The organism is Streptomyces sp. NPDC023723, assembly GCF_040639815.1.
Lineage (GTDB): Bacteria > Actinomycetota > Actinomycetes > Streptomycetales > Streptomycetaceae > Streptomyces.
Window position 1 is genome coordinate 112201 of record NZ_JBFAAP010000003.1, and the last position, 57671, is coordinate 169871.

A 57671-nucleotide genomic window follows, 5' to 3' on the forward strand; every position below is an offset into this window, starting at 1 on the left:
TGACCGCGGCCTTCCTCGGCGGGCTGGTGATCGCCGGCGCGCTGATCTGGGCCGTACGCGTCGGCATGCGGATCCTGGACCGGGACACCAGCCATCCGCGCCCCGACGAACAGCCGAAGCTGCCGCCGACCGGCCCGGTCCGCGAGGAACGGGAGATGCGGGAGCCGGACGACATGCCCGTGGCGGGGCCGGGCGGGGCACGGCTGATGCCGTACGAACTCCACCCCGCGAGCACCCGGCGCGGCAAGGACCAGACCCGACGCCGCTGGCTGCCCGGCTCCACGGGGTCCTTCGGGGGTGGCGGGTTGCCGCGCGGCCTGTGACCGGTCAGCGGCGAGGTGGGGGGCTGGGACGTTCGCCGTGGATTCCCCGCCGGAGAGCGCCTGACGCGCCCAGCCCCACCCCCCTCCACCCTGCCTGTTCCTACAGCGCCAGCCACACCGTCGTGTCCGCCCCCAGCCGCCCGTCCTCCAGCGGCGCGCTGCTCAGCAGCACCTCGCCCGCCGGAAGGTCCACCGGCCGGCCGGACAGATTGGCCACGCACCGCCAGCTCGCCGACCGGTCGAACCGCAGGACGCCCGGCGGCACGTCGTCCGACCAGGTCAGGCGCTCGCCGTCGAGCAGCTTGCGGCGCAGGCGCAGGGCCGTGCGGTACAGCTCCAGGGTCGAGCCCGCGACCCCGTCCTGGGCCTGGACCGCGTACGCCGCGAAGGACGGCGGCTGCGGCAGCCAGGCCCCGCCCGCGCCGAAGCCGTACGACGGTCCGTCCGGCGTCCACGGCAGCGGCACCCGGCAGCCGTCGCGGCCCTTGCGGACGTGCCCGGTCTGCTCCCAGATCGGGTCCTGGAGCACCTCGGTGGGCAGGTCGGCGACCTCGGGCAGGCCGAGTTCCTCGCCCTGGTAGACGTACGCCGAGCCGGGCAGGGCCAGCATCAGCAGGTTGGCGGCGCGGGCCCGGCGCAGGCCGGCCGCCTCGTCGAGCGCCGGAGCGGTGCCGCCGGACAGCAGCCAGGCGTCGGGGTCGGTGCCCGGCGGCAGCATCAGCCGGGAGACGGGCCGGACCACGTCGTGGTTGGCCAGCACCCAGGTCGCGGAGGCCCCGGCGGCGCGGGCGTCGGCCAGCGAGCTCTCGATGACCTCCCGTAGCTCCTGCGCGTCCCAGCCGCACTTGAGGTACTCGAAGTTGAACGCCTGCCCCAGTTCGTCCGGCCGCGCGTACAGCGCCCGCCGGGCCCCCGGCACCCACGCCTCGGCGACCGCCATCCGGGGCGGGGTGTAGGCGTCGAGGATCTTCCGCCAGTCGCGGTAGATCTCGTGCACGTCGTCCCGGTCGTAGAAGGGATGGCTGCCGGGCTCGAACTCGGCGAGCGCCGCCTCGCTGCTCAGCTCGGGCGCGCCGAGGTCGCGCAGCGGCTCGGTCAGGTCCTTGGTGAGGGCGTGCGCGACATCGACCCGGAAGCCGTCGACGCCGCGGTCGGACCAGAACTTGAGGGTGGTCCGGAAGTCGGCCCTGACCTGATCGTTCTCCCAGTTCAGGTCCGGCTGCTGGGGGGCGAACAGGTGCAGGTACCACTGGCCGTCGGGAACGCGGCGCCAGGCGCTGCCGCCGAACACGGACTGCCAGTCGGTGGGCGGCAGCTCGCCGTGCGGACCGCGTCCGTCGCGGAAGACGTACCGGTCCCGGGCGGCCGACCCCGGCCCCGCCGCCAGCGCCTCCCGGAACCAGGCGTGCCGGTGCGAGGTGTGGTTCGGCACCAGGTCGACGATCACCTTCAGGCCGAGGCGGTGCGCCTCGGCGGTCAGCGCGTCGAAGTCGTCCAGAGTGCCCAGGCGCGGGTCGACGTCCCGGTAGTCGTCGACGTCGTACCCGCCGTCGGCCAGTTCGGACGGGTAGAACGGACTGAGCCACAGCGCGTCCACGCCGAGCCCGGCCAGATGACCGAGCCGCTGGGTGACCCCCCTCAGGTCCCCCAGCCCGTCCCCGTCGGCGTCGGCGAAACTGCGCGGATAGATCTGGTAGATGACGGCCTGCCGCCACCAGTTCGGGTCCTGGGACGACAGGTCGGGGGCGCCGGAGGCAGTACGTACGGTCACTCGGTTCCCTTCGCGGTGCGTACGGGCGACACGAGTAGGTCTGTCCAGATCGCCGGGAAGGTGAACATGCTGACGTCCCGCATGGCGCGCCGCTGCACTAGGGTGCTCGCCGAGCCGAGCCGAGCCGAGGGGGAGCATGAAGACCGCCGCCGCGCCGTCGGAGTTCGTCAGCACGCCGTTGCGGATCGGGGCCTTCCGCCGGTTCGCGTCGGCCAGTCTCATCTCGGCGACCGGATCCGCGATGGCCCCTCTCGCACTGGCCTACTCCGTCATTCAGCAGGGTGGAGGAGCCGGATCTCTCGGCCTGGTCCTCGCCACGAACACCGTTCCCACGATCGTGTTCCTGCTCGTGGGCGGCCTCTTCGCCGACCGCTGGTCCCGAAGCCGGCTCCTCTTTCTCGGGAACTCGCTGGCCGCGGCTGCACAGGGTGCCCTGGCCGTCACCGTGGCCACGGGACACGCGACGACGGTGTCGATCGCGGCGTGCGGCTTCGTCTCGGGGACGGCGGCGTCGTTCATCGTTCCGGCCACGCAAGGCGCCGTCGCGCAAATCGTTCCCGAGGAGCACTTGCAGCAGGCCAACGCGTTGCTCAGGCTCCCGAGCAACGCGGTGCGGGTGCTCGGGCCGGTCGTCGGCGGATTCGTCGTCGTCGCGAGCGGCGCGGCGTGGGCACTGGCCTGGGACGCGTTCACGTTCGCCGTCGCGGCTGTGCTGCTTCTCGGTCTGCGGCTGGACGCCCCGCCGACCGCGCCCGCCGGCGTCCTGGCCGATCTCCGGCAGGGCTGGACGGGCTTCTGGTCCCGTACCTGGCTGTGGGCCTATACCGCCGCCGGCACAGTCCTCGTCGCCGCGTGGCTGGCGGGCTTCCAGCTGCTTGGCCCCCTGGTTGCCACGCGGCAGTACGCCGGAGCACGGGACTGGGGTCTGATCCAGGCGGCCTTCGCCGCCGGCCTGCTGGCGGGAACCCTTGTGTGCCTGCGCTGGAAGCCGTACCGGCTGCTCACCGTCGCGGTGAGCACGGCCGGCGCCCTCGCGCTGCCGCTGGCGGCCATGGCCCGCGGTCTGCCACTGCCACTCGTTCTGGTGGCCGCCCTGCTGGCAGGTATCGGACTCGATGTCTCGATCGTTGCCTGGAGCACCGCGTTCCAACAGCATGTGCCCCAGACCGAACAGGGTCGCATGAGTGCGTTCAACGGTGTCGGGGAACGCCTCGCCATCCCCCTCGGCTATCTCATCACCGCCCTCGCCGCCCACTCGTGGAGCAGCCAGACAGTCCTCCTGGCCTGCGCCGCACTGATCACGGCCGTGACCGTCCTCAACCTCTGCGTCCCGGACGTATACCGCGTCAACCGGCTCGTCCCGAGCCACCGGCCGAGGGCAGCGCACGACGACCGCGAGGTGGAGCAGGCCTAGCGGCCGATGGGCGCTCAGGCTCCTTCTACCGCCCTCGGATAGAGCGCCACCAGGAGGCGGTAGGTGGTCAGGCCCGTCGGGTCGAGCACCGCGCGGACCGCGTCCGCGTCGCCGAGGCCGCCGCCGGGGTCCGTCTCGTCGGTGACGGGGCCGCGGTGGGGGAGCAGGCCGCCGGCGAGGCGGGTGCCGGGGTCGGTGCTCGCGCGCAGCCGGCGCACGTCCGGGCCGGGGACCACGACCCGGACCGGTGACCTCATGCGTCCGTCCCCGGCAGGGTCAGCCGGGCACGGTCCGCACGGTTTCCTTCAGGTCTCCGGGTCCGTAGCCGCCAGCCGCTCCCTCAGCGCCGCGTTCTCCTCTTCCAGGACGGCGATCCGCTTACGGGCGAAGTACAGCTCGATCACCGCGTCCTGGAACTCGGCGACCAGTTGTTCAGGGGTCAGGTGCATCGTCGGCTCCGGTGGTAGGGACGGTTCACGCCGGTGCGATCTCGGTGACCGTGCCGTTCGAGCCGCGCCACATCAGCGCCCCGCCCGCCGCGTACAGCGCGCCACCACCGCGTGAGTCGACGCCCACCGGCGCGGACACGGCGTTGACGACACGTACCACGCCCTCGGCCATCAGCGCCGAGTCGGTGCCCGGCCGCTGGACGACGTGCAGCTGCGACCAGGGGTTGGCGCCGATGCCCATGCCGATGCCAACCCGGCCGCTGCCCTTGACGACGAAGTCGTCGCGGTCGTTGTTGCGCAGACAGATCAAATTACCGCCGGTGGCGCCCTCGGTCGCGGTGAGGAAAATGCCCTGGGCGGCGGTACCGGCCGTCTTCAGGTCGATCGACAGTGCGGCGGCACCGGCGTCCGAGCCGTCCGCGGAGCCGACGTGGGAGATCTTGACCGTCCCCCGCGCCCTCTCGTGACCGGTCACGTAGACGGTCGAGTCCTCGGGGTTGTCCGAGACGATGTTCAGTGCCACCCCCGAACCGGAGGTGGCAGCCTGGCGGACGGTCACAGCGTGCTCGGTCGTCGACGTCGTCCGGAAAACGGCCGAGTTGACCGTGGAATCCGTCCGGAAACTCGGGGCCACCACCGGGCCGTCGAAGACCGTGCTGTCCCCCGTGGTCTCCGCCGCACCGGCTTCCCCACCGACCACAACGGTCACCGCGCCCGCGGTGAAGCCACCAAGAAACAGTCTGCGTGCCATCGTCATGGTGCCGTCTCCCTTGTTCTCCGCATCCGTGCGCGCCGACCGGCGGTGCCGATCGACGTCCACGGGCAGGACCGCGAGCGGGGCCGATTGGTTGTACGGCTCAAGACTGTTGTGCTCAAGGAGGCTGTGCTCAAGAGTGCTCAAGGAGGCTGTGCTCAGGAAGGTGTTCCGAGGGGTTCCGCGGCCGGCGGGACGGGGTCAGTCGTCCGGGCCCAGTCGCTGCCGGTGGGTGATCACGTCCTCCGCCGCCTCGTGGACGGTACGGCTCCGGGCGAAGGCGTCGCCGCGCAGCCGGGCCAGGGCCTCCTCGGAGCCGACGCCGAGCTGGGCCATGATCATGCCGATCGCCTGATGGATCTGGTCGTGGCCGGTGGCCAGGCCGTTCAGCCAGGACCGGGCGTCCGGACGTTCGTCGTCCGCCCGGTGCGGCAGCGCCGCCAGGGCCATCGTCATCACGCCGGCCACCAGCCGCGCCGTACGCAGTTCCTCGCCGCTGAGGCCGCCCGGCGAATCCCGGTACAGGTCGAGGGTGCCGACGCACACCGCGTCGCTGCCCAGCGGCAGCGCGTACACCGCGCGGACCCCGGCCGCCGCCGCCTGCTGGGCGAAGACGGGCCAGCGGTCCGCGTCCGGGGCGGCCGTCAGATCGAGGGCCAGCACCGGGGCGCCGGTCCGGGCCGCGTGCACGCAGGGCCCGTCGCCCAGGGTCGCCTGGATCTCCGCCAGCCGGCCGGCCCGCTCGCCGGTGGCGCACAGCCGCATCGGCACGCCGTCGCTGCGCAGCGACGCGCTGGCGCCGGACAGCGGCAGCAGCCGGACCACGACCTCGCACAGCCGGGCCGGCACCTCGTCGGGCGGGGCGTCGCCGACACTCTCCGCGATCAGGTCGGCGACCCGGCCCGCGGATGATCCCCGGTACCGTTCCGGCCCGTCGGCGGGCCCCCGGGAATCGTCGCTGGGCGACACGCCCACCGCCTCCTTCACACACGCGGAAGGCCACCTCGGCAGCCCCCGACTACCCGTGTCCGACCAGGCGAAACCGTCTCGGGAAAGCGGCTGGGCAGGTACCGCGCCGAGCGCCGGCCGTCAGGGCCGTTCGTACGGGTTGGCCGGCTGCGCCACCCGCCGCAGCCGCTCGGCGGTCAAGACCGGCGGCCACGCCGCCTCCGTGCCGAGCTTCCCCTCGGGCTGCCAGGTGCCGGTGACGGTGACCCAGGCGCCGGTGGCCGGGGCGTCCGCCGCCGCGCTGCCGCGGACCTCGACCTTGCTGGTCGTGGCGTCGGCGGCGCAGCAGGTGACCAGCAGCCGGGTGACGTACCAGGTGCCGTCGTCGTCGCGGGTGACGAAGCCGGTCAGCCGGACGGTACGGCCCTTCAGGGAGCGTTCGCTGTCGTAGATCGCGCGGGAGGAGAACTCCGCGAGGGTCAGGGTCACCGGGTCCCCGGACGGCAGCGCGGGGAAGGCCCCGACGCCCTGGGCGGCGCGCTGGGCGGCCTCGCGTTCGGCGCTGTAGGTGCCCAGCGCGGGCGGCGGGAACAGGAGCAGGGCCAGGGCGGGGAGAGTGAGGAGCCAGGCGACGCGGGGGCCGGCCGCGCCGTGGCTGTGGCCATTGCCACCACTGTGATCGGCGTGGTCGTCGTGACCGTCGCGCTCGTCGGTCTCGTCCGCCTCGTCTGCCTCGTCTGCCTCAGCCGTCTCCGGGCGCCCGGTGAAGGCCGACACCGCAGCCAGCAGGACCAGTACCGCACCCGACACGATCAGGTACGGCCGCAGTCCCGCCTGCACGTACCGCAGGTACAGCTGGGAGAAGAGCGAGATCCGCAGTACCGCCGAGCCGGTCAGCAGCAGCAGGACGGCCGGTCCGTAACGCCTCACAGCAGCCACCATCCCACCAGCACGCTGCTCAGCAGCGCCACCACCCAGGTCACCGACGCGAACCGCACCGCGAACGCCCGCCCGAAGGTGCCGGTCTGCAGGGCGATCAGCTTCAGGTCGACCATCGGGCCCACCACCATGAACGCCAGCCGGGCCGTCGGCGAGAACCCGCTCAGCGACGCCGCCACGAACGCGTCCGCCTCGCTGCACACGCACAGCACCACCGCGAGGACGGCGAGCAGCAGCACGGACAGCCAGGCCGAGCCGGTGAAGACGTCGAGGACGGACCGGGGCACCGCGATGTTGAAGGTGGCCGCCGCCCCGGCACCCAGCACCAGGAAACCGCCCGCGTGCAGGAAGTCGTGCCGCAGGCCGGACAGGAAGCCGCCGATGCCGTACGACGTTCCGGGCCCGGTCGGCCGCTTCGGCAGCCGCAGCCACTCGTCCTTGCCGAAGCGCGCCCACAGCCAGCCCATCAGCACCGCCGCCGCCAGCGAGGCGAGCAGCCGGGCCAGCACCATCGACGGCTGCCCGGGGAACGCGATCGAGGTCGCCACCAGGACGACCGGGTTGATCGCGGGGGCGGAGAGGAGGAAGGCGAGGGCGGCGGCGGGGGCGACGCCGCGCCGCATCAGCGACCCGGCCACCGGCACCGACGCGCACTCGCAGCCCGGCAGCACCACCCCCGCCGCGCCCGCCACCGGCACCGCGAGCGCCGGGTTGCGGGGCAGCAGCCGGCTGAAGACCCGGTCCGGCACGAACGCGCCGATCGCCGCCGACACCACCGTGCCGAGCAGCAGGAACGGCACGCCCTGGACCACGACCGCGGTGAACACCGTCCACCAGGCCGCCACGGCCGGGGTGTACAGGTCGAGGGCGACGACCGGGCCGAGCACCGAGACCACGGTCGCGACCGCGAGCAGCGCCGCCCCGCCGACGACGGCGTACAGCAGCGCGCGCAGCACGAGGCGCACGGCGTCGGCCGCCGACCGCCGATCCCGGTACCGGTCCTCCATGCCGGGCAAGCTAACCGGGTCTCCTGTGCGCCGCCCCGCACTTCTCACAGCGGAGGCTGTGCGGGCGCCGGGCCCAGGGTGGTGGTGCCGGGGGCGGTGCGGTGGCCGAGGCCGGTGCGGTACGCGTCCAGCGCCGCCTCCACCCGGCCGGTGCGGCGCAGCAGGTCGCCGAGGAGCCGGCACAGGTCGGCCAGGTCCCCGGCGGCGCCGGCCCGCTCCAGCAGGCTGAGCGCGCGGACGTAGTGCTCCTCGGCGGCCTCGGTGTCCCGGGCGTCCTCGGCGATGATGCCGAGCAGCCGGTGCGCGCCGGCCGCGTGCACCGCGCCGCGCTCGGAGGTGAGGTCGTCGGTGACCGCCCGCAGCAGCGCCGCGGCCTCCTCGGACTCGCCGCGCCGGCGCAGTACGTCGGCCAGTTCGACGGCGACCTGGCTGGTGTAGAGGGCGGCGCGCTTGGCCGACAGCATGTCCAGCGCCTGCCGCAGCTCGGTCTCGGCCTCGGCGAGGCGGCCGTCCTGCGCGTAGACGTAGCCGCGCATCCAGTGGCAGTTGGCCAGCTCGGTGCGGAGCTGGAGGGTGCGGTACAGCTCGGCGGCCTTGGCGAGGGACGCGTCGGCCTCGGCGAGCCGGCCCTCGGCGACCAGGGTGCGGGCCACCGACCGGTGCATCCGGGCCACCAGTGCCGGGTCGCCGGCCTGCGGGGCCAGCGCGAGGGCCAGCTCGGCGGCCTGGGCGGCGCGGGCGTGCGCGCCCATGTCCATGTACGGGCCGATGGCACTGGCGTAGAGCAGGAGCAGCGCGTCGGGGTCGGGCAGGCCGGCGCGGTTGAGTTCGTCGAGGGTGGATTCGAGGAGGTAGACGGCGTAGCGCAGCTCACCGGCGAGGTAGTGGGCCAGCGCCCGGCCGCGCACCGCCCAGGCCCGGGCGGACAGCGGTGCGCCGGCGTCGGCCAGACAGCGTTCGGCCCGCTCGAAGTACTCCCGGCCGCAGGTCAGCTCGCCCTGCTCGACCGCGCACTCGCCGAGCCCGAGCAGCGCGGCGGCCGCCACCTCGGGCAGCGCCTGCGTGACCGCCTCGGTGAGCAGTTCGGCGTAGCTCTCGGCCGCCGCCTCGGTGGCGCCGGTGGCCAGGGTGCGCTGGGCGCCGGTCAGCCGCAGCCGCAGGTCGGTGGCGAGGTGCGGCGGACGGCCGGTCAGCAGTTCCTCGAAGGCGACGCCGAGCCGGCCAGCGATGTGCCGGAGCGCCTCGTCGGAGGGGCGGACCCGGCCGGCCTCCAGGGTGGAGACGTAGGCGGGGGTGTAGGCCGGCTCGGCCAGCTGTCTCTGGGTCAGGCCGCGGTCGACCCGCAGCCGCTGCACCCGGCGGCCGATGACCGCTGGATCGTCCCGGTCTTCCACGGCGAACTCCCCCTGTGCCTCTTGCCGTTCGGCATCACCGGCCCTAGGTTAAACCGAGAGTTAAGCGTGATTAACAGATCGCTATAAGTGACTCTCCCACCGTCTGCCCACTCCTGTCCCGCCCCGTCCCGCCCGTTGTTGCGAGGTCGCCGTGCTCGAACGCCCACGCACCGCCGAGCGCTATGTCCGGGCCGTCGCCGCCGCCGTCGCCGCCACGGCCTGTCTGCTGCTGGCCGCGAACGCGGGCCCGGCGCAGTCGGCCGAGGAACCGCCGGCCCCGGCCCGCCCCGCCGTGCACCATCTCAGCGGACCGAACGGCTAGGAGCTGGTCCGAACGACCGGCCCGAGCGGTCGTCCTCGTCCGCACGACCGGCCCGAGCGGTCGTCCTCGTCCGAACGACAGGCCCTAACGGTCGTCCGGGTCCGGCAGCGCCCGTCGCAGTGCCGCGTCCAGCCGCTCGGCCAGTTCCGCGTCGTCCGGCGGATCGGTGCCGAAGAGCGGCCCGAGCTGGGCGGTGAGGGTCTGGGTGAACGCCCCGTACAGCGGGGTCCGCGGCCGGTGCACCGCCCGCCGCAGCGCGGGCAGCAGCACCGAGCGGGCGTAGGCGGGCCGGTCGGCGGCGTCCCGGGGCATCCGGTCCGGCCGCTCCCCGCTCGGCGCGGCCGACGGCGTACCCGCCGCGGTCACCGGACACCGCACACCGTCGTCCTCGTACGCCGAGACCCGGGTCGCCGCGAACCCCGCGTCCAGCAGACAGCGTTCGCTCTCCTTCCCGGTGAGGAACTCGATCAGCTCGGTCGCCTTCTCGGCCCGCCGCGAGGTGGCCGTCACCGCCAGGTTCTGGCCGCCGAGCACCGCCCGCCCCGGCAGCGCCGTCACCCCCAACTGCCGGGCGGCGAAACTCTGGTGCAGAGTGCGGTACACCCACGGCCAGTGCCGCAGGAAGGTGGTACGGCCGTCCGTGAAGTCGGCGAGCGAGGCCGCCTCGTCGGACTGCGTGGCGTCCGCGAGGGTGTACGGGGTGTCGGTGCGGCGACGCAACTCGGCGATGCCCCGGGTCAGTTGCTCCACCGTCCCCGTGTAGTGGCCCGCGTCGTCGGTGAGCGCGAAGTCCGGGTCGGTGGACGCGAACGCCTCCACCGCGTTGACGGTCCGGCCCTCGTAGGCGGCGAGCTGGGTCGTCCAGCCCTTCTCGTAACCCGGGATGTCCCCCTCGTCCAGGACGTCGACGAGGTCCTCCAGCCGCCGCCAGTCGGTCACCCCGTCCAGCTCGGTCCGCTCCAGGTCCGCTCGCACGAGGTGGTCGCGTCGGTAGTAGAGCAGGCCGACGTCGCTGTTGAACGGCACCGCGTAGACCTGGCCGGCCCAGCTGGCGGTGCCGGCCACCGAGTCGATGACGTCGGCGCCGACCAGGGTGTCCGGCAGCGGGCGGACCAGGCCGGCGGCGGCGAACTCCGGCACCCAGGTGACGTCCAGGTTGACCACGTCGTAGTCGGCGCTGCCGGACTGGAGGGCGCCGAGCAACTGGCCGCGCTGCTCGTCCGCGCTGCCGGGGAGCTCGACCAGCCGGGCCCGGTACTCCTGCCCCGCCTTCTCCTGCTGCTCGTTCCAGGCGTCGATCAGCCGCCGGCGGACCCCGTTCTGCCCGGTGACGTCCCGTCCGCTGGCCACCACGATGGAGCCGGGCACATCACCGGAGGGCGCGGGTCCGGTGCCGTCACCGCCACCGCCGCCCGTACAGGCGGCGGGCGCGCACAGCACAGCGGCCAGCAGCATCCCCAGGGCGCGGCGCATCACTCCTCCTCCCCCGTGCCGGTGCGGGCCACCTCGTCGTGCAGGGCGGCGCCCGGGTCGTCGGCGGCGTCCAGGCAGCGGCCGCCGCTCGCCTCGGCGATCCGGGCGTCCGGCCGGCCCGGGTCGCAGCCGCCGCCCGCGAGCGACACCATCGTCACCGGCACCCCGGCCGCCCGGGCCGCGTCCAGCACGTCGTCCAGCCGGGCGCCGGTGAGCCGGCCCACGTCCTCGTCGTCGGTGACGTACACGATCAGGCCGGGCCGGGCCCGCTCGGCGGCCCGCCGCGCCATGTCGTCCAGGGCGGCGAGCAGCGCCCGGTACGGGTCGGCCTCAGCGGCCCGGGTCAGCGCGGACCGGGCCAGCGTCCGTTCGGCGTCCGGCCGGCTGTGCCGCCCGGTCGGCAGCAGTGTGTCGTACGGGTCGTCGCCCGAGCCGTACACCGCCCACACCCCGTACTCGTCCCGCGCCCCGAGACCGGCCAGCGAGCCCGCGATCAGACCGGGGCCGCCGCTGGGCCCGTCCCACACGTCGCTCATCGAACGGGAACTGTCGAGCAGGAACAGCACCCGCCCGGGTCCGTTGACGTCCCGGTAGCCCTTCAGCGCCGCCTCCATCGCGTCCCGTCCGGCCGGTTCGATCAGCGGGGCGGGCGCCGCCAGCACCCCGGGGGCCCGGCCGGCCTCCTCCAGCAGCGCCCGCTCCCCCTGCGCCGACCGGAACCCGGCCGCGCCGAACACCTTCCGCCCGCCCGCCCCGGTGAGCCAGCGCCGGAAACCGTCGGCGGCGGCGTCCCGCTCCGCCCGGTCCCGGTCGGCGCCCTGCCAGCGCACCCGGACGAAGACCGGCTCCAGACCGGGTACGTCGCCCGGGTACTGGGCCATCCGCGGGGCGCGCCGCGCGCTGTCGCAGGCGACGCCGCTGCGCATCAGGAACTCGGGGACCAGGGCGGCGGTGCGGTCGTCCACGGCGTCGTCGTCGGGCAGCGCGCACATCAGCCCGGCCGCGGTCGGGGCGGGCGGGCCGGCCTGGGCGACCCGGCGTTCGGCACCGGCCGCGTCCCGGGCACCGGCGCCGGAGTGGGTGCCGTACAGGCCGATGGTGGCGAGCAGCCCGGTGTCGGCGAACTCCGGGTCTGGGCGGCGCACCTCGGCGTCCGCGCGGCGCTCGCGCAGCGCGTCGATCATCCGGTTGAGCGCGACGGAGACGCGGGCGTCCTGCGACTCGGCGGCGAGTTCCTGGGGCACGGCGAGCACCACGGGGGAGTAGGCGAACGGCTGCTGGTCCGCCGCCAGCGCGGCCACCGCGTCGGTGTCCTGACCGGCGGTGACCCGGGCGACGTCGGCGGGGGAGCCGGGTATCCACACGTCCGGCTGCGGGCCGACGTCGCGCTGCGGGTTGGGATCGTCGCCGGGTTCGTGCCAGGCACCGGTCTGGCTGCGCAGCGCGGTGACCGCGTCGGCGGTGCCCGCGCTGTAGACGGTGAGACCGGCGCGCCGGCAGCCGTCGTCCGTGGTGTTCTCCGCCGAGGTGAGGTACGCGTCGGCGGCGGCCCGCACGGTCGGCTCCAGGTCGGGATCGGTCAGCACCCGCAGCTCCGGCGGCGGCACACAGGCGGCGCCCGCGCCGGACGGGGCGACGGCCCGGTAGGTGCCCAGGCCGGCGGCGGCGAGGGCGAGCAGCGACAGCCCGATCAGCAGACCGGCCGGCCGTCGGCGGTACAGCCCGGCCACCGCGGCGGCGGCTGCTCCGACGGTTGATACGGCAGCTGATACGGCAGCTGATACGGCGGCTGCGACAGCCGCTGCGAGGGCGGCCGGCAGCAGGGTGAGGGGGGAGGAGCGGTGGGGGGTGCGTGGGGGCGGGCGCAGGGGAGGCGGGGATGAGGGAGGCAGGGATGAGGGAAGCGGGAATGAGGGAGGGGGCGGCTCCTCCGGGTGGCCCGGCTGCCGGCTCGGACCTGGCTGGCTCGGACCTGGCTGGCCCGGACCTGGTTGGCCCGAACCCGGCTGGCCCGGCTGCCCCGGTCCCGGCCCCGACCCCGGCTGATTCGGCCGCCCCGGCTCAAGTGACGGCGCGATCGGCCCCGGCCCAGGCGACGGGACGGCCCGCCCCGGCTCCCGCATCGGCTCCCGCCCCGGCCGCCCAATCCCGCCGCCCCCGTCGTCGAACGGCCAGCCCGGCGACGCCCGCAGCAGCAGGTCCTCCCCCGGCTCGGCCCGGCTCTGCGGCTCCCACCGCTCGTCCCGCACCGTACGGAAGCCGCCCGCCGCCATGCGCTCCCGCAGCGCCTGCGCGAGGGACCCGAACCACAGCTCCGCCCCGCCCTTCTCCTCCAGCAGCCGCAGCAGTTCGGCGGTGAACGGCGTCGGCGTGCCCGGATCGCCCGCGTCGGTACGGTGGTTGGCCTGCACGCTCATCAGCAGCAGGACCCGCCGCTTGTCCCGGAACGTCTCCCACAGCCAGGCCGCGTTCCCGGCGAAACAGCAGTCGAGGACGATCACGATCCGCCGCGCCGGACTGGCGGCGAGCACCGTCAGCACGGTGGTGAACATCTCCCCGCCCGGGAACACCGCGTGCCCGCCCGCCACCACACTGGCGTTGCGCATCTGGAGGAACAGCTCGTCGCCCGCGCTGGGGATCGCCCCGTGCCCGGCGAAGTACAGCAGCAGGACGCCCTCGGCCTCCTCGGCGGCGCTGCGCAGCGACCGGTTGAAGTCGTCCAGGGTCGGCGACCGGGACAGCGTCACCTCCCGGTCCCCGAAGACCCGGCCGCGCAGCAGCGCCTCCCGCAGCCGGTTGAGGTTGTGCTTGACCGCGGGCAGGTCGCCGGGCACCCCGTGCGGCGGCTGGGTGTAGTCGTACTCGGACACCCCGACCAGCAGCGCCCGGTTCACCTGCCCGCGCGGGTCGAAACCGGCCACCGGCCTACCTGTCGTCGGCGTTCACCGGATCGACGCGCCCCTCGGGCGGTTCGCCGTCCTCCACCGCGCGGCGATTGGTCCGCCAGGCCTCCACGGCCCCCTTGACCTGGTCGAGCAGCTCCCGGAACACCACCGAGGCGGCCCCCGAGGCGACCGCCACGACGATCTCCATCCCGACGCCCATCGGGGCGCCGGACTCGTCGGTACGGCTGCGCTCGTGGATCCGCAGCCGCCCGGCCCGGACCAGCTCGTCCAGCGGCTTCTCCCGCTCCAGCCACTTGCGCAGCGCACCGACGTCACTCTCGGTCGCGGTGCCGTCCAGCCGTACCCGGATGTCCTGTGTGGCCACTTCGTCCCCCTCAGCCATAACTCACCATCATGACAGCGGGGTTGCACGGAGGGGAGGGGTCGGCAGGTCCGGACCGGACGGTGATCGGCCTGGCTCAGTCCTGGGCTAGCCCTGGGTCTGCAACTGGTCCAGCTGCTTGCGTACGTGGTCCAGGGCGCCCGCGCGCCGGCCGGGCACCCGGCCCCGCAGCTCGGCGAGCACCTGGCCCAGTTCCCGGGCCCGCCGCGGGTCGCGGATCTGTCCCCACTGGTGGTGGGCCCGGTCCACGGCCGCCTCGACGGCGGGCGCGTCCGCCGCCTGCCCGGAGTTGAGCCGCATCCGCGCCACCTCCAGCCAGCCCCGGCAGCTGCGCACCGGGTCCCCGGCGAACATCGCCAGGTCGGCCCGGACCTCCGTCCAGTGCAGCGCGTCCTCGGAGGCGGGCCCGTGCGTGAAGGCGGCGGTCCGCTCGTGGGACGCGGCGAGCGCGTCCGCGTCGGCGTGCCGCCCGGCCTGCACCGCCGCGGTGACGGCGGCGTGCGGATCGCCGGCCGCCGGTCCCGGCACGGTCAGCACCAGGTCGGCGAGCCGGCCGCCGCCGTTCTCGGCGGCGGTGCGGGCCAGCGCCTGCTGGTGCAGTTGCTCCAGCGGCGGCCGGTGTCCGCTGCGCAGCATCGTCGCGACCCCGCGCATGTACGCCGGGACCGCCACCCCGCGCCGGGTGGGCGGCGGGGCGACCCGGCCGTAGACGGCGTTGTTGCGCCCGCAGTCCAGCGGGTGCCGCTGGAGCCACTCCCAGGTCTCCTGGTCGGCGTGCAGGTCGAGGATGAGCGTCGTCGCGCCGGTCGGGCGCAGCCGCAGCTCCTCCTTGATCCAGTGCCAGGGCAGGGCGGTGTAGCGGACGGTGGCCGGGGTGGTGCGGGCCAGCGCCAGGTGCGGGAGGTGCTGGCGGCGGTCGGTCTGGAGCTGGCCGGTGACGTAGACGGTCAGCGGGCCGGGCGCCGCCGCGGCGGCCCGCAGCCGGGTCAGCACGGCCTGCGGGTCGAGCGGATCGGCCAGTTCGATGACGTTGGCGGTGTCCGACCCGGACAGCACCGGGGGCGGCACGGCCGCGAGGACGGGAAGCACCGAGGCGGCGTCCACCAGGCGTCCCTTGCCCATGGGCGACGCCGCCAGCAGCAGCACGGTTCCGGGCATGTCCCCTCCCCCTGTCGATCACGTACGCCAGCACCGTAACCGCTGCGGCTGCGAAGAGGGGCACCCGGCGAAAAGTATGGACGGGACCGGGGCCGGTGTCCGGACCGGTGGCGGACCGGGTGCCGGACCCGGATCGAGCCCGGGTCGAGCCCGGGTCGAGCCCGGTGTCAGGGCCACCGCTTCGACCCGGGTCGAGCCCGGGTCGAGCCCGGTGTCAGGGCCACCGCTTCGGCTGTTTCCAGTCGCCGCGGCGCCGGACGGCGAACACCGTCGTGTCGTCGCCCAGCCGCCCCCCGCAGTGCCGCAGCGTGCCGTCCCGCACCAGGCGCACCAGCCGGCGCGGCGCGGCGACCCGGGCGTCGATGGCGGCGGCCCGGGCCACCTCCTCGGCGTGCCCGTAGAAGCAGCCCTGCCGGTCCCGGGCCTCCGTCACCCCGTCGGTGACCAGCAGCAGCGTCTCGTCGGCGGCGAGCGGCAGCCGGCGCACCGGCGGCGGCGCCGAGCCCAGTTCGGCCAGGCCGATCGGCAGCCCGCCGGTGACGGGCAGTTCCCGTACGCCGTGCGGGCCGACCGCGAGCGGCGGTTCGTGGCCGAAGACGACGGTGTCGACGGCACCGGGGTCGTCCGGCGGGAAGCCGACCAGGACGGCGGTGGCGAACCGGTCGCCGTCGGACCGGCCCAGCGCCGCGGTGTGGCACCGGTGCCGCATCATCCGCGCCTCCAGCCGGGCGGCGACCGTCGCCAGGTCCGGTTCGTGGTAGCCGGCCTCGCGGAACGCGCCGAGCAGCGCCGCCGCCGTCTCCACCGCGCCCAGCCCCTTGCCCTGGACGTCGCCGATCAGGACCCGGGTGCCGTGCGGGCCGGGCTGGATGTCGTAGAAGTCGCCGCCGACCCGGGCCTCGGTGTCGGCGGCGAGGTAGACGGCGGCGTGGTCCAGGCCGCCCCAGCCCGGTGGCAGCGGGCGCAGCACCACCCGGCGGGTGGTGTCGGCGACGTCCCGGATGTGCAGCATCCGCCGCTCCCCGCGCATCCGCACCGCGCAGGCCAGGGTGGCCAGCAGCCCGCCCACCGCGACCAGGATGAAGTCGGGCAGCCCGCTCTGGTACTGGTGCGGCCAGGCGCTGTCGACGCTGTAGTACGTGACGACCGCGAGCACCGCGTAGACGGCGGTGCCCCACACTCCGCAGATGGCGGCGGCGATGCCGGGAACCAGCACGATCCACGAGATCATCCGGAACTGTCCGCCGGTGTTGGCGTCCGCCACCGCGACGGCGATCAGCAGCAGCAGCGGCGGAACCCAGCCGACACTGCGGCCGCCGACCCGCACCATCTGGTGCCGGTGCACGGCGCCCGGGTCGCCGGACGGCCGGCCCAGCCGCCCCGGCCGGCCGCCGTGCAGCCTCAGCAGGACGCGACCCCTCACCCGCCCAGCGAAGCACGCGCCGACCGCTCGCGCATCCTGAGTTGCCCGGCCGCCGCACCGGGTGTGACCTGGTAGTCGGGGGCCGGCACAGAGAGGAGCGCCCGCATGGCGCACGCGGAAACCACGACCGGCGGTACGACGACCAGGCCGGGCCGCAGGGCCCAGGCACCGGCACCGGCGCCCGATGTCTTCGGTCCCCGGACCCACCTGGTGGCGAAGTGGGCGCTGCCGGTCCTGCTGGGGCTGATCTACGGCTGGTGGGCCGCGGCCAACCGGCGCCACGGCACCGAGATCACCGGCTGGAACCTGCTGTTCGGCTGGCTGACCGTGCTGGTCTTCGTGGTGCTGTACGCCGTCGTCCGCGCGGTCGCCGCACGGCTGCGGCGCGAGCAGCACGCGCTGCTGTGGGCGGTGTTCACCGGCTGCGCGGTGGGCTTCCTGATCAACCAGTCCGGCCGCAGCGTGCTCCAGTCCGCGGGCATCTCGGTGGCGGTGGCGGCAGGCGTCTTCCTGACCCTGTTCTACCGCTACTACACCCACGAGGACGGCCCGGGCCGCCGCGTGCCCTGACGCCCCCTGCACCGCCGGCGGTGGCCGCGCGCCGCCCCGCCCGCCCAACGCCCCGCCCCGCATCACCCGTCCGGCCCAACCCGCCCCCCGCATGCAGTCACGTCGCTCGCCACCCACCCCCCGACGGACTTGCCTGGACCCGTGCCCCCACACCCCCGCCCCCGCCTTCGCCCCCACCTTCACCCGCACCCCCGGCTCCGCCACACCCTCTCCGCCGCCCTCCTCACCCTCGCCTGCCTCCTCACCCCCTGCGGAGCCGTCGCCGCCTGGGCCGCCCACGCCCTCTCCGACACCGGCCGGTACGTCGACGCCATGGCCCCCCTCGCCACCGACCCCCGCGTCCGGGACGCCGTCGCGGCCACCGTCCGGGACAGCGTGTTCACCCAGCTGAATCCCGGCCCCACCCCCCGCACCACCCGCGTCTTCGTGCACGACGCCGCCCGCTCCTTCACCCGCACGAAGGCGTTCCGGGCCGGCTGGGACACCGCCAACCGCACCGTCCACGCCGCCCTCGTCCGCGCCCTGCGCGAGCCCCGCCCGGCCGGCGCCGGCCGCCCCGTCACCGTCGACCTGGCCCCCGTCACCGCCCGCGTCAAACACCAGCTCGCCCACGACCACGTACCGTTCGCGCACCGCATCCCCGTACGGCACACCGCCGTCACCGTGCTCGGCGCCGCCGAGGCCGACCGGCTGCGCAAGGGCTACCACGCGCTGGACGTCGCCGCCTTCTGGCTCCCGCTGGCCGCCGTCGCCGCCGCCGTCACCGGCATCGCGGTCGCCGCCCGCCGCCGCCACGCCGTCACCGCCGCCGGCCTCGGCACCGCCCTGGGCGGCGCGCTGCTCGGCCTGGCCGTCGCCGTCGGCCGCCGCCTCACCCTGGCCGAACTGCCGGGCGCGGTGCACGGCCCGGCGGCCGGCGCGGTCTACGACGCGCTCACCGCCACCCTGCGCACCGCCGCCTGGCTACTGGTCGCCCTCGGCCTGACCGTCGCCCTGGCCTCCTGGCTGACCGGCCACCTCCTCAACCGCCGAAACCACCACCGGAACCACGACCGCTCACATATCGTTTCCCCGCCCGGAACGCAGGGGGAACTTTCCGACCCCTCTCCCCGTCTTTGATGTGGGATTTGAAGGATTCGAGGAAGGACCGAGCGGAAGGCCGGGACGTGAACTTGGACACCAGGGCCGCCGCATGGGCGGTCCCCCGGCACGTACGCCGCAGACGCATCGGCCGACGCATAGCCCTGACCAGCGCTTTCCTGCTGTTCGTCGGCCTCAGCGTGGTCCTCGGCTGCCGGACCGCCGACACCGACGCCATCACCCCGGTACCGCAGCTCCTGGCCTTCCTGCCCTGGCTGCTCATACCCCTCGGCGTGGCACTGCTGATCTCCGTGTACACCCACTGGTGGTCCGGCGCGCTGTGGGGCGTGGTCCTGCTCGGCCTGCTGGCCTGGTACCTCCAGCCCTACGGCCGCACCGGCGACCCCGTCGGCCCGGCCTTCGCCGAACTGCGCGTCCTGACCGCGAACGTCGAGTTCGGCCAGGGCACCGACTCCCTGGTCGACGCCGTCCGCCGCGAGGACCCGGACCTGGTCTTCGTCCAGGAGTGCGAGCAGACCTGCGAGAAGATCCTCCGCCGGGACCTGGCCAAGACCTACCCGAACCGGCAGGCCGTCGCGGGCGGCGGCTCGGAGGGCTCCGTCATCCTCAGCCGCTTCCCGCTGCGCGCCGCGAAGGGCGTCGAGGGCACGATGGGCATGCCCGGCGCCGTCGCCGAGGTCAAGGGCGTCGACGTACGGCTCCAGCTCGCCCACCCCATGCCCCCGGTGCCCGGCCAGGTGGGCCTGTGGCGCGAGGAGCTGGACGCGCTGCACGACGCCGTCGCCAAGGACGACAAGACCCCCACCGTGCTGGCCGGCGACTTCAACGCCTCGCAGGACCACGCCGCGTTCCGCCCGCTGCTCGACACCGGACTGCGCGACGCGGCCCGGCTGGCCGGCTCCGGCCGCACCCCGAGCTGGCCGTCCCGGACCACGCCCACCTTCGGCGTACAGATCGACCACGTGCTGGTCTCGGAGGACTTCACCGCGCGCGAGGCCCGCTTCCTCGACCTGTCCGGCACCGACCACCGGGCCCTGCTCGCCGACCTCACCCTGCACCGGGCCGGCTGACCCGGCGCAGAGCGAGCACCGTACGGACCCCAGACCCCAGACCCCAGGCCCCAGGCCCCAGACCCTCAGACCTCAGACGCCGATGTCGGCGCCGTCCGCGCGCCACACCGCCACGACCGCCGGGCGGACGATCTTGCCGGGCCCGTCCGGCCAGGTGCTGGCCGGGTTGTCCACCGTGGCGCCGGTGATCTCGCCCGGGTGCTGTACGGCGACCAGGACCCGCCGGTCCTGCACCAGCGGACCGCAGGTCTCGGCCCCGGTCGGCACGGTCAGGAACTGTTTCAGCTCACCGCGCCGCTCCCCGGCCGTGGCGACGCCGAACAGGCCGTCGTGGGTGCCGAGCGCGTTGCCGTCGGTGGAGATCCACAGATTGCCGTGGTCGTCGAAGGCCACGTTGTCCGGGCAGGAGATCGGGCTGACCGACTCCTTGGGGAAGCCCGCGAAGTACGTCGCGGAGTCCTCCGGGTCACCGGCCACCAGGAACAGCGACCAGCCGAACTCCAGGCTGTCCGCCCGGCCCCGGTGCTCGGTCAGCTCCAGGATGTGCCCGTGCTTGTTGGCGTTGCGCGGGTTGGCCTCGTCCGCCTTGGCGTTGGCGCCGACGCCCCGGTTGGTGTTGTTGGTGAGGGCGACGTACACCTTGCCGGTCTTCGGCGACGGCTCGATGTCCTCGGGCCGGTCCATCTTGGTGGCGCCGGCCTTGTCACCGGCGAGCCGGGTGAAGACGCACACCTCCTCGGCGCTCATCCCCTCCACGTGCGAGACGGCACCGTCCTCGTCGGCGGTGACCAGCGGAATCCAGACACCGCTGCCGTCGAACTCGCCGTCGCCCGGCAGCTTGCCGGTGCCGTCGATCTCGATCGCCGGGGAGTCCCCGGTCAGCTTGGCGACGTACAGCGTCCCCTCGTCGAGCAGCGACAGGTTGTGCTCGCGCACCGCCCGCGACGAGCCCTTCTTCATCCGCTTGCTGCCGACGAACTTGTAGAAGTAGTCGAACCGCTCGTCGTCCCCGGTGTAGACGACGGGCCGGCCGTCCGAGGTGAGCCGCACGGTGGCCGCCTCGTGCTTGAACCGCCCGAGCAGCGTGTGCTTGCGCGGGGTGGACTCCGGGTCGTACGGGTCGAACTCGACGACGTAGCCGAAGCGGTGCACCTCGTTCGGCTCCTGGGCGACGTCGAACCGCTTGTCGAACCGCTCCCACTTGCGCTCGGTGGCGCCGGTGCCGATCCCGTACCGGGTGTCGGTGGTCCGGCTGCTGTTGGCGAAGTACTGGTTGAAGTTCTCCTCGCCGTGCAGCGTGGTGCCCCACGGGGTGGTGCCGCCGGAGCAGTTGTTGAGGGTGCCGAGGACCTTCTTGCCGGTCCGGTCGACGGAGGTCTTGACCAGGTCGGAGCCGGCCGCCGGGCCGGTCAGCCGGAACTCGGTGGTGGCGGTGACCCGGCGGTTGAGCCGGTGCCGGGGGACGGGCGTCAGCTTCCCGGTCCCGCGGTCCTCCGCCACGACGACGGCGGACAGCCCGTGCGCCGCCCAGGCGACCTCGACCTGCTCGCGGGTCGGGTTGGCCGCGTCGTAGCCGCGGAACATGAGCACCTCGTCGGTGTACTCGTGGTTGGCCACGAGCAGCTGGCGCCCCCGCTCGCCGTCCACCGGCAGCAGCGCGAGGAAGTCGTTGTTGTACCCGAACTGACCGGCCTGGGTCTTCGCGGTCTGGTTCTCCGGGTCGAAGGCGGGCGCGCCGCGCAGGATGGGCTCGCCCCAGCGGATCACGACGTTCTGCCGGTACCCGTCCGGTACGACGACCGCGTCCTCCAGATTGGGCGCCACGGGCGTGAACCGCAGCCCTCGCGCCCCCTTGGCCTTGCTCTGTCCGTTCCCGTTCCCGTTCCCGTTGCCCTTTCCGGTCGCCGGGGCGGCCTGCGCCTGCCCGGCGCCCCCGACGGTGACCGCGCCGGCGCCCGCCGCGGCGACGGTGACCACGGCGGCGGTGCGCATCATCGAGCGGCGGCTGAGCGCGCCGGCGATGACATCACCGACGTACGCGTTGGCACTGGTGTTGGGCACCTCGTGGAAGCAGGCGTCACCACACCGGAAACGGCACGTCATGGCGGAACGGCCGCCAGGGTGGGAATCGGACGGTGTTCCGATCAACGGCAGCAGCTTGCGCACTTTGCTCTCCCCTTGGATGCCCTTGGTGTCAGCGTGACCGTAGGAGCACATATGTGCGGCAGCCGGGCGGCAGGGTGAACGGAGGGTGAACCCACGGCGATTGTCGGGGAGTTGATCGCTACCGCGGCGCCATCCGCGCAGCGGCCGGAAGCGGCTCTTGACGCGGGCGCGGTCCGTGTGCCAGACCCTGGCCAGGAACGGAAGCGGAGGCCGCTAACCTTACGTGTCCGTCCTGGCCAGGGTTTGACGGGCATCAACTCATGCGAAGGGTTGCGCACATGGGCATTCTCACTCTCCTGCGGAACGCGTTCGGCCGCTCACGCAAAGCGCGGTCCGCCCAGCCGGAGGAGGCCACACAGGAGACGGCCCCGTCGCCGGAACCGACGCCGGCTCCGGTGGAGCCCGCGGCGGAACCGAAGGTCCCGGCCCAGTCCCGGCCGGAGCCCGAGCCCGACCCCGACCCGGTGGTCCCAGAGCCGCGCACGTCCACCGAGGACACCTCCGAGCCGTCCGCCGACGTACACGAACTGGTCACCGCGGCCTTCGACAACGTCACACCCCCCAAACCGTCCGACTCCCCGGACACTCCCCCCACCCCGGAACCAACCGAGCCACCCCAGAACCAGGCCCCCGAGCCCGAGCCCGAGCCCGAGCCCGAGCCCACCCCCGAGCCCGAGCCCGAGCCCACCCCCGAGCCCGAGCCCACCCCTGACCCCAAGCCGACTTCCGCACCGGAACCCGAGCCGGCCGCCGAACCCGTACCCGAGCCGGTCTCCGAAGCCGAACCCGTACCCGAGCCGGTCTCCGAAGCCGAACCCGTACCCGAGCCGGTCTCCGAAGCCGCCCCCGAGCCGCTCTCCGAACCCGAGCCCAAGCCGGCTTCGGAAGCCGCCCCCGAGCCCGCACCGGTCTCCGCCCCAGAAGCCGACCCCGAGCCCGGCCCCGAGCCCAAGCCGACCTCCGAACCCGAACCCGAGCCCGAACCGGTTTCCGAAGCCGACCCCGAGCCGGCCTCCGACCCCGCACCCGAGCCCGAGCCGGTGACCGCGTCGGCCCCCACCCCCCAGCCCGAACCAACACCAGACCCCACCCCGGAACCGGCCCCGGCTCCCACTCCGGAACCCACCCCGGCTCCGGCCCCGGAACCCACCCCGGACCCAGACCCCACCCCGGAACCGGCCCCCGCCCCCACCACCGCCCCCGAACCCGCAGCCGCCACCGGCGAGGAACCCCCACAGGGGCCACCCGCACCCGAAGACGAAAGCAGCACGGGCGGTGCGGGTGGGAAAACGAACGAGGCCGAAGCCGAAGGCGAGGCCAAGAAGCCCACCACCCCCGCCCTCCTCCCCGCCCACAAGACCGCCGCGGCCACCCTCAAGAAGCACGACCTCACCGGCACCCGAGCCAAGGTCTACCTCGTCCTGGACCGCTCCGCGAGCATGCGCCCGTACTACAAGGACGGCTCCGCCCAGGCCCTCGCCGACCAGACCCTCGCCCTCGCCGCGCACGTCGACCCCGACGCCACGGTCCCGGTCGTCTTCTTCTCCACGGAGATCGACGGCACCACCACCGTCTCCCTCTCCGACCACGAGAACAAGATCGACACCACCCACGCGGAGCTGGGCCGGATGGGCCGCACCAGCTACCACGCCGCCGTCGCCGAGGTCCTCGCCCTGCACGACAAGTCGGCCGACCCCACCGCCCCCGCCCTGGTGATCTTCCAGACGGACGGCGCCCCCGACGCGAAGACCCCCGCCACCCAGGCCCTCACCGCGGCCGCCGCGTCCCACCCCGCCGTCTTCTTCTCCTTCGTCGCCTTCGGTGACCCGGAGAACAAGGCGTTCGACTACCTCCGCAAGCTCAAGACCGGCAACACCGCGTACTTCCTGGCCGGCGAGAACCCCCTGGAGCTGACGGACCAGGAACTGTACGAGGGCGTACTGGCCACCTGGCGCCCCTGAAACCCGCCTACCGCCCCTGAAAAGACACCGCCCTCGCACCACCCCCCGCACCACCCCGGGCCGCCCCCTCCCCCCAATAACGGGAGGCGGGCGGCCCACCCATGTCGGCTACGATTTCAAAGTTCGTATTTGTGACCGTAAACGCAGCGACCTGGGAGCAGCCCCCGATGGCTCGACACCTCATCACCAGCGCCCTTCCGTACATCAACGGGATCAAGCACCTGGGCAACATGGTGGGGTCCATGCTCCCGGCCGACGTCTACGCCCGCTACCTGCGCCAGCGCGGCCACGATGTCCTCTACGTCTGCGGGACCGACGAGCACGGCACCCCCGCCGAGCTGGCCGCCAAGGCCCAGGGCGTCCCGGTGGACACGTTCTGCGCGCAGGCGCACGACGCCCAGAAGGCGATCTACGACGGCTTCGCCCTCGCCTTCGACCACTTCGGCCGCAGTTCCTCGGCGCAGAACGCGGAGCTGACCCAGCACTTCGCCCGCCGCCTCAACGAGAACGGTTTCATCGAGGAGCGGGCGATCCGCCAGGTCTACTCGCCCGCCGACGGCCGTTTCCTCCCGGACCGCTACGTGGAGGGCACCTGCCCGCACTGCGGCTACGACAAGGCCCGCGGCGACCAGTGCGAGAACTGCACCCGGGTCCTGGACCCCACCGACCTGATCGACCCCCGCTCGGCGATCTCCGGCTCCACCGACCTGGAGGTCCGCGAGACCAAGCACCTCTTCCTGCTCCAGTCCAAGCTCCAGGGCGAGGTCGAGGCGTGGATCGACGAGACCGCCGACGAGTGGCCGCAGCTCGCCTCCTCCATCGCCCGCAAGTGGCTGACCGAGGGCCTGCACGACCGCGCGATCACCCGTGACCTGGACTGGGGCGTCCCGGTCCCGGCCGACACCTGGCCGGAGCTGGCCGCCGAGGGCAAGGTCTTCTACGTCTGGTTCGACGCCCCGATCGAGTACATCGGCGCGACGAAGGAGTGGGCGGACGCCGCCCCCGGCGAGAACCGCGACTGGCGCTCCTGGTGGTACGGCCCGGACGGCGCGGACGACGTCCGCTACACCGAGTTCATGGCGAAGGACAACGTCCCCTTCCACAGCGTGATGTTCCCGGCCACCGAGATGGGCGTCCGCGAGCCGTGGAAGAGGGTCGACTACCTCAAGGCCTTCAACTGGCTCACGTACTACGGCGGCAAGTTCTCCACCTCCCAGCGCCGCGGTGTCTTCACCGACCAGGCCCTGGACATCCTGCCCGCCGACTACTGGCGCTACTTCCTGATCGCCAATGCCCCGGAGTCCGACGACACCTCCTTCACCTGGGAGCACTTCACGGCGACGGTCAACAAGGATCTCGCCGACACCCTGGGCAACTTCGTCAACCGGGTGCTGTCCTTCTCCAGGAAGCGCTTCGGCGACGAGGTCCCGGCGGGCGGCGAGCCGGGCGCGGCGGAGTCGAATCTCGGCGCGCAGATCACGGAGCTGCTCGCCGAGTACGAGACCCAGATGGAAGCCCTCCAGTTCCGCAAGGCGGCCGCCGCCCTGCGCGCCCTGTGGTCGGCCGGCAACTCCTACCTGGAGGAGAAGGCCCCCTGGCTGGAGATCAAGACCAACAAGGACGGCGCGGCCCTCACCCTGCGCACGGCGATGAACCTGATCCACCTCTACGCGGTGGTCTCGGAACCCTTCATCCCGGCGTCGGCGAAGGCCATGCGCGCGGCCTTCGCCCTCCCCGACGACACGGCGACCTGGGTCACCCCGGACCAGGCCCGCACCCTCACCGCCCTCCCCGTCGGCACCCCCTTCACGGTCCCCCCGGTCCTCTTCGCCAAGATCACCGACGAGGAACTGGAGACCTACAAGGAGCGCTTCGGCGGCGCCCCCGAGTAACCTCCCCGCCCCCTCTCCACAGCCTTTCCGCAGCCGTGAAGCCTCAGTGCCGCCTCGGTGACGCCCACCGCGTCACCGAGGCTTCACGGTCCATTTGCCGGACGTATAAAGTTTGCTCACCCGCGCGACACTCGAACGTCTATCCGTCGCGCGGGTGTGCGTCGCGGTCACCGCCGACCGGTACGCAGCTGAATCCGCACCGCGTACCGAGGGACTGTCGTGAAGCGCATCCTCATCCGATCCGGCAAGAGCCCGTTCCACGTGGCGAGCCCGGCCGAGTTCATCCACCAGGACCTGATCGGCACCAACACCGGCAACCTCATCTTCAGCGACTCCGCGCACAAGATGCTGTCCGCACCGGACACCGAGGTCGTCTCCAACGGCATCCGCACCAACTCCTCGCCCGAGCGGGCCGCCGAGATCAACGAGCAGTACGACGTCTTCGTCGTCCCGCTCGCCAACGCCTTCCGGCCCACCTTCCAGGCGTCGCTGGACCGCCTCTCCACCCTGATCGAGCAGCTCACCATCCCGGTGGTGGTCTTCGGCGTCGGCGCCCAGGCCCCCGACGACTACGACACCGACTGGCTCGGTCCGATGGAGGCGTCGGTCAAGCGCTTCGCCACCGCCGTCCTGGAGCGCTCCGCCTCCATCGGCGTCCGCGGCGAACTGACCGCCAACTACCTCAAGGCCCTCGGCTTCCGGGACATCGACATCATCGGCTGCCCGTCGATGTTCCTGTACGGCGACACCTTCCCCGAGATCCGCACCGCCGAGCTGACCGCCGACTCCCGCATCGCGCTCAACCTGTCGCCCAACGCGATACCCGTCGGCGACATCTCCGGCATCGCCCGCCACGCCCACCAGAACTACCCCCACCTCACGTACTACGCGCAGAACACCGTCGATGCCGAGCTGCTGCTCTGGGGCGACACCAGCCCCGAGTCCGGGTACACCAAGCCCTTCCCGCTCCAGCTCAGCCACCCGCTCCTCCAGGAGAACAAGGTCCGCATGCCGCTGGACCCGGCCACCTGGATCAAGGAACTGGGCGGCTACGACTTCGCCTACGGCACCCGCATCCACGGCAATGTCGCCGCGCTGCTGGCCGGCACCCCGAGCGTCGTCCTCACCCACGACTCGCGCACCCTGGAGCTGTGCCGGTACTTCGACATCCCGCACCGCCAGCTGGCCGGCCTGCCCGCCGACACCGACCCGCGCGATCTGTACGAGAGCGCCGACTTCTCGGCGATGCGCAAGGGGCACGGTGAGCGCTTCGAGCGGATCGTCGCCTTCCTGGACCGCAACGGCCTGGAGAACACCTATACGCACGGTGACGGCGGCGCCGCCTTCGACGCCCGCATGGCCGAGCTGGAGCTGCCCGCCTCGATGCCGGTGTGGGACGGCTCGGACGACGGGCAGCTGCGCTACCGCTTCAGCCGGCTGCGCGAGCAGCTCACGACGGCCGACGAGAAGACCCGGGAGCAGGCCCGCAAGCAGGCCAAGGAGAACAAGGAGCTGCGCGCCAAGCTCGCCAAGTCCGAGAAGCGCGCCGCCGAGACGACGGCGAAGCTGGACGCCCTCGCCAAGGAGCTGGCCGCCACCCGCAAGGCGCTGACCGCCGTCGACCGCAAGGTCACCGGCATCGACAAGCGCCTCCTGGTCCGCCTCGGCCCGGCGCTGCGCCGCCGCACCCGGGGGCTGTCGGGCGGCGGCAAGAGCTGACGGGAACGGACCGAAGAAGCCGGAAGGGGCCCGGGACGGAGAACCGTCCCGGGCCCCTTCCGGGTTTCCGCGCCTACTTCGGCTGCGGCCTGCGCACCGACAGGTGCAGTTCCCTCAGCCGGGTCTCGTCCAGCTCCGTCGGCGCGCCCATCATCAGGTCCTGGGCGTTGCCGTTGAGCGGGAAGGCGATGGTCTCGCGGATGTTGGGCTCGTCCGCCAGCAGCATCACGATGCGGTCGACGCCGGGGGCGATGCCGCCGTGCGGCGGGGCGCCGAAGCGCAGCGCGCGCAGCATGCCGGCGAACTCCCGCTCGACGGTCTCCGCGTCGTAGCCGGCGATCTCGAACGCCTTCAGCATGATGTCGGGCTCGTGGTTGCGGATCGCGCCGGAGGACAGCTCCACACCGTTGCAGACGATGTCGTACTGCCAGGCCAGGATGTCCAGCGGGTCCTGGGACTCCAGGGCCTCCATGCCGCCCTGCGGCATCGAGAACGGGTTGTGGGAGAAGTCGATCTTCCCCGTCTCCTCGTCCTTCTCGTACATCGGGAAGTCGACGATCCAGCAGAACCGGAAGACGTTCTCCTCGAACTGCCCGGCCCGCTTGGCGGCCTCGACCCGCACCGCGCCCATGATCTTGGAGACCTCGTCGAACTCGCCCGCGCCGAAGAACACCGCGTGCCCGGCGGCCAGCGACAGCCGCTTCGTCAGCTCCGCGACGTTCTCCTCGGTCAGGAACTTCGCGATCGGGCCGGTCAGCGAGCCGTCCTCGGCCACCCGCACCCAGGCCAGGCCCTTGGCGCCCTGGGCGACCGCGTAGTCGCCGAGTTGGTCGAAGAACTTGCGCGGCTGACCGGAGACGTCCGGCACCGGCAGCGCGCGCACGTGCTTGCCGGCGAACGCCTTGAACTCCGAGCCCGCGAAGATGTCGGTGAGGTCGACCAGCTCCAGCTTGGCGCGCAGGTCCGGCTTGTCGGAGCCGTACTTGAGCATCGCCTCGCGGAACGGGATGCGCGGGAACGGGGACGTCACCTCGCGGCCGTCGCCGAACTCCGTGAAGAGTTCCGTCATCAGCTTCTCGATCGGCTGGAAGACGTCCTCCTGCTCGACGAAGCTCATCTCGACGTCGAGCTGGTAGAACTCGCCCGGCGAGCGGTCCGCACGGGCGTCCTCGTCCCGGAAGCAGGGCGCGATCTGGAAGTACCGGTCGAAGCCCGAGATCATCAGCAGCTGCTTGAACTGCTGCGGAGCCTGCGGCAGCGCGTAGAAACGGCCCGCGTGCAGCCGGGAGGGGACCACGAAGTCGCGGGCGCCCTCGGGGGAGGTGGCGGTCAGGATCGGCGTCGCCATCTCGTTGAAGCCGAGCGTCACCATCTTGCTGCGGATCGCGGAGATCACCGACGTGCGCAGCATGATGTTGCGGTGCATGCGCTCGCGGCGCAGATCCAGGAAGCGGTACTCCAGCCGTCGTTCCTCGTTCACCCCGTCCTCGGTGTTGATGGTGAACGGCAGCGGCTGGGCGGCGCCGAGCAGCTCCACCTCGCCGACCTCGACCTCGACCTCGCCGGTGGGCAGGTCGGGGTTGATGTTCTCGGCACCGCGCGAGACGACCTTGCCGTCGACCCGGACGGTCGACTCCTTGGTCAGCTTGTCCAGCGCCTCGTACGCGTCCGTACCCGGACGGGCGACGAGCTGGGTGATGCCGTGGTGATCGCGCAGATCGATGAAGAGGATGCCGCCCAGGTCGCGCCGATTGTGCAGCCAGCCGCTCAGCCGGACGTCGCTGCCGACGTCAGAGGCGCGGAGCTCGCCGCAGGTGTGGGACCTGTACCGATGCATCGTCGTTCATCCAGTCTTCGCGGATCGGGGATGGCGTTTCACATTCGTGTTTCACGTGAAACAACCCCAGCGTACCGGGCACCCGGTCCCCCCTTCCTCCCCATTGCCGCGGCCGCGACCGGTGGCATCCCCCGATCACCACTCCATACAGTGGAGCAATGCGCACTGGTGAGCCCCTGCCCGCCGTGGGGGACGTTCTGGCCGCCCTCGCGACCGGTCTGTGGCACTGGGACACGGCCAGCGAGTTCGTCACGGTCGACGCCGAGGCGGCCCGGCTGCTCGGCCTGCCCGCCCGTGGGGCCAGCCTGCACCAGGCCCAGGTAAGGGCCCGGCTGCACCCGGTCGACTGGAACGAGATCACCGGCGTCGTCCGCCTCGCCGCCACCGAGGGCACGGTCGCCGAGGTGCGCGTCCGGATCATGGACGAGCAGGGCCGGGTGGTCCGGGTGGTCCGCAGCCGTTCCAAGCCCTTCTTCGACCCCGAGGCCAAGGCGTACCGCCTGATCGGCACCCTCCAGGAGGTCACCGAACCGACGCCGGGCACCGCCGCCGGGCGCAGCGCGGTCACCGGCGACTGGCGCCGCTCCCGGGAGGCGTTCCTGCTGGACGCGGGCCGGGCGCTGGCCGAGGCACGGTCGACCGAGGAGGTGCTGCGGGTCGCGGCGGGCCTGTCGATGCCGGGCTTCTCGCCGGACGGCCTGGCGGTCTTCAGCGTCGAGGGCGACGAACTGGCCATCATCGGCCACCGCACCGAGCCGCACCAGGACAGCCCGTTCGCGCGGATGGGGCTGGAGACCGACTACCCGGCCGCCGAGGTGGTCCGCACCGGCCGGGCCGTCTACCTCTCCTCCCCCGAGGAGTACGCCGCCCGCTACCCGCTGACCTGGCCGCTCGCCAAGCGCTTCCGCCGCCGTTCCTGGGCGTTCCTGCCGCTGACCGTGGCGGGCCGCACGATGGGCACCTGGATGGCCGCCTTCTCCTACCCGGTCGCGTTCACCCCGGACGAGCGGTCGGTGCTGACCACGGTGGCCCGGATGATGGCGCAGGCGCTGTCCCGGGCGAGCGCCGACGAGACCACGCGGGAGCTGACCGACGGACTCCAGCGCTCCATGCTGCCCGCGGTCGGCCCGGAGATCCCGGGCGTGCGGATCGCCGCCCGCTACGTCCCGACCGGCGGCGGACTCCAGGTGGGCGGCGACTGGTACGACGTGATCCCGCTGCCCGGCGGCACCCCCTCCGGAGGAGACCGCCTCGCCCTGGTCATCGGCGACGTACAGGGCCATGACGTACGGGCCGCCGGGCTGATGGGCCAGTTGCGCATCGCACTGCGCGCCTACGCCTCCGAGGGCCACCGCCCCGACGCGGTGCTCTCCCGCGCCTCCCGCTTCTTCCACGGCCTCACCCGGTCCACCGAGGACCCCGGCGACTTCCGCTTCGCGACCTGTCTCTACGTCGAGGTCGACCCCGCCACCGGCACCGTGGAGGCGGCCCGGGCCGGCCATCTGGACCCGGCGGTGCGGATGACGGACGGCACGGTGCTGATCCGGGCCACGGCCGGCGGGCTGCCGCTGGGCATCGACCCGGACTGCGACTACCCCACCACCCGGCTCAGCCTGGCGCCCGGCGAGACGCTGATGCTGATCACCGACGGTGTGCTGGAGACCGGCGGCCACGACCTGGACTCGGGCTGGCGGCGGCTGAGCGCCGGGCTGAAGGACCTGCCCGTCGGCGACCCGGAGGAACTGGCCGACGCGATGGTCCAGGCCGTGCACGGGCCCTCCTCCCACCACACCACCGGCCCGCTGGCCGACCGCCGCGAGGACGACATCGCCCTGCTGCTGCTCCGCCGGGGCGACGAGGCCGGTGCCGCCGGCGACGCGGCCCGCCCCCGTCCGCCGGGCCGCCGCACCATGCTGACGGTCGCGCAGGCCGAGCCGGAGCGGATCGGCACCGCGCGCCGGCATCTGCGCGACCTGCTGCACGACTGGCCCAGCGAGGACCAGAAGGACTCGGCGGTGCTGCTGCTCTCCGAGACGCTGACCAACGTCCTGGTGCACACCGACGCCGACGCGCTGGTGGTCGCCGAGGTCACCGGCGCCCTGGGCGAACGCCGCATCCGGGTCGAGGTCACCGACACCGGCCAGGAACTGCCGCACCGGCGCAGCCCGGGGGAGATGGCGTCCTCCGGGCGGGGTCTGATGCTGATCGAGATGCTCGCCGACGAGTGGGGCGTCGCCCCGCGCGGCGAGGGCAAGAGCATCTGGTTCGACCTCTACGAGGGCTCCCCGGGCCCGGAGCTCGCCGTGTCCGTGTAGCGGTGCTGCAACTCGCGGACGATGCCGAACCCGGCGGCGGTCAGCGGCACCGCGAGCAGCATCCCGACGATGCCCGCGACCGAGGCGCCGGCGGTCAGCGCGAGCAGTACCACCACCGGGTGCATGTGCACGGTCCGGCTCTGGATCACCGGCTGGAGCACATGCCCCTCCAGCAGCTGCACGGCCACCACCACGCCCAGCACCCACAGCGCGATGACGAACCCCCGGTCGGCCAGCGCCACCAGCACCGCCGCCGCCCCCGAGAGGAACGCCCCGAGATAGGGGATGTAGGCCCCGACCAGCACCAGCGCGCCGAGCCCGAGCGCGCCCGGCACCCCCAGCACGAGCAGCCCGACAGTGATGCAGACGGCGTCGATCAGCGCGATCAGCGTGGTGCCCCGCATGAACCCCTCGACCGCCTCGAAGGCCCGCCGGGCCATCGCCTCGGTCATGTCGGCGCCGCTGTGCGGCACCAGCGCCCGCACGGTGCCGACGGCCCGGTCGGAGTCGCGCAGGAAGAAGAAGACCAGGAGCAGGGCGAGTACCGCCATGGCGATCATCTCGCCCACCACGCTCACGCCGCTGATCACCCCGGAGGCCGCCGTCCCGCCGAACTTGCCGAGCAGCTTCCGCCCGTTGGCGGCGAGGTCGTCCAGCGAGGTGCCGGCCGCGCCGAGGTGGTCGGCGAGGTCCTCGGCGGAGGTCCGCAGCGACTCGACGATCTGGTCGCCGCTGTCGACCAGGGCGGCGACCACGATGTAGACGGCGCCACCGACCACGGCCAGCACGGCGACGCAGGTGAGCAGCGCGGCCAGCGACCGCTGCACATGGACCGCGACCAGCCACCCGTACAGCGGGCGCAGCAGCGCGGTACCGAGCAGTGCGAGCAGCACGGGCGTCACGGTGGTGCGGAACTCGACGCAGAGCCGGATGCCCACGTAGACGACGCCGGCGGCCAGCAGGATGACGACGCACCAGGCGGCGAACCGGCGCACGGGCACGGGGAGCAACAGCACGCCCCCAGCCGATCACGGGCCGGGCGGGCCGTCCTGTCGGCACGGCCCGCCCGGGTGACCCGGCGTCAGGCGTCCGGCCCGGCCTCCGACATCCCGTGCACCGCCGGCACGCTGCCGAGGCGCCCCTTCTGGAAGTCCTCGAACGCCTGCTGGAGCTCGTCGCGGGTGTTCATGACGAACGGCCCGTAGTGCACCATCGGCTCCCGGATCGGCTGCCCGCCGAGCAGCACGACCTCCAGGTCGGGCGTGTTGCCGTCCTGCTGCTCGTCGGCCCGCACGGTCAGCGAGCCCCCCGCCCCGAAGACGGCCGTCTGCCCGGTCCGCACCGGCCGCCGTTCGGCCCCGGCCGAGCCGCGCCCGGCGAGCACGTACGCGAGGCCGTTGAAGTCCTCGCGCCAGGGCAGGGTCAGTTCGGCGCCGGGCGCGAGGGTCGCGTGGATCATCGTGATCGGCGTGAAGGTCGACCCCGGGCCCTGGTGGCCGTCCAGTTCCCCGGCGATGACCCGGACCAGCGCACCCCCGTCCGGCGAGGTCAGCAGGGCCACGGTGCCGCCCCGGATGTCCTGGTACTTGGGGGCCATCATCTTGTCCTTGGCCGGCAGGTTCACCCACAGCTGGAGCCCGTGGAACAGCCCGCCGGACAGCACGAGGGACTCCGGCGGCGCCTCGATGTGCAGCAGCCCGCTGCCCGCCGTCATCCACTGGGTGTCGCCGTTGGTGATGGTGCCGCCACCGCCGTGGCTGTCCTGGTGGTCGAAGATCCCGTCGATGATGTAGGTGACGGTCTCGAAGCCGCGGTGCGGGTGCCAGGGGGTGCCCTTGGGCTCCCCGGGCGCGTACTCCACCTCACCCATCTGGTCCATCATGATGAACGGGTCGAGGTGGCGGTAGTTGATCCCGGCGAACGCGCGGCGCACCGGGAAGCCCTCGCCCTCGAAACCGCTGGGCGCGGTGGTCACGGTGAGCACGGGACGGGCCACCGCGTCGGCGGGCGCGGTCACGCGGGGGAGCAACAGCGGGTTCTCGACGGTCACGGCAGGCATGTCGACCTCCTTGGGCGGCGTACGTCCACTTTAGTTGAGCGTTGAACTTCTTGCTACCCCAGAACCGCGGAAGCCCGGAGGGCATTCCCTCCGGGCTCCACCGTCATTCGTACGCGCGGGCAGGATCAGCCATACATGCGGCGCATCGCGAAATCGACCATCTGTTCGACAGCCTTGGCGTCGAACACCATCCGGTGCTCGCCCTCCATGTCCAGTACGAACCCGTACCCGGTCGGCAGCAGGTCCAGCACCTCGGCGCCGGTGATCACGAAGTACTTGGACTCCTTGCCCGCGTACCGGCGCAGCTCCTTGAGCGTGGTGAACATCGGGATCACCGGCTGCTGGGTGTTGTGCAGGGCGAGGAAGCCGGGGTTGTCGCCGCGCGGGCAGTACACCTTCGAGGTCGCGAAGACCTGCTGGAAGTCCTCGGCGGCCAGCTGCCCGGTGGTGAACGCCCGCACCGCGTCCGCGAGCGAGGGCGGCGACGGCTCCGGGTACAGCGGCGGCTGCTGCTGCCCGTATCCGCCGGACATCGGCTGCTGGGGCGGCGCGTACTGCTGCTGGCCCGCGGTCTGGTCGTAGCCGTACATGCCGCAAGAGTAGCGAGTGAAGAGTCACAGATGGAGCGGCCGGGGTTGCGACTTATTACCGACGGGTAGCATCATCGTAGCTACTAGTTGGTACGTGTACGAGAGCGCGAGGAGTCAGTGCCTCGCCGTCCCTCTAGGGATCTAGGGAGCCGTCGCCATGGGGCACTACAAACCGAATCTCCGCGACATCGAGTTCAACCTCTTCGAGGTGCTGGGCCGCGACAAGGTCTACGGCTCCGGCCCGTTCGAGGAGATGGACGTCGAGACCGCCAAGAGCGTCCTGGAAGAGCTGACCCGGCTCGCCGAGAACGAGCTGGCCGCCAGCTTCGAGGACGCCGACCGCAACCCGCCGGTCTTCGATCCCGAGACGAACACCGCGCCCGTCCCGGCGTCCTTCAAGAAGAGCTACCAGGCCTTCATGGACTCCGAGTACTGGCGCCTCGGCCTGCCCGAGGAGATCGGCGGCACCACCTCGCCGCGCTCCCTGATCTGGGCCTACGCGGAGCTGGTGCTCGGCGCCAACCCGGCCGTGTGGATGTACTCCTCCGGCCCGGCCTTCGCCGGCATCCTCTTCGACGAGGGCAACGAGGTCCAGCAGAAGATCGCGAAGATCGCCGTGGACCGGCAGTGGGGCTCCACCATGGTGCTCACCGAGCCGGACGCGGGCTCCGACGTCGGCGCCGGCCGCACCAGGGCGGTCCAGCAGCCGGACGGCTCCTGGCACATCGAGGGCGTCAAGCGCTTCATCACGTCCGGCGAGCACGACATGTCGGAGAACATCCTCCACTACGTCCTCGCCCGGCCGGAGGGCGCCGGTCCGGGCACCAAGGGGCTGTCCCTCTTCCTGGTGCCGAAGTACGAGTTCGACCCGGAGACCGGCGAGTTGGGCGCGCGCAACGGCGCCTACGCCACCAACGTCGAGCACAAGATGGGCCTGAAGGTCTCCAACACCTGCGAGATGACCTTCGGCGACCGCCACCCCGCCAAGGGCTGGCTGATCGGCGACAAGCACGACGGCATCCGGCAGATGTTCCGCATCATCGAGTTCGCCCGGATGATGGTCGGCACGAAGGCCATCTCGACCCTCTCCACCGGCTACCTCAACGCGCTGGAGTACGCCAAGGAGCGCGTCCAGGGCCCGGACCTCGCCAACTTCATGGACAAGACGGCGCCCAAGGTCACCATCACCCACCACCCGGACGTGCGCCGCTCGCTGATGACGCAGAAGGCGTACGCCGAGGGCATGCGCGCCCTGGTGATGTACACCGCCTCCGTGCAGGACACCATCCAGGTCAAGGAGGCGAACGGCGAGGACTCCACCGCCGACCACGCCCTCAACGACCTGCTGCTGCCGATCGTCAAGGGCTACGGCTCGGAGAAGGCCTACGAGCAGCTCGCCCAGTCGCTCCAGACCTTCGGCGGCTCCGGGTTCCTCCAGGAGTACCCGGTCGAGCAGTACATCCGCGACGCCAAGATCGACACCCTCTACGAGGGCACCACCGCGATCCAGGGGCAGGACTACTTCTTCCGGAAGATCGTCCGCAACCAGGGCGCCGCGCTGAACTCGCTGGCCGAGGACATCAAGAAGTTTCTCGCGCTCGCCACCGGCGGCGACGAACTGGCCGGTGCCCGCGAGCACCTGGCCAAGGCCGCCGTCGAGCTGGAGGCCATCGTCGGCCTGATGCTCACCGACCTCGCCGCCACCGAGAGCGACGTCAAGAACATCTACAAGGTCGGGCTCAACACCACCCGCCTGCTGCTCGCCTCCGGTGACGTGGTGGTCGGCTACCTGCTGCTCAAGGGCGCCGCGATCGCCGCCGAGAAGCTGCCGACGGCGTCCGCGAAGGACAGGCCCTTCTACACCGGCAAGATCGCCGCCGCGAAGTTCTTCGCCGCGAACGTCCTGCCCGGCGTCACCCTGGCCCGCAAGGTCGCCCAGGGCGTCGAGCTGGACCTGATGGAGCTGGACGAGGCCGCGTTCTAGGGCCTGTCGTTTGGATCAGGACGCAGGGCATCGGCGGAACTTGTCCATGCCGGTGAGCGGGGCCTGGTGCGTGCAGCTGCAAGGCGGAGGAGGGCGGCAACGCGATGGGGGTCCCCCCGCGCGAGCGAAGCCGAGCGTGGGGGAGTTGACAACCGACGACAACGCGGCTGGGGGTCCCCCCACGCCGTTCAGGCAGTGGGGTAGCGCGTGCCAGGCCCCGCGTCTGCGGCGTGATCCAAACGACAGGCCCTAGTACCGCCCGACGAGGGCCCGCTCCCGGTGGACGGGAAGCGGGCCCTCGTTAAGGTGGCCTGCATGAGCGAACCTCCCCGTTTCGACCGCGGCCACACCGACGACCTGATGTCCTTCCTCGCGGCGTCCCCGACGCCGTACCACGCCGTGGCGAACGCCGCCCAGCGGCTGGAGAAGGCAGGCTTCAGGCAGGTCGCGGAGACGGACGCCTGGGACGCGACGAGCGGCGGCAAGTACGTACTGCGCGGCGGCGCGATCATCGCCTGGTACGTCCCCGAGGGAGCCGAGCCGCACACCCCCTTCCGGATCGTCGGCGCCCACACCGACTCCCCCAACCTGCGCGTCAAGCCCCGCCCCGACACCGGGGCGCACGGCTGGCGCCAGGTCGCCGTGGAGATCTACGGCGGCCCGCTGCTGAACTCCTGGCTCGACCGCGACCTGGGCCTGGCCGGCCGGCTCACCCTGCGCGACGGCAGCACCCGCCTGGTGAACGTCGACCGCCCCCTGCTGCGCGTCCCCCAGCTCGCCATCCACCTGGACCGCAACGTCACCGCGGACGGCCTCAAGCTCGACAAGCAGCGCCACCTCCAGCCGGTCTGGGGCCTGGCCGACCCCGTCCGCGACGGCGACCTGATCGCGTTCCTGGAGGAGGAGGCGGGGCTGGACGCCGGTTCGGTCACCGGCTGGGACCTGATGACCCACTCCGTGGAGGCCCCGGCCTACCTGGGCCGCGACCGGGAGCTGGTCGCCGGCCCGCGGATGGACAACCTGCTCTCCGTGCACGCCGGCGTGGCCGCCCTGGCCGCCGCCGCGAACCGGGCGGCCGGACTGTCGTACGTCCCGGTGCTGGCCGCCTTCGACCACGAGGAGACCGGCTCGCAGTCGGACACCGGCGCGGACGGGCCGCTGCTCGGCACCGTGCTGGAGCGCTCGGTACTGGCCCGCGGCGGCACGGTCGAGGACCGGGCCCGGGCCTTCGCCGGCACCGTCTGCCTGTCCTCCGACACCGGGCACGCCGTGCACCCCAACTACGCGGAGCGGCACGACCCGACGCACCACCCGCGGGTCAACGGCGGCCCCATCCTCAAGGTCAACGTCAACAACCGCTACGCCACCGACGGTTCGGGCCGCGCGGTCTTCGCCGCCGCCTGCGAGCGGGCCGGCGTGCCCTTCCAGTCCTTCGTCTCCAACAACTCCATGCCGTGCGGCACCACCATCGGCCCGATCACCGCCGCCCGGCACGGCATCCGCACCGTGGACATCGGCACCGCGATCCTGTCGATGCACAGCGCCCGGGAACTGTGCGGCGCGGACGACCCGCACCTGCTGGCGAAGGCACTGGTGGCGTTCCTGGCGAGCGATTCGTAAGTACCCCCTGCCGCATGGGTGTTGTCTCCCGGGGTAACCGGACGGAACCGGATCGACCGGAAGGACCGGATCCGACCGGATCTACAGGGAGGCGACAGCCATGGGCCTCGGCGGGTGCATCATCCTCATCGCCGTGGGAGCCATCCTCACGTTCGCGACCGACTGGGACATGCAGGGCGTCAATCTGGACCTGGTCGGCATCATCTTCATGATCGTCGGCCTGATCGGCGTCGCGACCTTCAGCAGCATCGCCCGCAGGCGGCGCGTCGTGATGCCCCCGACGGCCCCGGTCGTCGAGGAACGGCCCCGCTCGGGCGACGGCTACAACAACGGCTACGGCGCCTGACCGTCCCGGGCGTCGGCCCGCCGACCGGGCGTCAGCCCGTCGGCCCAGCGCCGGCGTCACGGGCCGGGCGGCGGGGAAGCGATCCCGGCATGAGATTCCTCGTGTACGACCGGCTGCTCGGCTTCGGTGACGACTACTGGATCGAGGACGACCGCGGCACCAAGGTCTTCCTCGTCGACGGCAAGGCGATGCGGCTGCGGGACACCTGGGAGTTGAAGGACACCCAGGGCCGGGTCCTGATCGACATCCACCAGAAGATGTTCGCGCTGCGCGACACGATGGTGATCGAGCGGGCCGGCGAGCCCCTGGCCACCATCCGGCGCAAGCGCCTCTCCCTGCTGCGCAACCACTACCGGGTGGCCCTGGCCGACGGCAACGAACTCGACGTCAGCGGCAAGATCCTCGACCGGGAGTTCGCCATCGAGTACGACGGCGAGCTGCTGGCCGTCGTCTCCCGGCGGCTGCTCACCGTCCGGGACACCTACGGCCTGGACGTCGTCCACGAGGACGCCGACCCGGCGCTGCTGATCGCCCTGACGGTGTGCGTGATCCACCTGGCGGAGAAGGAACGGGAGAAGGAGCAGGAGTAAGGGCAGGAGGAGGCGCAGGAGCAGAGGCGGGAGCAGAGGCGGGGCGAGGGAGCCGGAAGGGGCCCCGGGAAGGGCGGCTGAGGGGGCGTCGCGCCCGGGGTGTACCACGGCTGTACCACGGCCCTGGCATCCGCGCGGTCAACACGGGCCTACGATCGTCACACGAAAGCACTGCCGGGGTACCGCACAGCAGCGTAACTTAGCCTCCCAAGACGCCCGCAGCCCGCCGCCCGCCCACCCTGTACCGACCGCCGAGGGGTCCCGTTCCGTGAGTCTGCATCCCACCCTCCAGCCCTACGCCGACGCCTGGACTCACTCCATCGAAGCGATATCCGAGCTGGTGCAGCCGCTCGTGGAAGCCGAGTGGAACCGCCGTACGCCGTGCCCCGGCTGGTCCGTGCGCGATGTCGTCTCCCATGTCATCGGCCTGGACTCGGAGATGCTCGGCGACCCGCGTCCCATCCACACGCTGCCGCGCGACCTGTTCCACGTCACCAATGACCACCAGCGCTACATGGAGATGCAGGTCGACGTCCGCCGGCACCACACGGCACCGGAGATGACGTCCGAGCTGGAGTACATGATCATCCGGCGCAACCGGCAGCTGCGCAACGAGTCCCGCGACCCAGGCGCCAAGGTGCGGGCCCCGCTCGGCACCGAGCTGACCCTGGAGGAGTCGATGCGCCGGCACGCCTTCAACGTGTGGGCGCACGAACAGGACCTGCGCGCCGCCCTCGGCCGCCCCGGCGGCCTCGACTCCCCCGGCGCGCACGTCGCCCGTGACGTGCTGCTCGACGAGCTGCCGCGGATCGTCGCCGAGGACGCGGACGCGCCGCGCAGTTCGGCGGTGGTCTTCGACGTGCACGGCCCGATCGAGTTCCTGCGCACGATCCGGGTCGACATCCAGGGCCGCGGCACCCTGGAGACGGCCCCCGCGCTGGGCCCGGCCGCCACCCTGATCCTGGACTGGGAGACCTACGTCCGGCTGGCCTGCGGCCGCACCACGCCGGAGGCGGTGAGCGACCGGGTGAAGGCGGAGGGCGATCCGGAACTGACGACGGCGATCCTGCGGCACTTCACGGTGACCAAGTAGCGGACGGCGACCGTATTCAGCCCGTCCGGCGTTCGAGGACGGGGCCGTTCAGGCCGAGGCGGGGGGACTGGGAGGCGGCAACCCCCGGCCGGGCCCGCCGGACGCCGGACGGCGACCGTATTCAGCCCGTCCGGCGTTTGAGGACGAGGCCGTTCAGGCCGAAGCGGGGGGCTGGGGGCGGCAGCCCCCCGGCCGGGCCCGAAGCCGCCGGGCGCCGGATGCCGGGCGCCCGGCACGTCACACAGGAACGTGCACTGAAGACACCCGACTGGCGACCAACCGCTCCCGCTCCCGCCGCTCCGCCCTCCTCCGCAACCGCAGAATCTGCGAGACGCCGAGCACCTGGAGCACGAACACCGCGGAGAACGCCACCGTGTAGTCGTCCCCCGTCGCGTCCAGCAGCACCCCGATCGCCAGCAGCGTCGTCATCGAGGCGATGAAACCACCCATGTTGGTGATCCCGGACGCGGTGCCCTGCCGCTCCGGCGGGTTGGCGGGGCGCGAGAAGTCGAAGCCGATCATCGAGGCCGGGCCGCAGGCCCCGAGCACCACGCACAGCAGCACCAGCAGCCACGTCGGCGCGTGCTCGGCCGGGTAGGCCAGCGTCGCCGCCCACGCCGCCGCCGTGGCCGCCACGGTGGTCAGCGCCAGCGGCAGCCGCGCCCCGTGGTGCCGGGCGACGATCTGCCCGTAGACGAGGCCGATCACCATGTTGGACAGGACGACGAGGGTGAGGAACTCACCCGCCGTCGCCCGGGACATCCCCTGCGCCTCGACCAGGAACGGCAGGCCCCACAGCAGGGTGAAGACCATCCCCGGGAACTGCGTGGTGAAGTGCACCCACATGCCCAGCCGGGTCCCCGGCTCCCGCCAGGACGCGGCGATCTGCCGCCGTACGTAGGCCGCCCCCTGGTGCGGGAACGGCTCCGGCTCGTGGCCCTCGGGGTGGTCCTTCAGGAAGAGCAGCAGCAGGACCAGCACCACCACGCCCGCCACCGCGCTGCCGGCGAACGCCGCCGTCCAGCCGATGCCGTGCAGCAGCCGGGCGATGACCAGGGTGGAGACCAGGTTGCCGGCCATGCCGACCAGGCCGGCCAGCTGGGCGACCAACGGGCCGCGCCGGGCCGGGAACCAGCGGGTGCCCAGGCGCAGCACGCTGATGAAGGTCAGCGCGTCGCCGCAGCCGAGCAGCGCCCGGGAGGCGAGCGCGGTGCCGTACGAGGGGGAGAAGGCGAAGCCGAGCTGTCCGATCGTGAACAGCACGACGCCGATGCCCAGCACCTTCTTGGTGCCGAGCCGGTCCACCAGCAGGCCGACGGGTATCTGCATGCCGGCGTAGACCAGCAGTTGGAGGATGGAGAAGGTGGACAGCGCGGAGGCGCCCACGTCGAAGCGTTCGACGGCGTCCAGGCCGGCCACCCCGAGCGAGGTACGGAAGATGACGGCGACGAAGTAGACGGCGACGCCGACGCCCCAGACGGCGATCGCCCGGCGGCCGCCCGGGGGATCGCCGGGCAGCGTGGTACCGGCGCTGCTCATCGGACCTCCCCGCGGGCCAGGTGGGAGACCCAGCCGACGTGCCGGCCGACGACGCCGACGGCCGCCTCCGGGTCGCCCGCGCGCAGCGCGTCGAGGATCTCCTGGTGCTCGACGATGGTCTTGGCGATCCGGTCGGGGTGCGAGTGCATGACCGCGACGCCCATCCGCAGCTGGCGGTCGCGGAGTTGGTCGTAGAGGCGGGACAGGATCTCGTTGCCGCCGCTGCGCACGATCTCGGCGTGGAAGCAGCGGTCGGCGACGGCCGCGGCCGCGTAGTCGCCGGCCGCGGCGCGCTCCCGGTGTTCGTCGAGGAGTTCCGCCAGCCGCTCCAGCAGTGAGGGCGAGGCGGGTACGGCCTTGCGGGCGGCGTGTTCCTCGACCAGCAGCCGGGTCTCCACCACGTCCGCGATCTCCTGCGCGGAGACCGGGAGGACCAGGGCGCCCTTCTTCGGGTAGAGCCGGATCAGCCCCTCCACCTCCAGGCGCAGCAGCGCCTCCCGCACCGGGGTGCGGGAGACCCCGACGGCCTCGGCCAGTTCGCCCTCGGTGAGCAGGGTGCCGCCCTCGTAGCGGCGGTCGAGGACGCCCTGCTTGACGTGCGCGTAGACGCGGTCGGCGGCGGGTGGTTGCTTCACGGCCATGGTCATGCCCACAGGATAGATACAACAGGGACGCATGAAAGGAACCGTCCGCGATGCGGACGCCTCTCCTCGCACAGGAATTCACAGGGCAACCATTCGCCCTTCTCATGAGTCGGAACCTGGACGCGGCCTCATGCTGTTCGGATGATGAACTGACCTCAACTCGGCCGCACCGCCGGTGAATTCCAGACAATCGGGGTACCTTACGTGAAAACCGTCAATCAGGGCTTTCGCCTCCGCAGGGCCGTCGCCGTCGTCGTGACGAGCGGCACCATGCTGGCGACCGGTGTCCTCACCGCGGCGCCGGCCCAGGCCGTCACGACGCCGAGCATCACCGCCAAGGGCGGGTTCCTGATGAACAGCGCCTCCGGCAAGACGCTCTACAGCAAGTCCGCCGACACCACGCGGCTGACCGCCTCCACCACGAAGATCATGACCGCCAAGGTGGTGCTCGGGCAGAAGAACCTGAACCTCGACGCCAAGGTCACCATCAAGAAGGCGTACAGCGACTACATCGTCTCCAAGGGCGCCTCGTCGGCCCGGCTGATCGTCGGCGACAAGGTCACCGTCCGCCAGCTCCTCTACGGGATGATGCTGCCGTCCGGCTGCGACGCCGCGATGGCGCTGGCCGACAAGTTCGGCTCCGGCTCGACCGTCTCGGCCCGCACCAAGAACTTCATCGCCAAGATGAACAACATGGCCAAGAGCCTGGGCATGACCAAGACGCACTTCGACTCGTTCGACGGCATCAGCAACGGGTCCAACTACTCCACGCCGCGCGACCTGACCAAGCTCGCCCGCAGCGCGATGAAGAGCTCCACGTTCAAGACCGTGGTGAAGGCCAAGTCGTACAAGGCGAAGACCGTCACCAAGAGCGGCTCCACCCGCACCATGGCGACCTGGTCGAACACCAACACCCTGCTGGGCTGGAACGGCACGCTGGGCGTGAAGACCGGCTCCGGCTCCTCCGCCAAGTACTGCCTGGTGTTCGCCGCCACCAAGAACGGTGAGTCGGTGGTCGGCGCGGTGCTCACCTCGTCCTCGGCGGCCAACCGCACCTCGGACGTGAAGAAGCTCGTCAACTACGGCTACGCCAAGATCAGCTGACGCAGCGCCAGGAATCGCGTGAGGGGGGTGCACCGCCGGCGGGCGGTGCACCCCCCTCACGCGGGTCCGCTACGCCCAGCTGATCAGCCGCTTGGGCCGCTCCAGGACCGCGGCCACGTCGGCCAGCACCTTGGAGCCCAGCTCGCCGTCGACCAGCCGGTGGTCGAAGCTCAGCGCCAGCGTGGTGACCTGACGGGGCTTCACCTTGCCCTTGTGCACCCAGGGCTGGGGCTTGATCGCGCCGACGGCGAGGATCGCCGACTCGCCGGGGTTGAGGATCGGCGTGCCGGTGTCGATGCCGAAGACGCCCACGTTGGTGATGGTGACCGTGCCACCGCGCATCGCGGCCGGGGAGGTCCTGCCGTCCCGGGCCGTCGCCACCAGCTCGCCCAGCGAACGGGCCAGCTCCGGCAGCGTCCTGGCGTGCGCGTCCTTGATGTTCGGCACGATCAGGCCGCGCGGGGTGGCCGCCGCGATGCCCAGGTTGACGTAGTGCTTGACCACGATCTCCTGGGCGGCCTCGTCCCAGGCGGCGTTGATCTCCGGGTGCCGCCGGATCGCCACCAGCAGGGCCTTGGAGATCAGCAGCAGCGGGTTGACCCGCAGCCCCTCGAACTCCTTGTCCTGCTTCAGCTCCTCGACCAGTTTCATCGTGCGCGTCACGTCGACCGTCACGAACTCCGTGACGTGCGGCGCGGTGAACGCCGAGCCGACCATCGCCGCCGCCGTCGCCTTGCGCACCCCCTTGATGGGCACGCGGGTCTCGCGGGCGGTGTCGTACGCCGCCGGGGGCGCCGCAGGCTCCGCCAGGGCCGGCGACCCGGCGGACGGCTCCGGGGCGGCCGGCGTCGGGGTGGCCGCCGCCGCGTGCACGTCCTCGCGGGTGATGACGCCGTCCGGGCCGGTCGCGGTGATCGCGGCCAGGTCGACGCCGAGGTCCTTGGCGAGCTTGCGCACCGGGGGCTTGGCCAGCGGCCGGGCGGCGGTGCCCGGGGCGCTCGCCCGGCCGGGGGCCGTGCTGCCCGCCCGGCCGGTCTCCGGGCCGGTCTCCGGGCCGCTCGCCCGGCCGCTGCCGTTCAGCTCGGCCTGGAGCGCTGCGGCCGGTTCCGCGGCGGCGGCCTCCGGGACGGCCTTGCGCGGGCGGCGGCGGGTCGACGACGCGGCCACGCCGTAGCCGACCAGGACCGGCTGGCGGCCCTGCGGCTGCTCGGGCTCGGGCTCCGCCGCCACCGGCTGCCGGGCGGGCTCGGCCGCCGTCCCGCCGCCCGTGTCCACCGTGATGATCACCGTGCCCACGTCGACCGTGGTGCCCTCGGGGACCCGCAGGTCACGGACCACACCGTCGTAGGGGATGGGCAGTTCGACCGCGGCCTTGGCGGTCTCGACCTCGCAGACCACCTGGCCGTCGGTGACCGTGTCACCCGGCTTCACGAACCACTTGAGGATCTCGGCCTCGGTGAGTCCCTCGCCCACGTCGGGCATCTTGAACTCGCGCACCGAGCCCACGGCCCTTTCCGTCATCGTCGTCACGGCCCTCTCCTCAGTACGCCAGCGAGCGGTCGACGGCATCCAGCACCCGGTCCAGGTCGGGCAGGTACTCCTCCTCCAGCCGCGCCGGCGGGTACGGCGCGTGGTAGCCGCCGACCCGGAGCACCGGGGCCTCCAGGTGGTAGAAGCAGCGCTCGGTGATCCGCGCGGCGATCTCCGCGCCCGAGCCGAGGAAGACCGGCGCCTCGTGCACCACGACCAGCCGGCGGGTCTTCTCCACCGAGGTCTGCACCGTGTCGAAGTCCAGCGGGGAGATGGAGCGCAGGTCGACCACCTCGAGGGACCGGCCCTCCTCCGCCGCCGCGTCGGCCACCTCCAGGCAGAGCTTCACCATCGGGCCGTAGGCGACCAGGGTGAGGTCGGTGCCCTCGCGGGCCACCCGGGCCCGGTGCAGCGGGCCGGGGATCGCCTCCGGGTCGACCTCGCCCTTGTCCCAGTAGCGCCGCTTGGGCTCGAAGAAGATCACCGGGTCGTCGCTCTGGATGGCCTGCTGCATCATCCAGTAGGCGTCGGAGGGGTTCGACGGCGTGACCACCTTCAGGCCCGCCACGTGCGCGAACAGCGCCTCCGGGGACTCCGAGTGGTGCTCCACCGCGCCGATGCCGCCGCCGTAGGGGATGCGCACCACGACCGGCATCTTGACCTTGCCGAGCGCCCGCGCGTGCATCTTCGCGAGCTGCGTGACGATCTGGTCGTACGCCGGGAAGACGAAACCGTCGAACTGGATCTCCACCACCGGCCGGTAGCCGCGCAGCGCGAGGCCGATCGCCGTGCCGACGATGCCGGACTCGGCGAGCGGGGTGTCGATGACCCGGCCCTCGCCGAAGTCCTTCTGGAGGCCGTCGGTGACCCGGAAGACACCGCCGAGCTTGCCCACGTCCTCGCCCATGATCAGGACCTTGGGGTCCGTCTCCAGGGCGTGCCGCAGCGACTCGTTGATCGCCTTGGCGATCGCCATCTTCTCGGCCATGTCAGTTGCCCCCCTCGGCATCGGCGAACGACGCCTGGTAGGCGGCGAACTGGGCGCGCTCCTCGTCGACCAGCGCGTGCCCGTCCGCGTACGCGTGCTCGAAGAGGGCGAACCGGTCCGGGTCCGGCATGGCCCGGACCGCTTCGCGCACTCGTTTGCCCAACGCCTCGCTCTCCGCGTCCAGTTCCGCGAAAAACCCCTCGTCCGCGTGGTTTGCGGCCTCCAGGTGGCGGCGCAGCCGCAGGATCGGGTCCTTCGCCTCCCAGGCCAGGCGCTCGTCGTCGGGCCGGTAGCGCGAAGGGTCGTCGGAGGTGGTGTGGGCGCCCATCCGGTAGGTGTACGCCTCGATGAGCGCCGGTCCCTCGCCCCGGCGGGCCCGCTCCAGCGCCCACCGGGTGACGGCGAGCGAGGCCAGTACGTCGTTGCCGTCGACGCGCACGCCCGGGAAGCCGAAGCCCTCGGCACGCCGGTAGAGCGGCACCCGGGTCTGCTTCTCGTTGGACTCCGAGATCGCCCACTGGTTGTTCTGGCAGAAGAAGATCACCGGGGCGTTGTAGACCGCGGCGAAGTTGAACGACTCCATGACGTCGCCCTGGCTGGAGGCGCCGTCGCCGAAGTAGGCGAGAACGGCCGAGTCGGCGCCGTCCATGGTGATGCCCATCGCGTAGCCGGTGGCGTGCACCGTCTGCGAGCCGATGACGATGGTGTACAGGTGGAAGTTGTTGCTGTTGGGGTCCCAGCCGCCGTTGTTGACGCCGCGGAACATGCCCAGCAGGTTGGTCGGGTCGACCCCGCGGCACCAGGCGACGCCGTGCTCGCGGTAGGTCGGGAAGACGTAGTCGTCCGCGCGGGTGGCCCGGCCGGAGCCGATCTGCGCGGCCTCCTGGCCGAGCAGCGACGCCCACAGCCCCAGCTCGCCCTGGCGCTGGAGCGCGGTGGCCTCGGCGTCGAACCGCCGGGTGAGGACCATGTCGCGGTACAGGCCGCGCAGTTCCTCGGGGGTGATGCCGGCGACGTACGGATCGAACTCGGCGTTCTTGACCCGCTTGCCCTCGGGCGTCATCAGCTGCACGAGCTGCGGGTCGGCGTCCGGGCCGGCGGCGCGCCCGGCGCGTTTGGTACCGGTGGCGCCGGCCGCCTTGGTGCCGGTGGTACCGGCCTTGCTCCCGGCGCTGCGTCGCGGCTTGCGCGCGGCAGTGCTCTCCACGGTCACGTGTGCTCCTCCGTCGGTCCGGCCCCCGGGTTCGCCGGGAGGCGGTGCGGCTCACCCGCGCCCGGCGGGCGCACGGGGTGGGTGCGCCGGAGTCGGACACAGGCGTGACAGGTGCCCCGGCGAGCGTCCTGCACATTGCACGTTACCCAGTGCTCCACATTTCTGTGAAACCCCTCCTGACCTGCGTTTTTACTTGGGATTCCTAGTAAATCGGCAAAGTCGGGAACATCTACTGGTCACAGCGTCGCAGGGGGCCGGGACAACGGCACGTTATCCCGGCCGCCCCGGGCGCGGGAAGAGTCCGTATGTGACACTGACCCTGTGCGCGAAGAAGGACATATCAGGGTATTTCTTCTCGATGACCACGAGGTCGTCCGTCGGGGCGTGCACGACCTGCTCTCCGGCGAGCAGGACATCGAGGTGGTCGGCGAGGCCGGCACGGCGGCCGAGGCGCTGGCCCGGATCCCGGCCGCCCGGCCGGACGTGGCGGTGATCGACGTACGGCTGCCGGACGGCAGCGGTGTCGAGGTGTGCCGCGAGATCCGCGCCCATGACGAGTCGGTGCACTGCCTGGTGCTGACCTCCTACTCCGACGACGAGGCCCTGTTCGACGCGATCATGGCCGGGGCAGCCGGTTACGTCCTGAAGGACATCCGCGGCGCCGAGCTGCTGGCCGCCGTCCGGGACGTCGCGGCCGGCCGGTCGCTGCTCGACCCGGCGGCCACCGCGCGGGTGCTCCAGCGGCTGCGGGACGGCGGCGCCCCCGCCGACGACCGCCTCGCCCGCCTCACCGAGAAGGAGCGCCGCATCCTGGAACTGATCGGCGAGGGCCTGACCAACCGGGCGATCGGCGAACGGCTGCACCTCGCCGAGAAGACCGTCAAGAACTACGTCTCCAGCCTGCTCGCCAAGCTCGGCATGCAGCGGCGCTCCCAGGCGGCGGCATACGTCGCCCGCATGCAGGCCGGAAAACCCTGACGCCTCTTCTTACCCGGGACTTATGTCCTCTGCTCAGAGGGCCTGCGGCCCTGGTTCGCCTCCCCCGCGCGGTGCACTGTTGAGAACATGCCCACGGACGCACGACTCGCCGTCGGCCTGCTCGGCCGCACCGCCTACGGCCGGGCGGCCACCAGCCTGCGCGCCCTGCCCTTCCTCGCCTTCGCCCGGCACATCGTGGCCGACGGCCGGGTCCTGCTGCGCATGCCCAGGAGCTGCGGATACCACCGGGCGTGCGCCGGCAGCGTGGTCGCCTACGGCAGCGACAACTCCGGCTCCGCCCGGCCGGGCGAGGAGCTGTGGACCGTACAGGTCGTGGGCCGCTGCGAGACGTACCGGCCGACCGCCGCCGAGATCGCCCGCTTCGGCCCCGCGCCGGACCGGGTGGACGGCGTCCCCTTCGAGGCCGTCTACCTGCGGATCGAGCCCCAGCTCGGCGTCGTGCACGCCGTGGGCGCGGGCGGCGAAATCACAGAACTGCTCACGGAACAGGTCACCTAGCACCACTTCGGCCGGGCCTGACGGACTGGCGACCGAAAGCGACCACCGCTGACTTTGTGTGACAACCCGCAGCTCACACCCCCTTACCGTGCCCTAGCATCGGCGGCGTGCCGCGCTTATGTGTACCAACCACCGTGCCTCACGCGCCCCCGCTGGGCGCCCTTCTCCGCCAGTACCGCGCCGGTTCCGCGCTCTCCTGCGAACCCGTCGACCAGGGCCTGCTGAACCGCGGCTGGCGCCTGTGCACCACCCGCGGTCGGTTCTTCCTCAAGCACCACTTCGACCCCGAGACCGCCGCGCCCGCCGCCATCGACCGCCAGCACCGCGCCACCCGGCGGCTGGCCGGCCTGGGCGTCCCGGTCGCGCCCGCGCTGCCCGGCCGCGACGGACGTACGGTGGTCGTGGTCGGCGGCCACTGCTACGCGCTGCACCCCTGGATCGAGGGCCGGCACCGGCACGGCGGCCAGCTCACCGCGGCCCAGTGCGAACGGCTCGGCGCCCTGCTCGGCGCCGTGCACGCGGGGCTGGAACAGGTGATGCCGGCGACCGGGCCGCGGACCCCGGAGCGGGCCGGTCCCCGCGCCGCCCCCGACCCGGCGGCGAGCGCCGACCCCGCCGACACCTTCGCCCTCATCGACGACCTCCTCGCCCAGGTGCGCCGGCACCGCCCCGCCGACTCCTTCGACGAACTCGCCCGGCACCGGCTGCTGGAACGCCGGGCCCTGCTGGAGCGGCACGCCGACCGGCGGCCACCGCGCGGCGGCGCGGCGGGCTGGGTGCACGGCGACTTCCACCCGTTCAACCTGCTGTACCAGGGGGACGCCCCGGCCGCGATCGTCGACTGGGACCGCCTCGGGGTGCGCCCCCGCGCGGAGGAGGCCGTACGCGCCGCCGCGATCTTCTTCGTCGGCCCGTCCGGCCCGCTGGACCTGCCGAAGGTACGCGCGTACGCGCGCGCGTACCGGCGTACCGCGGGCGCCACGCCCGCCCAGCTGGAGGCCGCCGTGCACCGCGTGTGGTGGGAACGGCTCAACGACTTCTGGATGCTGCGCTGGCACTACGAGCGCGACGACCGGCGGGCCGACCCGCAGTTCCCCGCGGCGTCCGCCCTGGCGGTGTGGTGGACCCGGGAGTACGAGGCGGTGTGCGAGGCGTTCACCGGCTGAGCCGGCGGCGGCTCAGCACGCCCCGGCGCGCGCCAGACCGTCCTGGACGGCTCGGGCGGCTCAGCCGCCCAGGCCCTCGGTCAGGCCGCCGTCCTCTTCCTCGCCGCCGCCGTCCTCGTCACCGGTCGCGGTGTTCGAGGGCTGGGTGCCACCGGTCTCCTCTCCGCCGCCGTCGTCGCCGGTCGCGGTGTTCGAGGGCTGGGTGCCACCGGTCTCCTCGCCCGTCGGCTGGGTCTCGCCGGTCTCCTCGGACTGCGTCGCCGACTGCGACCAGGTGGGCTCGTACGACGGCGTGTAACCGTCCCCGTAGCCGCCGCCGGTGTCCTGGTCGGTCTCCGTGTCGCCGGTGGACTCGTCCGAGGCGTCGTCGGTCGGCGACTCGGAGGTCTTCTCCTCGCCGGTGCTCTGCGTGGCGCTCGGCGACTTGGTGGTGTCGGTGTTGCCGCCGCTCTCGTTCTCGGTGTTGTTCAGCGCCAGCGCGACGCCCGCCGCGATGGCGATCACCGCGAACACGGCCAGGATCCACAGCTTGCCCCGGCCGCTGCCCCGGTTGCCGTGCCCCTCGAAGCCGCCGTCGTCACCGCCGCCGTAGCCGCCCGGCAGGATCGGCTGCGGGATCTGCGCGGTGCCCGAGTGGTCGGGGTGGGCCAGCACGGTGGTACCGGCCATCCCCAGTCCGGCCGCGGGCGTCTGCCGCCCGTCGTGGTCGACCGGGCCGGTGTTCCAGGTGCCGGTGTGGCCGCCCTGGTCGTACAGCATCTGGAGCCCGTACTGGACCAGCCCGCGCATCTCCTCGGCGGTCTGGAAGCGGTCGTCGGGCTCCTTGGCCAGCGAGCGCATGACGAGCCCGTCCAGCTCCGGCGGCACCGCGTCGGAGACCTCGGACGGCGGCGTCGGGATGTCCTGCACGTGCTGGTAGACCACCGACAGCGGGGTCTCGCCGGTGAACGGCGGGCGCAGCGCGAGGAGTTCGTAGAGCAGGCAGCCGGTGGCGTACAGGTCGGAGCGGTGGTCGACGGCCTTGCCGAGGGCCTGCTCCGGGGAGAGGTACTGCGGGGTGCCCATGACCATGCCGGTCTGCGTCATGGTCGTCGACGCGCCGTGCAGGGCGCGGGCGATGCCGAAGTCCATCACCTTCACCGCGCCGCCGTGCGTGATGATGACGTTGGCCGGCTTGATGTCACGGTGCACGATGCCGTGCTGGTGCGAGTAGGCCAGCGCCTCCAGGACCCCGGAGGTGATGATCAGCGCCTGCTCGGGGCCGGGCGCCTCGGCGTTGAGCAGGAGGTCGCGGATGGTGCGTCCTTCGACGATCTCCATCACGATGTACGGCACCGACTGGCCGCCGACGAAGTCCTCACCGGAGTCGTACACGGCGACGATGGCATGGTGGTTGAGACCGGCCACGGACTGTGCCTCGCGGGTGAAGCGGGCCTTGGAGACCGGGTCTTCGGCGAGGTCGGCGCGGAGCAGCTTGACCGCGACGGTACGGCCCAGGCGGACGTCCTCCGCGGCGAACACCTCGGCCATGCCGCCCCGCCCGAGTCTGCGGGTCAGCCGGTACCGGCCGTCGCCGACCAACCCGCCGTTGCCCCAGGTCTCCGGCGCGTCCGACATACCGCCGCCAGTCGCCTCGGGTTCGGACGGGCCCTGAGCGCGCTGCTGCTGTGCCATCAGTCCTCGCCGTCGTTTCTGCCCGCGGTACGCGCGGTGTTGTGTCACGGTCTCCGTCGGCCACGCTACAGCCTCCGCGCAAGCCTCCGGTGCGAGATGGGTGCCGGGCCCGGCACGTGACGGACCGGCCATGAAACCCTGGTTCCGTACTGTCGTGCAAATTCTGTGTACCGTCCGCGCCCGGGCTGTAACTCATCCATGACGCTTCCTTCGCGTACGGACACGGATCGGGCACCGCGCTCGACGGGTTCCGGCCTTTCGGCGGACTCGGCCGGGGGCGCGGAACCGGCCAAGATTTTTTTCTTCGGGTCCGCCGCCGCGGGCCGGCCGGCCGGCCACGACCGAGTGACCTTCACCACGCCGCGGGGCCCGGCGGTCGCTGCCGCCGGGCCCCGCGGGATCGATCGTGGGCGTAGGGGTGGGGTGGGGTTTAGAGGTACGGGCGGGGTGGGGTGGCTCTAGAGGTACGGGCCGCCCGAGCGGCCGCCCGGGTGCGGGCCCTCCTCGGCGTCGCCCATGCCCGGCGGCAGGGCGCGGCGCATCTGCTCCAGCTGGGCGCGCGCCGCCATCTGCTGGGCGAACAGAGTGGTCTGGATCCCGTGGAACAGCCCCTCCAGCCAGCCGACCAGCTGCGCCTGCGCGATCCGCAGCTCCGCGTCGCTGGGGGTCCCCTCCTCCGTGAAGGGCAGCGAGAGCCGCTCCAGCTCCTCCACCAGCTCCGGCGCGAGACCGTCCTCCAGCTCCTTCACCGAGCTGGAGTGGATCTCCTTGAGCCGGGCCCGGCTGGCGTCGTCCAGGGGAGCCGCGCGCACCTCCTCCAGGAGCTGCTTGATCATGCTGCCGATGCGCATGACCTTCGCGGGCTGTTCGACCTGGTCCGTCACCGGGGTCTCCCGGACGCCCTCGTCACCGTCACCGCCGCCGCTGAGCGCCATGCCGTCCTGGCCGACGACCAGGATCTGGGGGTTCTCCGACGACCTGTCGTTCCTCGGCATCTCCATGCCGTCATTCTCTCGCACGCCCGCACCGCGACACCGTGGCACCCCCGCCCGAACCGGGCCGGCCGCGTTCGGCTCCGCCCGGAATGCCGCAATGGCCGACCGATGTGAGGCTTGTTCCGTCGATCTTGGCGACTGGTACCGGGAGGGGGTCACCGGCGTGACTCCATGGCTGGGCACATTGCGAGCGACGGGACTGGCAGGGCTGACGGGGCTCGTGGGGGCGGGCGCGGTCCTGTTCTCCTGCCCGACGGGTGCGGCGTACGGCGCGGAGCCGGTCTCCCCGGGCCCGGTGGCGTCCGCCCGGCTGTCGCCGGGACCGGCGAGTCTCCCGGCGGCTGCGCCGAAGCCGTCGGCGTCCTCGGAACCTTCCGCGTCGGCGTCCTCGGAACCTTCCGCGTCGGCGCCGTCGGCCCGGTCGGGGGGCACCCCCCGGCCCGCCGCCGAACCCTCCCGCGCCGGCAGCCGGGCCGGTGAGGGACGACAGCGGCCGGGACGGCGGGAGGGGGAGCCGGACTGGGAGAAACCGGACTGGGAGAAAGAGGGGACGGTGCCGGTCGGGCCGGACGACGATGTCTCCGCAGGACCCGGGGAGGCCGAAGAGGCCGAAGAGGCCGGGGTGGCTCCCTCCGAGGACCCGGTGCGCCCCGGTCCCCGCCCCGCCGCGCACGCCGGGGGCGAGTCCGGGACCGCCCCGCGGATCCTCTCGCTGGGCAGCGGGCTGGTCCTCGTCGGACTCGGACTGGCCCTCGCCTTCGTCGGTCTGCGGCTGCGCCGGACGTGAGCGGGGCGGGGACCGGCCCCGTACTACGGCGCGACCAGCAGCACCTTTCCGATGTGACCGCTCTCCTCGACGACCCGGTGGGCGGCGGGCGCGTCGCTCATCGGCAGTTCCCGGTCGACGACCGGCCGGATGTGGCCCTCGGCCAGCAGCGGCCAGACGTGCTCGCGCACGGCCGCCACGATGGCCGCCTTCTCCTCCTTGGGGCGGGCGCGCAGCCCGGCGGCGGTCACCGCGGCGCGCTTGGCGAGCAGGGCGCCGATGTCCAGCTCCGCCTTCCGGCCGCCCTGCATGCCGATGATCGCCAGCCGGCCGTTGACGGCGAGCGCCTGGACGTTGCGGTCCAGGTACTTGGCACCCATGTTGTCGAGGATGACGTCGGCGCCGGCCCCGCCGGTGGCCTCCTTGACCTCGGCGACGAAGTCCTGCTCCCGGTAGTTGACCAGGATGTCCGCGCCCAGCTCGGCGCAGCGCTCCAGCTTCTCGGCGGTGCCCGCGGTCACGGCGACCTTGGCACCGACCGCCTTGGCCAGCTGGATCGCCATGGTGCCGATGCCGCTGGAACCGCCGTGCACGAGGAAGGTCTCGCCGGGGCGGAGGTGGGAGACCATGAAGACGTTCGACCAGACGGTGCAGACCACCTCGGGCAGTGCCGCGGCCTGCTTCAGGTCGACGCCCCTGGGGACCGGCAGCAGCTGCCCGGCCGGCACGACGACCCGCTCGGCGTAGCCGCCGCCGGACAGCAGCGCGCACACCTCGTCGCCCACCGACCAGCCGGAGACGCCGGTGCCGATCGCGGCGACGCGTCCGGAGCACTCCAGGCCGGGGTAGGGGGACGCACCGGGCGGCGGCGGGTAGAAACCCTGCCGCTGCATGATGTCGGCCCGGTTGACGGCGCTGGCCGTCACCTCGACGAGGACCTCGCCCTCGCCGGGCACGGGGTCGGGGACCTCGGCCCAGACCAGCGCCTCGGGGCCTCCGGGTTCGGGGATCGTGATCGCATGCATGAAGGGGACGCTACTCCGGCCCACCCCACGGGACCCGCCCGACCCGACCGACCGGCTACCGGGCCCGCCCGACCCGGCCACCCGGCTACCGGGCCCGCCCGACCCGACCAACCGGATACGGGACCGCCCGACTCGACCACGGGCCCCCGGCCACCCGCGTACGGGACCCCCGACCCGACCACCCGAGTGCGGGACCCGCCCCGTACACCCCCCGAGCCCCGCCCTCCCTCCCGGCCCTCCGGCCACCCCGTCGGAAAAACCTGTGCGCGAGCGATGAGTTTGCGGGACGGTAAAGGTCTTCCCATGCGTGGACCAAGAACGCGGAAGGACTCCCAGCATGAGTACGCAGCCGTCCGGCCTCGCGATCGAGACCGCGGGCCTGGTCAAGACGTTCGGCGAGACCCGGGCCGTCGACGGGGTGGACCTGCGGGTCCCGGCCGGCACGGTCTACGGCGTGCTCGGGCCGAACGGGGCCGGCAAGACCACCGCGGTGAAGATCCTCGCCACGCTGCTGCGGCCGGACGGCGGCGAAGCCCGCGTCTTCGGCCACGACGTGGTGCGCGAGGCGGACGAGGTACGCGGCCGGGTCAGCCTCACCGGCCAGTACGCGTCCGTCGACGAGGACCTCACCGGCACCGAGAACCTGACGCTGCTCGGCCGCCTCCTCGGCCACGGCAAGACCGCCGCCCGGCAGCGCGCCGGGCAACTGCTGGAGGCGTTCGGGCTGACGCCCGCCGCCTCCCGGCAGGTCAAGCACTACTCCGGCGGCATGCGGCGCCGGATCGACATCGCCGCGTCCATCCTCAACACCCCCGACCTGCTCTTCCTGGACGAGCCGACCACCGGTCTGGACCCGCGCAGTCGCAACCAGGTCTGGGACATCGTGCGCGCGGTCGTCGCCCAGGGCACCACCGTGCTGCTGACCACCCAGTACCTGGACGAGGCCGACCAGCTCGCCGCCCGGATCGCCGTCATCGACAAGGGCAGGGTGATCGCCGAGGGGACCAAGGGCGAGCTGAAGGCGTCCGTCGGCGCCGGCTCCGTCCATCTGCGGCTGCGGGACGCGGACCGGCGGCCGGAGGCCGAGCGGCTGCTGCGCGAGCTGCTCGCCGCCGAGGTGCAGCTGGAGGGCGACCCGGTGGCGCTGACCGCCCGGCTGAACGCGACGGCCGACGACGCCGCCGCCGACCAGGCCGCCCGCGCGCTCACCGCGCTGACCCGGGCCGGCATCACCGTGGACGACTTCTCCCTGGGACAGCCCAGCCTCGACGAGGTCTTCCTGGCCCTGACCGGCCACGACACCGGCCACGACACCGGCCAAGAGACCCTCCCCGACGCCGGCGGCGACGACCCGAAGGACGAGGTGGCGGCATGAGCACCAGTACGGCTACCAACACCGAGCACAAGGAACTCGCCCCGGTCAGCGCCGAGTCGCTGGCCGCCCTGCTGGTCGCCGGGGAACGGCCGCCGCGGCCCAGTTCCCTGTCGGCGTCACTGACATTCGGCTGGCGCGCGATCCTCAAGATCAAGCACGTACCGGAACAGCTCTTCGACGTCACCGCGTTCCCGATCATGAACCTGCTGATGTTCACGTACCTGTTCGGCGGTGCGCTGGCCGGTTCGCCGGGTGACTACATCCAGTTCGTGCTGCCCGGCATCCTCGTGATGTCGGTCGTCATGATCACGATGTACACCGGGGTGTCGGTCAACACCGACATCGAGAAGGGCGTCTTCGACCGCTTCCGCTCGCTGCCGATCTGGCGGCCGGCCGCGATGGTCGGCTATCTGCTCGGCGACGCGCTGCGCTACACCATCGCCTCCGTGGTGATGCTCGCCGTCGGTCTGGTCCTCGGCTACCGGCCGGACGGCGGGGTCGTCGGGGCGATCGCCGGAATCGTGCTGCTGCTGGTGTTCTCGTTCGCCTTCTCCTGGATCTGGACCATGTTCGGGCTGATGCTGCGCACCGAGAAGGCGGTGATGAGCGTCAGCATGATGGTGATCTTCCCGCTCACCTTCCTGTCCAACGTCTTCGTCGACCCGTCGACCATGCCCGGCTGGCTCCAGGCGTTCGTCAACAACAGCCCGATCACCCACGTGGCCTCCGCGGTGCGCGGCCTGATGGCGGGCGACTGGCCGGCCGACGAGATCGCCTGGTCGCTGGGCTGGTCGGCACTGTTCCTGGTGGTCTTCGGCCCGGTCACGATGCGGCTCTACAACCGCAAGTGACCTTCCCGGGGGATCGGCCGGGACAGTCCCGGCCAGCGGACAGATCAGCCCCTGGGCCGCGGCAGGTCAGTCCCGGGGCAGCGGGCGGGCGTCCGGCGCGACCTGGTTCCCCGGGGTCGCCCGGACGATCGTGATCAGCCGGTCCGTCAGTTCCAACCCGCCGACGGCGGGGTCGTCGTAGCCGAGCACCCGGTGCCCGCGCAGCACGCTCACCACCAGGTCGTCGACCTCCCGGGGGCCCTTGCCCACCTCGGCCCTTATGACGGGCCGTTCGACGATGTCGAGACCGCTGCCCTGGCTGATGAGGTCCTCCATCACCATGCCGGCGGCGGGGCTGAGCACGGAGAGCCCGAGCAGCCGGCCCGCGGCACTGGCACTGGTGATCACGGCATCGGCGCCCGACTGCTTCAGCAGCGGCGCGTTCTCCTCCTCGCGGACCGCGGCCACGATCTTGGCGCTCTTGTTGAGCTGCCGGGCCGTCAGCGCCACCAGCACCGCCGTGTCGTCGCGCTGGGTCGCGATGATGATCTGCCGGGCCTTGTGCACCTCGGCCCGCTTGAGCACCTCACTGCGGGTGGCGTCGCCCATCACCCCGGCGAAACCGTCGGCCGTGGCGGCTTCGATCACCTTGCCGCTCGGATCGACCACCACGACCTGCTCCTTCCGCAGCCCCGTCGCACAGACGGTACGCAGCGCCGACCTTCCCTTCGTGCCGAAACCGACGACGACGGTGTGATCGCGCAAGGTGGACCTCCAGCGGTTCAGGCGCCATTCCTCCCGGGTGCGTTCGGTGAGGGCTTCCAGCGTGGTGCCGACCAGGATGATCAGGAACAGCACGCGCAGCGGCGTGATGACGAAGATATTGGTCAGCCGGGCGGCGTCACTGACCGGTGTGATGTCGCCGTACCCGGTGGTGGAGAGGGTGACGGTCGCGTAGTAGAACGCGTCGAGGAGATCGACCGAGCCGTCGGAGTTGTCGTTGTAGCCGTCGCTGTCGGCCCACACGATCAACGCGGTCGCCACCAGCACGACAAGGGCCCAGGAGAGCCGCTTCCCCACCTGGCGGAACGGGTGCTCCACCAGCTTCCTGGGGAGCTTCACCTTGTGGGTCACGAGATGCTCGTCCGCCTGGCGCGCGATCGCGTCGTGGCCGGGAAGTTTCACGTGAAACACACTCCGATTCCGCCGGTGGCCCAGGGCAGATCGAGCACCTCGGCCTCCTGCCCCGGCCGCGCACCGCCCGGAGGTACGACCGCCAGTGCGTCGGCGGCCGCGATCCCCCGCAGCATGGCCGGTCCGTTGTAGTGCAGCGGCACGGCGCCGTCGCCGCGCAGGACCACGGGGACGAGCCGGGTGTCGTGCGGGTGCCCGTGCACCTCGCCGCGCAGCGGCAGCGCGTACGGCTCCGGCGACGGGCGGGCCGCCAGGGTCCGCAGCAGCGGTTCGACGAGGGTGAGCAGCCCGGAGACGGCGGCGAGGGGATTGCCGGGCAGCCCCACGAGGTGCTGGGCCGCACCGGTCCGGGCCAGCAGCATGGGGTGACCGGGCCGCACCTGGACACCGTCCACCAGGAGTTCGGCGCCGACGCGTTCCAGCGTGGGGTGGACGTGGTCGACCGGGCCCGCGGCCGTGCCGCCGGTGGTGACGATCAGATCGGCGTCGGACCCGGTGACCGCCCGGTACAGGGCGTCGGCGTCGTCGCCGAGCCGGCGCACCGCGGTCACCTCG

The 57671-nt window shown here is 72.6% G+C and carries 49 protein-coding genes and 1 pseudogene (2 of these 50 only partly in view); 22 read left to right on the forward strand and 28 right to left on the reverse strand.

Features of this window, described 5'->3' with window-relative positions; genetic code table 11:
* A protein-coding gene (locus AB0G32_RS05560; protein WP_361158532.1) for a DUF6479 family protein crosses the window boundary here: on the forward strand, positions 1 to 323 show its 3' portion. 52 nt of this gene lie to the left of the window's left edge; only the last 323 of its 375 coding nucleotides appear in the window; its start codon lies beyond the left edge, outside the window; the stop codon is at positions 321 to 323.
* A gap of 100 nt (positions 324 to 423) precedes the next feature.
* Here the strand turns inward: AB0G32_RS05560 and AB0G32_RS05565 are convergent, their stop codons facing one another.
* Positions 424 to 2094, reverse strand: a complete 1671-nt coding sequence (locus AB0G32_RS05565) for a glycoside hydrolase family 13 protein (RefSeq protein ID WP_361158534.1) — start codon at positions 2092 to 2094, stop codon at positions 424 to 426.
* 136 nt (positions 2095 to 2230) lie between these two features.
* Here AB0G32_RS05565 and AB0G32_RS05570 point away from each other — a divergent pair, with 136 nt between their 5' ends.
* Positions 2231 to 3508, forward strand: coding sequence for an MFS transporter (locus AB0G32_RS05570; RefSeq protein WP_361158537.1), 1278 nt, complete (start codon positions 2231 to 2233; stop codon positions 3506 to 3508).
* A gap of 53 nt (positions 3509 to 3561) precedes the next feature.
* Here the strand turns inward: AB0G32_RS05570 and AB0G32_RS05575 are convergent.
* The 7 genes and pseudogenes from AB0G32_RS05575 to AB0G32_RS05605 form a co-directional block, all read right to left on the reverse strand.
* Positions 3562 to 3750: pseudogene (locus AB0G32_RS05575) on the reverse strand (nucleoside hydrolase); the annotation flags it as partial.
* A 63-nt stretch (positions 3751 to 3813) separates the two neighbouring features.
* On the reverse strand, positions 3814 to 3957 hold the full coding sequence (locus tag AB0G32_RS05580) for a hypothetical protein (protein ID WP_361158540.1): 144 nt from the start codon (positions 3955 to 3957) through the stop codon (positions 3814 to 3816).
* Positions 3958 to 3982: 25 nt separating this feature from the next.
* On the reverse strand, positions 3983 to 4714 hold the full coding sequence (locus AB0G32_RS05585) for a hyaluronoglucosaminidase (RefSeq protein WP_361158543.1): 732 nt from the start codon (positions 4712 to 4714) through the stop codon (positions 3983 to 3985).
* A gap of 198 nt (positions 4715 to 4912) precedes the next feature.
* Entirely contained in the window at positions 4913 to 5599 is a 687-nt protein-coding gene (locus AB0G32_RS05590) for a GAF and ANTAR domain-containing protein (RefSeq protein WP_361159067.1), read from the reverse strand.
* Between the two features lie 201 nt (positions 5600 to 5800).
* Positions 5801 to 6589 (reverse strand): TIGR03943 family protein, encoded by a 789-nt coding sequence (locus tag AB0G32_RS05595; RefSeq protein WP_361158546.1) that lies wholly within the window; start codon positions 6587 to 6589, stop codon positions 5801 to 5803.
* The gene (locus AB0G32_RS05600) at positions 6586 to 7605 is read right to left on the reverse strand and encodes a permease (RefSeq protein WP_361158549.1); all 1020 of its coding nucleotides are present in this window, start codon (positions 7603 to 7605) and stop codon (positions 6586 to 6588) included. Before AB0G32_RS05600 ends, AB0G32_RS05595 begins: the two co-directional genes overlap by 4 nt.
* Before the next feature lie 44 nt (positions 7606 to 7649).
* A complete protein-coding gene (locus tag AB0G32_RS05605; RefSeq protein WP_361158552.1) occupies positions 7650 to 8999 on the reverse strand; it encodes a helix-turn-helix domain-containing protein in 1350 nt (449 codons plus the stop codon).
* Positions 9000 to 9150: 151 nt separating this feature from the next.
* Here AB0G32_RS05605 and AB0G32_RS05610 point away from each other — a divergent pair, with 151 nt between their 5' ends.
* A complete protein-coding gene (locus AB0G32_RS05610) occupies positions 9151 to 9321 on the forward strand; it encodes a hypothetical protein (protein ID WP_361158555.1) in 171 nt (56 codons plus the stop codon).
* Between the two features lie 84 nt (positions 9322 to 9405).
* Here the strand turns inward: AB0G32_RS05610 and AB0G32_RS05615 are convergent, their stop codons facing one another.
* The 5 genes from AB0G32_RS05615 to AB0G32_RS05635 all read right to left on the reverse strand — a co-directional run bounded on the left by AB0G32_RS05615 (position 9406) and on the right by AB0G32_RS05635 (position 16570).
* A complete protein-coding gene (locus tag AB0G32_RS05615) occupies positions 9406 to 10794 on the reverse strand; it encodes an extracellular solute-binding protein (protein WP_361158558.1) in 1389 nt (462 codons plus the stop codon).
* Positions 10794 to 13715, reverse strand: a complete 2922-nt coding sequence (locus tag AB0G32_RS05620; RefSeq protein WP_361158561.1) for a caspase family protein — start codon at positions 13713 to 13715, stop codon at positions 10794 to 10796. The genes AB0G32_RS05615 and AB0G32_RS05620 overlap by 1 nt, the downstream gene beginning before the upstream one ends.
* Positions 13716 to 13719: 4 nt before the next feature.
* Positions 13720 to 14064: a hypothetical protein gene (locus AB0G32_RS05625; RefSeq protein WP_361158564.1), complete on the reverse strand. Its 345-nt coding sequence runs from the start codon at positions 14062 to 14064 to the stop codon at positions 13720 to 13722.
* A 105-nt stretch (positions 14065 to 14169) separates the two neighbouring features.
* Positions 14170 to 15240 (reverse strand): hypothetical protein, encoded by a 1071-nt coding sequence (locus AB0G32_RS05630; protein ID WP_361158567.1) that lies wholly within the window; start codon positions 15238 to 15240, stop codon positions 14170 to 14172.
* Positions 15241 to 15454: 214 nt separating this feature from the next.
* The gene (locus tag AB0G32_RS05635; RefSeq protein ID WP_361159071.1) at positions 15455 to 16570 is read right to left on the reverse strand and encodes a PP2C family protein-serine/threonine phosphatase; all 1116 of its coding nucleotides are present in this window, start codon (positions 16568 to 16570) and stop codon (positions 15455 to 15457) included.
* A gap of 198 nt (positions 16571 to 16768) precedes the next feature.
* On the opposite strand from AB0G32_RS05635, the gene AB0G32_RS05640 reads away from it, so the two are divergent.
* The 3 genes from AB0G32_RS05640 to AB0G32_RS05650 all read left to right on the forward strand — a co-directional run bounded on the left by AB0G32_RS05640 (position 16769) and on the right by AB0G32_RS05650 (position 19404).
* Positions 16769 to 17233 (forward strand): hypothetical protein, encoded by a 465-nt coding sequence (locus AB0G32_RS05640; RefSeq protein WP_361158570.1) that lies wholly within the window; start codon positions 16769 to 16771, stop codon positions 17231 to 17233.
* A gap of 141 nt (positions 17234 to 17374) precedes the next feature.
* Positions 17375 to 18352, forward strand: a complete 978-nt coding sequence (locus tag AB0G32_RS05645; protein ID WP_361158573.1) for a hypothetical protein — start codon at positions 17375 to 17377, stop codon at positions 18350 to 18352.
* A 107-nt stretch (positions 18353 to 18459) separates the two neighbouring features.
* A complete protein-coding gene (locus tag AB0G32_RS05650) occupies positions 18460 to 19404 on the forward strand; it encodes an endonuclease/exonuclease/phosphatase family protein (protein WP_361159073.1) in 945 nt (314 codons plus the stop codon).
* Between the two features lie 72 nt (positions 19405 to 19476).
* On the opposite strand, the gene AB0G32_RS05655 is transcribed toward AB0G32_RS05650, so the two are convergent.
* Entirely contained in the window at positions 19477 to 21570 is a 2094-nt protein-coding gene (locus AB0G32_RS05655; protein ID WP_361158576.1) for a PhoX family protein, read from the reverse strand.
* A 278-nt stretch (positions 21571 to 21848) separates the two neighbouring features.
* On the opposite strand from AB0G32_RS05655, the gene AB0G32_RS05660 reads away from it, so the two are divergent.
* The 3 genes from AB0G32_RS05660 (at position 21849) to AB0G32_RS05670 (ending at position 27142) form a co-directional block, all read left to right on the forward strand.
* Positions 21849 to 23531 carry a VWA domain-containing protein gene (locus AB0G32_RS05660; RefSeq protein ID WP_361158579.1) on the forward strand — a complete coding sequence of 561 codons (1683 nt, stop codon included), beginning with the start codon at positions 21849 to 21851 and terminating at the stop codon, positions 23529 to 23531.
* 167 nt (positions 23532 to 23698) lie between these two features.
* Positions 23699 to 25423 (forward strand): methionine--tRNA ligase, encoded by a 1725-nt coding sequence (metG, locus tag AB0G32_RS05665; RefSeq protein ID WP_361158582.1) that lies wholly within the window; start codon positions 23699 to 23701, stop codon positions 25421 to 25423.
* A gap of 219 nt (positions 25424 to 25642) precedes the next feature.
* Entirely contained in the window at positions 25643 to 27142 is a 1500-nt protein-coding gene (locus AB0G32_RS05670; protein WP_361158585.1) for a polysaccharide pyruvyl transferase family protein, read from the forward strand.
* Positions 27143 to 27215: 73 nt separating this feature from the next.
* On the opposite strand, the gene aspS is transcribed toward AB0G32_RS05670, so the two are convergent.
* Positions 27216 to 28979, reverse strand: coding sequence for an aspartate--tRNA ligase (gene aspS, locus AB0G32_RS05675; protein WP_361158588.1), 1764 nt, complete (start codon positions 28977 to 28979; stop codon positions 27216 to 27218).
* A 158-nt stretch (positions 28980 to 29137) separates the two neighbouring features.
* Between aspS and AB0G32_RS05680 the strand changes: the two genes are divergently transcribed.
* Positions 29138 to 31294 carry a SpoIIE family protein phosphatase gene (locus AB0G32_RS05680; RefSeq protein WP_361158591.1) on the forward strand — a complete coding sequence of 719 codons (2157 nt, stop codon included), beginning with the start codon at positions 29138 to 29140 and terminating at the stop codon, positions 31292 to 31294.
* Here the strand turns inward: AB0G32_RS05680 and AB0G32_RS05685 are convergent.
* From AB0G32_RS05685 to AB0G32_RS05695, 3 genes are all read right to left on the reverse strand, one after another.
* Positions 31252 to 32310, reverse strand: a complete 1059-nt coding sequence (locus tag AB0G32_RS05685) for an AI-2E family transporter (protein WP_361158594.1) — start codon at positions 32308 to 32310, stop codon at positions 31252 to 31254. The two genes, AB0G32_RS05680 and AB0G32_RS05685, sit on opposite strands and share 43 nt — an antisense overlap.
* Positions 32311 to 32375: 65 nt before the next feature.
* Positions 32376 to 33353 (reverse strand): pirin family protein, encoded by a 978-nt coding sequence (locus tag AB0G32_RS05690; RefSeq protein WP_361158597.1) that lies wholly within the window; start codon positions 33351 to 33353, stop codon positions 32376 to 32378.
* Positions 33354 to 33478: 125 nt separating this feature from the next.
* Positions 33479 to 33943 carry an SseB family protein gene (locus AB0G32_RS05695; RefSeq protein ID WP_361158600.1) on the reverse strand — a complete coding sequence of 155 codons (465 nt, stop codon included), beginning with the start codon at positions 33941 to 33943 and terminating at the stop codon, positions 33479 to 33481.
* A 157-nt stretch (positions 33944 to 34100) separates the two neighbouring features.
* Here AB0G32_RS05695 and AB0G32_RS05700 point away from each other — a divergent pair, with 157 nt between their 5' ends.
* The 5 genes from AB0G32_RS05700 (at position 34101) to AB0G32_RS05720 (ending at position 39576) form a co-directional block, all read left to right on the forward strand.
* The gene (locus AB0G32_RS05700; protein WP_361158603.1) at positions 34101 to 35927 is read left to right on the forward strand and encodes an acyl-CoA dehydrogenase; all 1827 of its coding nucleotides are present in this window, start codon (positions 34101 to 34103) and stop codon (positions 35925 to 35927) included.
* A 315-nt stretch (positions 35928 to 36242) separates the two neighbouring features.
* On the forward strand, positions 36243 to 37547 hold the full coding sequence (locus AB0G32_RS05705; RefSeq protein ID WP_361158606.1) for a M18 family aminopeptidase: 1305 nt from the start codon (positions 36243 to 36245) through the stop codon (positions 37545 to 37547).
* Between the two features lie 100 nt (positions 37548 to 37647).
* Complete coding sequence (locus AB0G32_RS05710; protein ID WP_361158609.1) at positions 37648 to 37893, forward strand: DUF6458 family protein; 246 nt, start codon at positions 37648 to 37650, stop codon at positions 37891 to 37893.
* Positions 37894 to 37982: 89 nt separating this feature from the next.
* Complete coding sequence (locus tag AB0G32_RS05715) at positions 37983 to 38483, forward strand: LURP-one-related family protein (protein ID WP_361158612.1); 501 nt, start codon at positions 37983 to 37985, stop codon at positions 38481 to 38483.
* A gap of 268 nt (positions 38484 to 38751) precedes the next feature.
* Entirely contained in the window at positions 38752 to 39576 is an 825-nt protein-coding gene (locus AB0G32_RS05720) for a maleylpyruvate isomerase family mycothiol-dependent enzyme (protein WP_361158615.1), read from the forward strand.
* 237 nt (positions 39577 to 39813) lie between these two features.
* On the opposite strand, the gene AB0G32_RS05725 is transcribed toward AB0G32_RS05720, so the two are convergent.
* Positions 39814 to 41115 (reverse strand): MFS transporter, encoded by a 1302-nt coding sequence (locus AB0G32_RS05725; protein WP_361158618.1) that lies wholly within the window; start codon positions 41113 to 41115, stop codon positions 39814 to 39816.
* Entirely contained in the window at positions 41112 to 41762 is a 651-nt protein-coding gene (locus tag AB0G32_RS05730; RefSeq protein ID WP_361158621.1) for a GntR family transcriptional regulator, read from the reverse strand. The genes AB0G32_RS05725 and AB0G32_RS05730 overlap by 4 nt, the downstream gene beginning before the upstream one ends.
* Before the next feature lie 201 nt (positions 41763 to 41963).
* On the opposite strand from AB0G32_RS05730, the gene AB0G32_RS05735 reads away from it, so the two are divergent.
* Positions 41964 to 42863 carry a D-alanyl-D-alanine carboxypeptidase gene (locus AB0G32_RS05735; RefSeq protein WP_361158626.1) on the forward strand — a complete coding sequence of 300 codons (900 nt, stop codon included), beginning with the start codon at positions 41964 to 41966 and terminating at the stop codon, positions 42861 to 42863.
* A 69-nt stretch (positions 42864 to 42932) separates the two neighbouring features.
* Here the strand turns inward: AB0G32_RS05735 and AB0G32_RS05740 are convergent, their stop codons facing one another.
* The 3 genes from AB0G32_RS05740 to pdhA are packed head-to-tail and all read right to left on the reverse strand — an operon-like array spanning position 42933 to position 46594.
* Entirely contained in the window at positions 42933 to 44393 is a 1461-nt protein-coding gene (locus AB0G32_RS05740) for a dihydrolipoamide acetyltransferase family protein (RefSeq protein WP_361158629.1), read from the reverse strand.
* Between the two features lie 10 nt (positions 44394 to 44403).
* Positions 44404 to 45381 carry an alpha-ketoacid dehydrogenase subunit beta gene (locus AB0G32_RS05745; protein WP_361158631.1) on the reverse strand — a complete coding sequence of 326 codons (978 nt, stop codon included), beginning with the start codon at positions 45379 to 45381 and terminating at the stop codon, positions 44404 to 44406.
* A 1-nt stretch (position 45382) separates the two neighbouring features.
* Entirely contained in the window at positions 45383 to 46594 is a 1212-nt protein-coding gene (pdhA, locus tag AB0G32_RS05750) for a pyruvate dehydrogenase (acetyl-transferring) E1 component subunit alpha (RefSeq protein ID WP_361158634.1), read from the reverse strand.
* 321 nt (positions 46595 to 46915) lie between these two features.
* On the opposite strand from pdhA, the gene AB0G32_RS05755 reads away from it, so the two are divergent.
* The 3 genes from AB0G32_RS05755 to AB0G32_RS05765 all read left to right on the forward strand — a co-directional run bounded on the left by AB0G32_RS05755 (position 46916) and on the right by AB0G32_RS05765 (position 49257).
* Positions 46916 to 47572: a response regulator transcription factor gene (locus AB0G32_RS05755; protein WP_361158637.1), complete on the forward strand. Its 657-nt coding sequence runs from the start codon at positions 46916 to 46918 to the stop codon at positions 47570 to 47572.
* A gap of 87 nt (positions 47573 to 47659) precedes the next feature.
* Complete coding sequence (locus AB0G32_RS05760) at positions 47660 to 48091, forward strand: pyridoxamine 5'-phosphate oxidase family protein (protein WP_361158640.1); 432 nt, start codon at positions 47660 to 47662, stop codon at positions 48089 to 48091.
* A 134-nt stretch (positions 48092 to 48225) separates the two neighbouring features.
* Entirely contained in the window at positions 48226 to 49257 is a 1032-nt protein-coding gene (locus tag AB0G32_RS05765; protein WP_361158643.1) for a phosphotransferase, read from the forward strand.
* A gap of 60 nt (positions 49258 to 49317) precedes the next feature.
* Here the strand turns inward: AB0G32_RS05765 and AB0G32_RS05770 are convergent, their stop codons facing one another.
* Positions 49318 to 50931 (reverse strand): protein kinase, encoded by a 1614-nt coding sequence (locus AB0G32_RS05770; protein ID WP_361158646.1) that lies wholly within the window; start codon positions 50929 to 50931, stop codon positions 49318 to 49320.
* 458 nt (positions 50932 to 51389) lie between these two features.
* Complete coding sequence (locus AB0G32_RS05775; RefSeq protein WP_361158649.1) at positions 51390 to 51932, reverse strand: bacterial proteasome activator family protein; 543 nt, start codon at positions 51930 to 51932, stop codon at positions 51390 to 51392.
* Positions 51933 to 52479: 547 nt separating this feature from the next.
* Between AB0G32_RS05775 and AB0G32_RS05780 the strand changes: the two genes are divergently transcribed.
* On the forward strand, positions 52480 to 52713 hold the full coding sequence (locus tag AB0G32_RS05780; protein WP_361158652.1) for a hypothetical protein: 234 nt from the start codon (positions 52480 to 52482) through the stop codon (positions 52711 to 52713).
* 23 nt (positions 52714 to 52736) lie between these two features.
* Here AB0G32_RS05780 and AB0G32_RS05785 read toward each other — a convergent pair whose 3' ends face one another.
* Positions 52737 to 53717 (reverse strand): NAD(P)H-quinone oxidoreductase, encoded by a 981-nt coding sequence (locus tag AB0G32_RS05785; RefSeq protein ID WP_361158655.1) that lies wholly within the window; start codon positions 53715 to 53717, stop codon positions 52737 to 52739.
* 337 nt (positions 53718 to 54054) lie between these two features.
* Here AB0G32_RS05785 and AB0G32_RS05790 point away from each other — a divergent pair, with 337 nt between their 5' ends.
* Together AB0G32_RS05790 and AB0G32_RS05795 are read left to right on the forward strand one after the other, a co-directional pair.
* The gene (locus AB0G32_RS05790) at positions 54055 to 55092 is read left to right on the forward strand and encodes an ATP-binding cassette domain-containing protein (protein WP_361158658.1); all 1038 of its coding nucleotides are present in this window, start codon (positions 54055 to 54057) and stop codon (positions 55090 to 55092) included.
* Positions 55089 to 55943, forward strand: a complete 855-nt coding sequence (locus AB0G32_RS05795; RefSeq protein WP_361158661.1) for an ABC transporter permease — start codon at positions 55089 to 55091, stop codon at positions 55941 to 55943. The genes AB0G32_RS05790 and AB0G32_RS05795 overlap by 4 nt, the downstream gene beginning before the upstream one ends.
* Before the next feature lie 66 nt (positions 55944 to 56009).
* Here the strand turns inward: AB0G32_RS05795 and AB0G32_RS05800 are convergent, their stop codons facing one another.
* Together AB0G32_RS05800 and AB0G32_RS05805 are read right to left on the reverse strand one after the other, a co-directional pair.
* Positions 56010 to 57107, reverse strand: coding sequence for a potassium channel family protein (locus AB0G32_RS05800; RefSeq protein WP_361158667.1), 1098 nt, complete (start codon positions 57105 to 57107; stop codon positions 56010 to 56012).
* Positions 57104 to 57671, reverse strand: the 3' portion of a protein-coding gene (locus AB0G32_RS05805; RefSeq protein ID WP_361158671.1) for a molybdopterin molybdotransferase MoeA. The gene runs 1040 nt beyond the window's last position; only the last 568 of its 1608 coding nucleotides appear in the window; its start codon lies off the right edge, out of view; the stop codon is at positions 57104 to 57106. Before AB0G32_RS05805 ends, AB0G32_RS05800 begins: the two co-directional genes overlap by 4 nt.

Coding starts and splice junctions, on each gene's coding strand:
- AB0G32_RS05615 (WP_361158558.1), bottom strand. CDS start 10,794: ATGCGCCGCGCCCTGGGGATGCTGCTGGCCGCTGTGCTGTGCGCGCCC.
- AB0G32_RS05660 (WP_361158579.1), top strand. CDS start 21,849: ATGGGCATTCTCACTCTCCTGCGGAACGCGTTCGGCCGCTCACGCAAA.
- AB0G32_RS05785 (WP_361158655.1), bottom strand. CDS start 53,717: ATGCATGCGATCACGATCCCCGAACCCGGAGGCCCCGAGGCGCTGGTC.
- AB0G32_RS05580 (WP_361158540.1), bottom strand. CDS start 3,957: ATGCACCTGACCCCTGAACAACTGGTCGCCGAGTTCCAGGACGCGGTG.
- AB0G32_RS05760 (WP_361158640.1), top strand. CDS start 47,660: ATGCCCACGGACGCACGACTCGCCGTCGGCCTGCTCGGCCGCACCGCC.
- AB0G32_RS05730 (WP_361158621.1), bottom strand. CDS start 41,762: ATGACCATGGCCGTGAAGCAACCACCCGCCGCCGACCGCGTCTACGCG.
- AB0G32_RS05640 (WP_361158570.1), top strand. CDS start 16,769: ATGGCGCACGCGGAAACCACGACCGGCGGTACGACGACCAGGCCGGGC.
- AB0G32_RS05695 (WP_361158600.1), bottom strand. CDS start 33,943: ATGTACGGCTACGACCAGACCGCGGGCCAGCAGCAGTACGCGCCGCCC.
- AB0G32_RS05570 (WP_361158537.1), top strand. CDS start 2,231: ATGAAGACCGCCGCCGCGCCGTCGGAGTTCGTCAGCACGCCGTTGCGG.
- AB0G32_RS05715 (WP_361158612.1), top strand. CDS start 37,983: ATGAGATTCCTCGTGTACGACCGGCTGCTCGGCTTCGGTGACGACTAC.
- AB0G32_RS05770 (WP_361158646.1), bottom strand. CDS start 50,931: ATGGCACAGCAGCAGCGCGCTCAGGGCCCGTCCGAACCCGAGGCGACT.
- AB0G32_RS05705 (WP_361158606.1), top strand. CDS start 36,243: ATGAGCGAACCTCCCCGTTTCGACCGCGGCCACACCGACGACCTGATG.
- AB0G32_RS05710 (WP_361158609.1), top strand. CDS start 37,648: ATGGGCCTCGGCGGGTGCATCATCCTCATCGCCGTGGGAGCCATCCTC.
- AB0G32_RS05600 (WP_361158549.1), bottom strand. CDS start 7,605: ATGGAGGACCGGTACCGGGATCGGCGGTCGGCGGCCGACGCCGTGCGC.
- AB0G32_RS05635 (WP_361159071.1), bottom strand. CDS start 16,570: ATGGTGCGGGTCGGCGGCCGCAGTGTCGGCTGGGTTCCGCCGCTGCTG.
- AB0G32_RS05745 (WP_361158631.1), bottom strand. CDS start 45,381: ATGGCCGAGAAGATGGCGATCGCCAAGGCGATCAACGAGTCGCTGCGG.
- AB0G32_RS05725 (WP_361158618.1), bottom strand. CDS start 41,115: ATGAGCAGCGCCGGTACCACGCTGCCCGGCGATCCCCCGGGCGGCCGC.
- aspS (WP_361158588.1), bottom strand. CDS start 28,979: ATGCATCGGTACAGGTCCCACACCTGCGGCGAGCTCCGCGCCTCTGAC.
- metG (WP_361158582.1), top strand. CDS start 23,699: ATGGCTCGACACCTCATCACCAGCGCCCTTCCGTACATCAACGGGATC.
- AB0G32_RS05690 (WP_361158597.1), bottom strand. CDS start 33,353: ATGCCTGCCGTGACCGTCGAGAACCCGCTGTTGCTCCCCCGCGTGACC.
- AB0G32_RS05700 (WP_361158603.1), top strand. CDS start 34,101: ATGGGGCACTACAAACCGAATCTCCGCGACATCGAGTTCAACCTCTTC.
- AB0G32_RS05775 (WP_361158649.1), bottom strand. CDS start 51,932: ATGGAGATGCCGAGGAACGACAGGTCGTCGGAGAACCCCCAGATCCTG.
- AB0G32_RS05630 (WP_361158567.1), bottom strand. CDS start 15,240: ATGCCCGGAACCGTGCTGCTGCTGGCGGCGTCGCCCATGGGCAAGGGA.
- AB0G32_RS05585 (WP_361158543.1), bottom strand. CDS start 4,714: ATGACGATGGCACGCAGACTGTTTCTTGGTGGCTTCACCGCGGGCGCG.
- AB0G32_RS05680 (WP_361158591.1), top strand. CDS start 29,138: ATGCGCACTGGTGAGCCCCTGCCCGCCGTGGGGGACGTTCTGGCCGCC.
- AB0G32_RS05795 (WP_361158661.1), top strand. CDS start 55,089: ATGAGCACCAGTACGGCTACCAACACCGAGCACAAGGAACTCGCCCCG.
- AB0G32_RS05790 (WP_361158658.1), top strand. CDS start 54,055: ATGAGTACGCAGCCGTCCGGCCTCGCGATCGAGACCGCGGGCCTGGTC.